This window comes from Sphingomonas sp. AOB5 (genome assembly GCF_029433115.1).
GTDB lineage: Bacteria > Pseudomonadota > Alphaproteobacteria > Sphingomonadales > Sphingomonadaceae > Sphingomonas.
The window spans coordinates 1-43,917 of sequence record NZ_JARNTV010000029.1 but is presented as its reverse complement, the minus strand read 5'-3'; the positions used below and the strand labels follow the sequence as shown (position 1 = coordinate 43,917).

Annotated in this window: 49 protein-coding genes and 1 other RNA gene; 17 read left to right on the top strand and 33 right to left on the bottom strand. The window is 65.9% G+C overall.

Translation table 11 applies throughout. The features are described from left to right. Positions 1-90: 90 nt before the first annotated feature. From P1X14_RS13425 to P1X14_RS13405, 5 genes are all read right to left on the bottom strand, one after another. A complete protein-coding gene (locus P1X14_RS13425) occupies positions 91-957 on the bottom strand; it encodes a protein-glutamate O-methyltransferase CheR (protein WP_346770456.1) in 867 nt (288 codons plus the stop codon). Next, positions 954-2,018: a chemotaxis-specific protein-glutamate methyltransferase CheB gene (cheB, locus tag P1X14_RS13420; RefSeq protein WP_277315890.1), complete on the bottom strand. Its 1,065-nt coding sequence runs from the start codon at positions 2,016-2,018 to the stop codon at positions 954-956. Before cheB ends, P1X14_RS13425 begins: the two co-directional genes overlap by 4 nt. A gap of 20 nt (positions 2,019-2,038) precedes the next feature. Further along, complete coding sequence (locus P1X14_RS13415) at positions 2,039-2,404, bottom strand: response regulator (RefSeq protein ID WP_277315889.1); 366 nt, start codon at positions 2,402-2,404, stop codon at positions 2,039-2,041. 89 nt (positions 2,405-2,493) lie between these two features. Further along, positions 2,494-2,925: a chemotaxis protein CheW gene (locus P1X14_RS13410; RefSeq protein ID WP_277315888.1), complete on the bottom strand. Its 432-nt coding sequence runs from the start codon at positions 2,923-2,925 to the stop codon at positions 2,494-2,496. Then, a complete protein-coding gene (locus tag P1X14_RS13405; protein WP_277315887.1) occupies positions 2,925-5,243 on the bottom strand; it encodes a chemotaxis protein CheA in 2,319 nt (772 codons plus the stop codon). The genes P1X14_RS13410 and P1X14_RS13405 overlap by 1 nt, the downstream gene beginning before the upstream one ends. Positions 5,244-5,549: 306 nt before the next feature. Between P1X14_RS13405 and P1X14_RS13400 the strand changes: the two genes are divergently transcribed. Then, positions 5,550-6,773, top strand: coding sequence for an RtcB family protein (locus tag P1X14_RS13400; protein ID WP_277315886.1), 1,224 nt, complete (start codon positions 5,550-5,552; stop codon positions 6,771-6,773). 120 nt (positions 6,774-6,893) lie between these two features. After that, positions 6,894-7,829, top strand: coding sequence for a hypothetical protein (locus tag P1X14_RS13395; protein ID WP_277315885.1), 936 nt, complete (start codon positions 6,894-6,896; stop codon positions 7,827-7,829). On the opposite strand, the gene P1X14_RS13390 is transcribed toward P1X14_RS13395, so the two are convergent. Then, a complete protein-coding gene (locus tag P1X14_RS13390) occupies positions 7,826-8,470 on the bottom strand; it encodes a histidine phosphotransferase family protein (protein ID WP_277315884.1) in 645 nt (214 codons plus the stop codon). The genes P1X14_RS13395 and P1X14_RS13390 overlap by 4 nt on opposite strands. Positions 8,471-8,599: 129 nt before the next feature. Here P1X14_RS13390 and P1X14_RS13385 point away from each other — a divergent pair, with 129 nt between their 5' ends. Beyond that, positions 8,600-9,319: an energy transducer TonB gene (locus P1X14_RS13385; protein WP_277315883.1), complete on the top strand. Its 720-nt coding sequence runs from the start codon at positions 8,600-8,602 to the stop codon at positions 9,317-9,319. Here the strand turns inward: P1X14_RS13385 and P1X14_RS13380 are convergent. From P1X14_RS13380 to P1X14_RS13365, 4 genes are all read right to left on the bottom strand, one after another. After that, a complete protein-coding gene (locus P1X14_RS13380; RefSeq protein ID WP_277315882.1) occupies positions 9,316-10,599 on the bottom strand; it encodes a tetratricopeptide repeat protein in 1,284 nt (427 codons plus the stop codon). The genes P1X14_RS13385 and P1X14_RS13380 overlap by 4 nt on opposite strands. 14 nt (positions 10,600-10,613) lie before the next feature. Next, entirely contained in the window at positions 10,614-11,933 is a 1,320-nt protein-coding gene (locus tag P1X14_RS13375; RefSeq protein WP_277315881.1) for a tetratricopeptide repeat protein, read from the bottom strand. After that, on the bottom strand, positions 11,933-13,204 hold the full coding sequence (locus P1X14_RS13370; RefSeq protein ID WP_277315880.1) for a hypothetical protein: 1,272 nt from the start codon (positions 13,202-13,204) through the stop codon (positions 11,933-11,935). The genes P1X14_RS13375 and P1X14_RS13370 overlap by 1 nt, the downstream gene beginning before the upstream one ends. A gap of 145 nt (positions 13,205-13,349) precedes the next feature. Then, complete coding sequence (locus P1X14_RS13365; protein WP_277315879.1) at positions 13,350-13,754, bottom strand: M67 family metallopeptidase; 405 nt, start codon at positions 13,752-13,754, stop codon at positions 13,350-13,352. Positions 13,755-13,773: 19 nt separating this feature from the next. Between P1X14_RS13365 and P1X14_RS13360 the strand changes: the two genes are divergently transcribed. From P1X14_RS13360 to mtgA, 4 genes are all read left to right on the top strand, one after another. After that, positions 13,774-14,727 carry an RluA family pseudouridine synthase gene (locus P1X14_RS13360; RefSeq protein WP_277315878.1) on the top strand — a complete coding sequence of 318 codons (954 nt, stop codon included), beginning with the start codon at positions 13,774-13,776 and terminating at the stop codon, positions 14,725-14,727. A gap of 70 nt (positions 14,728-14,797) precedes the next feature. Next, positions 14,798-15,700, top strand: coding sequence for an RNA polymerase sigma factor RpoH (gene rpoH, locus P1X14_RS13355; RefSeq protein ID WP_277315877.1), 903 nt, complete (start codon positions 14,798-14,800; stop codon positions 15,698-15,700). 49 nt (positions 15,701-15,749) lie between these two features. Beyond that, positions 15,750-16,367 carry a hypothetical protein gene (locus tag P1X14_RS13350; RefSeq protein ID WP_277315876.1) on the top strand — a complete coding sequence of 206 codons (618 nt, stop codon included), beginning with the start codon at positions 15,750-15,752 and terminating at the stop codon, positions 16,365-16,367. Between the two features lie 382 nt (positions 16,368-16,749). Then, entirely contained in the window at positions 16,750-17,427 is a 678-nt protein-coding gene (mtgA, locus tag P1X14_RS13345; protein WP_277315891.1) for a monofunctional biosynthetic peptidoglycan transglycosylase, read from the top strand. Between the two features lie 6 nt (positions 17,428-17,433). On the opposite strand, the gene P1X14_RS13340 is transcribed toward mtgA, so the two are convergent. Genes P1X14_RS13340 through P1X14_RS13330 form a run of 3 tightly spaced genes read right to left on the bottom strand, consistent with a single transcriptional unit; the run spans position 17,434 to position 19,707 of the window. Next, positions 17,434-17,712, bottom strand: coding sequence for a hypothetical protein (locus P1X14_RS13340; protein ID WP_277315875.1), 279 nt, complete (start codon positions 17,710-17,712; stop codon positions 17,434-17,436). 56 nt (positions 17,713-17,768) lie between these two features. After that, positions 17,769-18,092, bottom strand: a complete 324-nt coding sequence (locus tag P1X14_RS13335) for a YbaB/EbfC family nucleoid-associated protein (protein WP_277315874.1) — start codon at positions 18,090-18,092, stop codon at positions 17,769-17,771. 1 nt (position 18,093) lies between these two features. Beyond that, positions 18,094-19,707 (bottom strand): DNA polymerase III subunit gamma/tau, encoded by a 1,614-nt coding sequence (locus P1X14_RS13330; RefSeq protein WP_277315873.1) that lies wholly within the window; start codon positions 19,705-19,707, stop codon positions 18,094-18,096. A gap of 30 nt (positions 19,708-19,737) precedes the next feature. Between P1X14_RS13330 and P1X14_RS13325 the strand changes: the two genes are divergently transcribed. Together P1X14_RS13325 and P1X14_RS13320 are read left to right on the top strand one after the other, a co-directional pair. After that, complete coding sequence (locus P1X14_RS13325) at positions 19,738-20,331, top strand: phage tail protein (RefSeq protein WP_277315872.1); 594 nt, start codon at positions 19,738-19,740, stop codon at positions 20,329-20,331. Beyond that, positions 20,328-20,819, top strand: a complete 492-nt coding sequence (locus tag P1X14_RS13320) for a hypothetical protein (protein ID WP_277315871.1) — start codon at positions 20,328-20,330, stop codon at positions 20,817-20,819. The genes P1X14_RS13325 and P1X14_RS13320 overlap by 4 nt, the downstream gene beginning before the upstream one ends. Positions 20,820-20,923: 104 nt before the next feature. On the opposite strand, the gene ffs is transcribed toward P1X14_RS13320, so the two are convergent. The 7 genes from ffs to P1X14_RS13285 form a co-directional block, all read right to left on the bottom strand. Next, positions 20,924-21,021, bottom strand: an RNA gene (gene ffs, locus P1X14_RS13315) — signal recognition particle sRNA small type. Positions 21,022-21,089: 68 nt separating this feature from the next. Then, on the bottom strand, positions 21,090-21,398 hold the full coding sequence (locus P1X14_RS13310) for a hypothetical protein (protein ID WP_277315869.1): 309 nt from the start codon (positions 21,396-21,398) through the stop codon (positions 21,090-21,092). 79 nt (positions 21,399-21,477) lie between these two features. Then, on the bottom strand, positions 21,478-22,338 hold the full coding sequence (locus P1X14_RS13305; RefSeq protein ID WP_277315868.1) for a sigma-70 family RNA polymerase sigma factor: 861 nt from the start codon (positions 22,336-22,338) through the stop codon (positions 21,478-21,480). Further along, positions 22,338-22,799 (bottom strand): carboxymuconolactone decarboxylase family protein, encoded by a 462-nt coding sequence (locus P1X14_RS13300; protein ID WP_277315867.1) that lies wholly within the window; start codon positions 22,797-22,799, stop codon positions 22,338-22,340. Before P1X14_RS13300 ends, P1X14_RS13305 begins: the two co-directional genes overlap by 1 nt. Before the next feature lie 77 nt (positions 22,800-22,876). After that, positions 22,877-23,209 carry a 2Fe-2S iron-sulfur cluster-binding protein gene (locus tag P1X14_RS13295; protein WP_277315866.1) on the bottom strand — a complete coding sequence of 111 codons (333 nt, stop codon included), beginning with the start codon at positions 23,207-23,209 and terminating at the stop codon, positions 22,877-22,879. After that, positions 23,206-24,285, bottom strand: coding sequence for a cysteine desulfurase family protein (locus P1X14_RS13290; protein ID WP_277315865.1), 1,080 nt, complete (start codon positions 24,283-24,285; stop codon positions 23,206-23,208). The genes P1X14_RS13295 and P1X14_RS13290 overlap by 4 nt, the downstream gene beginning before the upstream one ends. Continuing rightward, positions 24,282-25,352 carry an aminotransferase class V-fold PLP-dependent enzyme gene (locus tag P1X14_RS13285; protein WP_277315864.1) on the bottom strand — a complete coding sequence of 357 codons (1,071 nt, stop codon included), beginning with the start codon at positions 25,350-25,352 and terminating at the stop codon, positions 24,282-24,284. Before P1X14_RS13285 ends, P1X14_RS13290 begins: the two co-directional genes overlap by 4 nt. Before the next feature lie 93 nt (positions 25,353-25,445). On the opposite strand from P1X14_RS13285, the gene P1X14_RS13280 reads away from it, so the two are divergent. The 4 genes from P1X14_RS13280 to P1X14_RS13265 are packed head-to-tail and all read left to right on the top strand — an operon-like array spanning position 25,446 to position 27,771. Then, positions 25,446-26,102, top strand: coding sequence for an alpha/beta hydrolase (locus P1X14_RS13280; RefSeq protein ID WP_277315863.1), 657 nt, complete (start codon positions 25,446-25,448; stop codon positions 26,100-26,102). A gap of 13 nt (positions 26,103-26,115) precedes the next feature. After that, a complete protein-coding gene (locus P1X14_RS13275) occupies positions 26,116-26,580 on the top strand; it encodes a GFA family protein (RefSeq protein WP_277315862.1) in 465 nt (154 codons plus the stop codon). A gap of 32 nt (positions 26,581-26,612) precedes the next feature. After that, the gene (locus tag P1X14_RS13270; RefSeq protein ID WP_277315861.1) at positions 26,613-26,867 is read left to right on the top strand and encodes a hypothetical protein; all 255 of its coding nucleotides are present in this window, start codon (positions 26,613-26,615) and stop codon (positions 26,865-26,867) included. A gap of 4 nt (positions 26,868-26,871) precedes the next feature. Further along, positions 26,872-27,771: an ADP-ribosylglycohydrolase family protein gene (locus tag P1X14_RS13265; RefSeq protein ID WP_277315860.1), complete on the top strand. Its 900-nt coding sequence runs from the start codon at positions 26,872-26,874 to the stop codon at positions 27,769-27,771. Here P1X14_RS13265 and P1X14_RS13260 read toward each other — a convergent pair. From P1X14_RS13260 to P1X14_RS13245, 4 genes are read right to left on the bottom strand one after another with little or no spacing between them, the layout of a single operon-like run. Then, a complete protein-coding gene (locus tag P1X14_RS13260; RefSeq protein WP_277315859.1) occupies positions 27,768-27,986 on the bottom strand; it encodes a DUF2093 domain-containing protein in 219 nt (72 codons plus the stop codon). The two genes, P1X14_RS13265 and P1X14_RS13260, sit on opposite strands and share 4 nt — an antisense overlap. Before the next feature lies 1 nt (position 27,987). Beyond that, on the bottom strand, positions 27,988-28,176 hold the full coding sequence (locus P1X14_RS13255) for a hypothetical protein (protein WP_277315858.1): 189 nt from the start codon (positions 28,174-28,176) through the stop codon (positions 27,988-27,990). Continuing rightward, on the bottom strand, positions 28,164-28,337 hold the full coding sequence (locus P1X14_RS13250; protein ID WP_277315857.1) for a hypothetical protein: 174 nt from the start codon (positions 28,335-28,337) through the stop codon (positions 28,164-28,166). The genes P1X14_RS13255 and P1X14_RS13250 overlap by 13 nt, the downstream gene beginning before the upstream one ends. 6 nt (positions 28,338-28,343) lie before the next feature. Beyond that, positions 28,344-29,312: a threonine/serine dehydratase gene (locus P1X14_RS13245; RefSeq protein WP_277315856.1), complete on the bottom strand. Its 969-nt coding sequence runs from the start codon at positions 29,310-29,312 to the stop codon at positions 28,344-28,346. A 150-nt stretch (positions 29,313-29,462) separates the two neighbouring features. On the opposite strand from P1X14_RS13245, the gene P1X14_RS13240 reads away from it, so the two are divergent. From P1X14_RS13240 to P1X14_RS13225, 4 genes are all read left to right on the top strand, one after another. Further along, on the top strand, positions 29,463-30,647 hold the full coding sequence (locus tag P1X14_RS13240; protein WP_277315855.1) for a type III PLP-dependent enzyme: 1,185 nt from the start codon (positions 29,463-29,465) through the stop codon (positions 30,645-30,647). Between the two features lie 105 nt (positions 30,648-30,752). Beyond that, entirely contained in the window at positions 30,753-31,832 is a 1,080-nt protein-coding gene (locus P1X14_RS13235) for a deoxyhypusine synthase (protein ID WP_277315854.1), read from the top strand. A 60-nt stretch (positions 31,833-31,892) separates the two neighbouring features. Continuing rightward, on the top strand, positions 31,893-32,273 hold the full coding sequence (gene cheY / locus P1X14_RS13230) for a chemotaxis response regulator CheY (RefSeq protein ID WP_277315853.1): 381 nt from the start codon (positions 31,893-31,895) through the stop codon (positions 32,271-32,273). Positions 32,274-32,345: 72 nt separating this feature from the next. Continuing rightward, the gene (locus P1X14_RS13225) at positions 32,346-32,786 is read left to right on the top strand and encodes an MAPEG family protein (protein WP_277315852.1); all 441 of its coding nucleotides are present in this window, start codon (positions 32,346-32,348) and stop codon (positions 32,784-32,786) included. 37 nt (positions 32,787-32,823) lie between these two features. Here the strand turns inward: P1X14_RS13225 and P1X14_RS13220 are convergent, their stop codons facing one another. The 9 genes from P1X14_RS13220 to P1X14_RS13180 all read right to left on the bottom strand — a co-directional run. Continuing rightward, entirely contained in the window at positions 32,824-34,716 is a 1,893-nt protein-coding gene (locus tag P1X14_RS13220) for an XrtA/PEP-CTERM system amidotransferase (protein ID WP_277315851.1), read from the bottom strand. Continuing rightward, positions 34,716-36,248, bottom strand: coding sequence for an exosortase A (gene xrtA / locus P1X14_RS13215; RefSeq protein ID WP_277315849.1), 1,533 nt, complete (start codon positions 36,246-36,248; stop codon positions 34,716-34,718). The genes P1X14_RS13220 and xrtA overlap by 1 nt, the downstream gene beginning before the upstream one ends. Continuing rightward, positions 36,245-37,450: a TIGR03087 family PEP-CTERM/XrtA system glycosyltransferase gene (locus P1X14_RS13210; protein WP_277315848.1), complete on the bottom strand. Its 1,206-nt coding sequence runs from the start codon at positions 37,448-37,450 to the stop codon at positions 36,245-36,247. Before P1X14_RS13210 ends, xrtA begins: the two co-directional genes overlap by 4 nt. Beyond that, positions 37,450-38,523 carry a FemAB family XrtA/PEP-CTERM system-associated protein gene (locus P1X14_RS13205; protein ID WP_277315847.1) on the bottom strand — a complete coding sequence of 358 codons (1,074 nt, stop codon included), beginning with the start codon at positions 38,521-38,523 and terminating at the stop codon, positions 37,450-37,452. The genes P1X14_RS13210 and P1X14_RS13205 overlap by 1 nt, the downstream gene beginning before the upstream one ends. Beyond that, entirely contained in the window at positions 38,520-39,362 is an 843-nt protein-coding gene (locus P1X14_RS13200; protein WP_277315845.1) for an XrtA system polysaccharide deacetylase, read from the bottom strand. Before P1X14_RS13200 ends, P1X14_RS13205 begins: the two co-directional genes overlap by 4 nt. A 9-nt stretch (positions 39,363-39,371) precedes the next feature. Continuing rightward, positions 39,372-40,481, bottom strand: coding sequence for an AAA family ATPase (locus tag P1X14_RS13195; protein WP_277315844.1), 1,110 nt, complete (start codon positions 40,479-40,481; stop codon positions 39,372-39,374). 16 nt (positions 40,482-40,497) lie between these two features. Further along, entirely contained in the window at positions 40,498-42,135 is a 1,638-nt protein-coding gene (locus tag P1X14_RS13190; protein WP_277315843.1) for a hypothetical protein, read from the bottom strand. Then, positions 42,132-43,151 (bottom strand): AAA family ATPase, encoded by a 1,020-nt coding sequence (locus P1X14_RS13185; RefSeq protein ID WP_277315842.1) that lies wholly within the window; start codon positions 43,149-43,151, stop codon positions 42,132-42,134. Before P1X14_RS13185 ends, P1X14_RS13190 begins: the two co-directional genes overlap by 4 nt. 3 nt (positions 43,152-43,154) lie before the next feature. After that, the coding region (locus P1X14_RS13180) for a GNVR domain-containing protein (RefSeq protein WP_277315840.1) at positions 43,155-43,917 on the bottom strand (763 nt) is incomplete at its 5' end.

The window sequence follows — 43,917 nt, the reverse complement described above, 5'->3', positions numbered from 1 at the left end:
CCCCACCCGGCCTCCCACAGAATATGCTGGATGGGAGGCCGGGTGGGGGAGCGGGCCGGCACCGATGCTCAGCGCAGCGTTACAAAAACTCTAGCCCGCTTTGCGCAGGGCGTCGGCTTTGGGCGCTGCGGGATGATAGAAGCCGCGGAACCGGTCGCTCGGCACAAACTGGTCGGTCTGGCCGATCACCGTCTCCCCTGCCCCCAGCACCAGCATGCCGCCGGGACGAACCGCGCTGAACAGCGTGTCGAACACCTGCTTGCGCAGCGATCCGGAGAAATAGAGCAGGACGTTGCGGCACAGCACGATATCGAACTTGCCCGGCGGCGGCGGATCTCCGGCCAGGTTCTGCTGGCGGAACTGCACCTTGCGGACCAGTTCGGCATTGGCGGTCCATTCGCTGCCATTGCCTTCGAACCAGCTCATCATCCGGCGGACCGAAAGCCCGCGCTGAATCTCGAACTGCGAGAATTTGCCCGACTTCGCCCGGGCCAGCGCACCGAGAGAGATATCGGTGGCGACGATTTCCGGCTGGGTGCCGGGATTGGTCACGCTGCGCTCTTCGAACAGCATGGCAAGGCTCAGCGGCTCCTGCCCGGTCGAGCAACCCGCACACCAGATGCGCAGGCGCTTGTGCGGGGTCTCGGCCTGAAGCTCGCGCGCGGCGTCCGCCACCATGTCGAGCACGGCGGCATCGCGGAAGAAGCTGGTTTCCTGATTGAGCAGCGCATCCACCACCATATCGGAAAGTTCTCCCGTCCGCGTCGCCATCAGCTGGGTCACCAGCTCGTCGAGCGTGTTCAGCCCGCGCTCGCGCAGCAGCGGCTTTAGGGCTGTCTCGATCCGCCAGGCGCGATTGGCGGCGATCTGCTGGCCGGTGCGCTGTTCGAGCAGCGCGGCAATCATGTTGTTCGCGGCGGACGAGGATGCGGGCGATTGCATCGGCGGAATGCTCACGACAGCCGCCTGCGGCTGGCGACCAGCCGGCCGATCTCGTCGGGGGGCAGCACCGCACTGGCGCGGCCTGCCGATGCGACCGCGCCGGGCATGCCCCACACGACCGAGCTTTCGCGATCCTGCACCACGATCCGGGCACCGGCATCGACCAGGTTCTTGGCACCCTCGCACCCGTCACGGCCCATACCGGACAGGACGATGGCCAGCGCGCGGCTGCCGAACACATCGGCGATCGATTCGAACATCGGATCGACCGAGGGCATGCAGCCGCTATACGACTTCTCATGCGTCAGGCGGATCGCCGCGCCCTCGCTCATCCGCACGACGCGCATATGCGCTTCGCCGGGCGCCACGATGATCCGGCCGGGCCGGATGCGCATGCAATCGGTCGCCACTTCGCAGGGGCGGCTGCCCAGCACCGCGAGCTGCGCCGCGAAATAGCTCATGAAGCTCGGCGGCAGATGCTGGGTGACGAGGATCGGCACCTGGAAACTGGCCGGAATCGCGCGGAGCAACTGGCTGAGCGCGTGGATGCCGCCGGTCGAGGCGCCGATCGCGACGATATCGTAATCGTCGCTCACCGCTGGCCGCGTCGGCTGATGCACGACCGGGGCTTCGACATGCGACTCCACCAGCCGCGACAATTTCTCTTCGAGCACTTCGGCGAAGCGGCCGCCGAACGCACCGACGCCGGGCTTCACCAGCGTGTCCGCCGCGCCCAGCGCCAGCGCCTGCACGGTCGCCGCAGCGCCTTCGTCGGCCGAGGAGGAAACGACCAGCACCTTCGCGCCGCGTCCCGCCGCCAACAGGTCCGGCAATGCGGTCAGCCCGTCGATGCCCGGCATTTCGATATCGAGCAGGATGATGTCGACTTCCTGCGTCTTCAGATACTGGAGCGCGGCATGCGCATCGCTGACCGCACCCGCCACCATGAAGCGGCGCGTGCCGTCGATCATCCGGCCGAGGACCGATCGCGCAACGACCGAGTCGTCGACGATCAGCACCCGCGCGGGCATGGCGGCTTTCGCCGCCGGGCCGGCGATGTCGAGTTGCAAGGCCATGATCGGCTCCCTCGCCCGGCTCAGGCGACGCCGACGATCTGCAGCTTGCTTTCGAGCGTTTCCCGATCGAACGGCTTCATCACATATTCGTCGGCACCGGCTTCGATGGCGGCGCGAATATAGGCCATGCCGTTCTCGGTGGTGCAGAACACGACCTTGGGCTTCCGCTGGATGCCCGAATCCTTGAGCGCACGGAGGAAATCCATCCCGCTCATCACCGGCATGTTCCAGTCGAGCAGGACCACGTCGGGGACCGCTGCCATGCAGCTGTCGAGTGCTTCGCGACCGTCACCGGCCTCGCGCACTTCGAAGTCGAGCGTCTCGAGGATGTGCCGGGCAACCTTGCGGATGACCTTGGAGTCGTCGACGACGAGGCAAGTCTTCATATAAAAACCCAGTTCCCTGTTGGGGCGATCCCTGCGGCAATTCTGCCCGAAATCCGTAAGCGCGCCGTTAATTGCGCAAAATCTAACTGCTATTCCGCCGCAACGGCGTGACCGGGCACCAGCGAGGCCAAGTCTACCACCAGAATCGGCTCGCCGTCGCGCTCCACGATCCCGCGTCCGGCTGCCCGCCATGCGCTGTCCAGCGCGACTCCGCCGGCCAGCGGGGCGGGGTCGAACGGCGCCACATCGTCGAGCGCGTCGACCAGCAACGCGTAATGATGGCCATCGATCAGCGTGATCACCGCCCGGCGCGCTTCAGGTCCGTTCGAGGCCAGGCCCAGCGCCGACTGGGTGTCGACCACCGTCACCACGCGGCTGCGCAACGCGGCAAGGCCGCGGACATGATCGGCAGCGCGCGGAATGGCAGTCACCTCGCCGATATCGACCACCGATTCAACCTGATCCGAATCGATCGCGACGGTGCGTCCGGCGATCTGCGCGATGAGATAGAGATGCGACATTAGCGGCCTCCCACTCGGGCTTCGAGTGCGGACAAAAGTCCTTCGCGATCATAGCGATAGATGCTGTCGTCACCCGGCTTGGCGGCCTTGCGGCGGCGCAGGCGCACCACCGGCGCGGCGGCTCCGGCAACGGCGATATCCTCGGTCGAAAGCACCACCGACGCGGTTTCGCCCGGCGCCAGCTCGGTCTTCACGCGATAACCCGCGCCTTCGAGGATCGGGCGGACGAATGAGGCCATCCAGCCATCGGCATCGCCGCTGAGCAGGCAGAGCGGACCGCCCTCCTCCTCGACTTCGTCCTCGCCATATTCGCCGAACACCCAATAGGCGTCGAGCAGCTCGACCTGTTCGCCATCGAGCAGCACCACGCCCGCGACCACGCCCGGCTTGCGCGCGGGGGCCAGTTCCTCGGGCAGCACGACGATATCGAGCGCTTCCTGGATCGCATAGGCGACTTCGCCCTCGCCATCCTTCAGGCGCAGCACACTCAGCCTGTCGCCGGCGATCTGCCCCTGCGCGACCAAAGGCAGGATGCGGCCCTCGATCGCGAGACGCTGACGGCCCGCCGAGAAGCGGATCGCGCCGGTATCGACCTGCTCGACCCGATCGACGATGCCCAGCGCCACCGCGCGGCGGACGCCATCGAGATCTCGGAACAGCAAGGCGGGCGTGCCCGGAACCTCGGCCTCTTCCTCGGCCTCGTCATAATTGCGGTGTGCGTCGCGGCTGAAATCGAGCTTGGCGGCGCTTGCCATGCCCGCGCAATCGAGCATCAGCATCGGAAGCCCGCTGTCAGGCAACGTCTGGCCGGCATACAGCCCGGTCGACATGACCGCGGGCGATGCAGGCTTGATCACCAGTTCCTCGTTATCGAGCACGGTATCGACGCCCAGCGCATAGCTGCCGTCGCTGACGCTGACGATCGCCAGCATCTGTCCGCTGCTCACATAGTCCGGCCCCGAACCCTCGATGCCGAGCAGTTCGGCAAGGTCGACCAGCGGGATGCGGCGGTCGCGAACGGTGGCCACACGGGTGCCGCCGACCATGTCGACGCGGATCGCATCGCCGCGCTCGGTCACGATTTCCTCGATCGCCTGACGCGGCACGGCAAAGCGCTGCTTGCCCACGCCGACGACGATGGCGGAAATGATCGAGAGCGTCAGCGGCACATGGATCGCAATGCGAAGGCCCTTGCCCGGCGTGCTGTCCAGATCGACCCGGCCGCCGATCTGCTCGATCGAGGCGCGGACCACATCCATGCCGACGCCGCGGCCCGAAATCTCGGTCACTTCGTCCTTGCTCGACAGGCCCGGCTCGAACACCAAAGCCAGCTTGGCCTTGTCCGACAGCGCCTGAAGCTCGCGCTCGCTACGCACGCCATTGGCGGAGAGTTTCCTGATCAGCCGGTCGGTGTCGATACCGCGGCCGTCATCGGCGATCTCGATGATGATCTGGTTGCCCGACTGGCGGGCGGAAACGATCAGGCGGCCATTTTCGCGCTTGCCGGACATGCGGCGTTCGGCGGGGCCTTCGATGCCGTGATCGATCGAATTGCGGACGATATGGACCAAAGGATCGCGCATGACCTCGATCATCTCGCGATCCAGCTCGACGTCCGCACCTTCGATATGCAGCGATACCGACTTGCCCAGCCCCGCCGCCGTATCGCGCACCATGCGCGGCAATGCGGAGAACAGCGCATCGATCTTCTGCATGCGGGTGCGCGTGACGGTGTCGCGCATTTCGCCCACGGTCAGCGACAGGCGTTCGAGCGCGGCTTCCACCGCGGGATCGATCTCGCCGCTGCGCAGGCGGCGCGCCAGCTCGTTGCGCGCCAGCACCATGTCCGACATGCCGGACATCATCCGGTCGAGCAGTTCGACATTGAGACGGACCGACCGTGAGGCACCGCGCTGGATGCCCGGCGCCACGGCCTGAACCAGTTCCTCGGCGCCTTCGGCCAGCGCCGCGACCAGCAGCTCGTCGCCGCTATCGTCGAGCGACGTGCCCGAATCGATCGCCTCGACCAGTTCGCCGATCCGGTCGACGATGGCGAGGACGGCGTTGACCAGCGCGCGATCCGGCACGCGGTCGCCAGCGCGGACCTGCGCCAGCACATCCTCGGCGGCATGGCTCAGGCGGCCCAGGCGCGGCAGATCGAGGAAGCCGCAGCTTCCCTTCACCGTGTGCACGAAGCGGAAGATCGCATCGAGCCGGCCCTTGTCGTCCGGGCTGGATTCCCACGCGACGATCTCGCCCGAAAGCGCTTCGAGCGTCTCGCGCGTCTCCGCGATGAATTCTTGCAGCAGGTCGTCCATGTGGCCCCAGGCAAATTTGCGCGGGTCACATTGAGCCCAAGAGGGTTAATTCGCGGTTAGTGGACAGCTGCGGAAACACGTAGCCTTCCCTTCCGTCCGATCTTCGGCTATCGGCCCGCGCACTATGAGAACGCAGATCCGCCTCGAAACTCTATCGGTCGCCGTCGAACGGTGACGAACGGGGCGCTGCACCCCGTTCGGGGTGTAGCTCCTTCAGAGGCGGGAGCATCTGCGATACGCGCGGAATCCGGATAGCGCCGGAACACCCCTGACATCTGCAGCCAAAGCGGAAGACAGGAGTGAATCATGACCCAGTACAGCCATCACGAAACCGCGGGCGTACCGCTCAAGCTGTGGGACAGCGCAGGCCCGTTCGAGGCCGGTGCGATGCAGCAGCTGCGCAACGTCGCCAGCCTGCCGTTCGTGCATGGTCATGTCGCGGGCATGCCGGACGTGCACTGGGGCAAAGGCGCGACCGTCGGATCGGTGATCGCCACCAAGGCGGCGATCGTGCCGGCCGCGGTTGGCGTGGACATCGGCTGCGGCATGATGGCGGTGCGCACCTCGCTCACCGCCAGCCAGCTGCCGGACAGCCTCTCCGCGATCCGTGCAGAGATCGAGCGTGCAGTGCCGAAGGGCATGGAGTCGAGCCAGACCGCCAATCATGTGAAGGGCGGCTGGGGCATCACGCCGAACTCGATCGCGCGCGCCTGGTACGACCGGTTCGAGGACCGCTGGCGCAAGATCGCCGCGCGGCATCCGAAGATCGATGGCAAGACCAGCGATCAGCTCGGATCGATGGGCGGCGGCAACCACTTCATCGAGGTGTGCCTCGATGAGGAGGACCGGCTGTGGGTGATGCTCCACTCCGGCTCGCGCGGCACCGGCAATCGCATCGGGACCTACTTCATCGAGGCCGCCAAGACGGCGATCGCGAAGGAGCGGCTGGACTTCCATCTGGCCGACAAGGACCTGGCGTTCCTGAGCGAAGGCTCGCAGCTCTTCGATGACTATATCGAGGCGATGCACTTCGCGCAGGATTACGCGATGTCGAACCGCGAGCTGATGATGCTCCGCGTGCTGGAGGCGCTGCGGAAGCACCTTCCGGCATTCAAGACCGACAAGCAGGCGATCAACTGTCACCACAACTACGCGACCCGCGAGCAGCATTTCGGGGAGCGTGTGTGGGTGACCCGCAAGGGTGCGGTGAGCGCGCGGGCTGGCGAGCTCGGGATCATCCCGGGTTCGATGGGCACCGGCAGCTTCATCGTCGAGGGGCTGGGGAACGAGCAGTCGTTCTGCAGCTGCTCGCACGGCGCAGGCCGGGTGATGTCGCGCGGCGAAGCCAAGAAGCGCATCACGCTGGAGCAGCATGCCGAGGCGATGAAGGGCATCGAGGCTCGGGTGGACGAAGGCGTGCTGGACGAAAGCCCGGCCGCCTACAAGGACATCGGCGCCGTGATGGCCGCGCAACAGGACCTGGTGGCGATCCGCCACCGCCTGCGGCAGATCGTCAACATCAAGGGGTGACGGGAGGCCGGCGCGTTCGTAAGGGCGCGCCGGTCGACTTCGCCGCCGCGTTGCGCCACGCTCGCCACCATGACGCCGACAATCGATTGGTCCCACCTCGCCGGTTCGCTCGGCATGCCCGTGCTGGCGCTGGTCGCGCTTGCGATCCTCTGGGATAGCCTGCGCAAGTACCGGGCGAACAAGCAGGTTCCGGACGGGCCTGAGGACGAGCCCTATCGGATATGGTCACGCGCCCATGATCTCGAACTTCGCGCTACCGACATCCCCGCGCGCCTTCGCGATGCCAGCGCCGACTTCTACGAGGGGTGGAGCGATCGTCGCGGCACCGGCTGGGCAGCAAATCGATCGATGGCGGAAGCCTGCGCCGCCGATCAGCCGCCACCCGGCACGCTTGTGGCTGTGTTGGCCAATGCCCTGCAGGTCAAAGGAGCCGAGCCGGACGAATTCGCGGTAACGTTGCTGATCGACCAGTCGGGATCGATGAAGGGCGCCCCGATCGCAGCGACGGCAGCCGCGATCGCCGCCGTCTCGACGGCACTCTCGCAACTGGGCATCCGCCACGAGATACTGGGCTTTTCCACCGCCGGATGGCGCGGCGGCTTTGCCTTTCGTGACTGGCGCAAGAACGGCATGCCGGCGCGGCCGGGCCGGTTATGCGCGCTGCTGCATGTCGTCTGGAAGGCGATGGACGAGCCCGAATGGACCGCGGAATCGCAACGTGCCTTCGTGCATCCGGATGTGCTTCGCGAAAATGTCGACGGCGAAGCGCTCGAATGGGCTGCTGCACGGCTGACTCAGGTTCCCGCCGGAAGGCGCCTCCTGGTCATCTTGTCCGATGGCGCACCCGTCGACGACGCCACGATAATGCATAATGGCCCATGTTATCTGGTTCGCCATCTTCGGCGCACCATCGCGACGGCGGAAACAGCAGGCGAAGTGGAACTCGCAGCGATCGGCATCGGCTATCGCGTCTCCGACTATTACGGAAAATCGCGCGAGGCCGGTCTCGAATCCATCGCCGCGACGACCACGGCGCTGCTGGCCGATCTGATCTAGCCGACCCGGAACGACGCCCCGAACAGCAGCACTTCGGCATCCGGCGGGCTGACCTGCAGCGCGCCGCCGCCCTGCGTCACCAGCGCGTGAACCAGATAGGCGGCCGCGGCGCGCGGAGTGATCGGCACATCGTCCTTGCCGCCGGCCAGCGCGCTGCGCAGTTCGGGGTCGAGCACGATGCGCGGACCGTCGGCGCGGACCACGATCTCGATATTGCCGGTCACCAGTTCGGCGCCGATATCGAGCTGGCCGCCGCGGATCAGCGCGTCGCCCGCGATCAGCGCAAGGTTGAGCAGCACCTTGATCGCCTGCTTGGCCAGCACCGGCTCGTCGACCATCCAGCCGATATTGATGCGGTGATTGTCGCCGAACAGCCCCTCGATCGCCGCCTGCGCCTCGCGCGTGTCGACCGTCTCGCCGAAGCCGCCGGCCGCGCCGAACGCGAGACGGAAGAATTTCAGCTTGTTCGCCGACGCCCGCGCGCTTTCGTTGAGCAGTTCCAGGCAGCGCTGGCGCATCTCGGGATCATGCTCGTCGGCGAGCAGTTCCAGCCCGTTGTTGAGCGCGCCCACCGGGCTGAGCAGGTCGTGGCAGAGCCTTGAGCAAAGCAGGCTGGCGAAGTCGGTCGGGGTGATGTTCAAGGGCTGCGCTCCGGCGTTTCCGACTCTTTGGCCCAGCATCGCGTAACCCGCAACCCGCCTGCGCGTTGCGAGGCGCAGCGCAGGCCGGTAGATTGGGCCCGCGGCAGACCTGCCGCTGGGGGGATTTCGATGTTCACGCTGGTTGCCGCTTCCGCGCTCGCCTTTGCCGCACCGTCATTTCAGGATGTGCCCAAGGCCACCGCACAGCAGGAAGCGCCCTCCCCCGCCATGGCCGAGGCCATCGCGAACAGGACGAAGGTGAAGACCCGCCCCGAGTTCAAGGACGGCCCGCCCGCCGAGCTGCCCGAAGCATCGCGCGCGATCGGCGAGCATGGCGCGGTCGAGGTCACCGGGATCATCGGGGTCGACGGCCGCGTCAGCGAAGCGAAGGTGACCAAGAGCAGCCGCTCGCCCACGCTCGACCGGCTGGCGCTCGAATCCGCCAGTGCGTCGGTCTACGAACCGGCCAAGGATGCCGAGGGCAAGCCGATCGCGATCCCTGCCCGGATCCCGTTCAACTTCGGCAATCTGCGCTCGCCCGGCAAGGGCGGCGGGATCCTGCGCTATGGCTGCGCGCAGTTCGTGCTCGATCAGGACTGGTGGAAGGCGACCTGGGGCGAGAAGGGCGAAGGCGACGAGTTCTTCCACATGTCGCTGGGCGTCGCGATGCTATCGCGCCGCGGCGGCTTGACCGGGATGACGGCCTCCGAACTCACCTCGACCGTGGCGGATTTCCGCAAGCGCTTCGACGACGCGATCGCCAGCTGCCGGAAATCACCGGAGAAAATGGTGATCGACGTATTCAAGCCCTATGGCGAGGTGATGCGCCGGCTGGCCAATCAGGGTTAGCGGCAGCCCCAGCCGGCGTTGCAATAGCTGCTGCGCGTATTCTCGCGGGCGTTGCGGTAGATCTCGCTCTCGCTGATCCGCGGCGCGCTATAGCTGGTGGTCGACGATGACGACGAGGAAGAGGACGACGGCGTCCAGCTCCACGACGACCCGCCATAGACTGGCGAAAGCTGTATGACCTCGCGGGGCCGGTTGTCGCGGCGATGCTTCTCGGTGCGCACCAGCTGGTTTGCCGGTGCCGTGAGTTGCCAAGTCTGGAACGACACGAAATAGATGTCGCCGATCTCGTCGATCTTGCCCGCAGATTGCGCCGCCATCAGCACGCGCGACACCTGTTCCGGGCTGCCCATCACATAGGATGCATGGTTGATCGCCCCGGCATAGTCGCCCCTGGCGAGGAAGCCATCCACCTGCGCCTTGCCCGCGGCCTGCTTCCGGTTCCACTCTGCCCATTGCGCGTCGTATTGCGCCCTGTCGGACAGATATTCGTCGATATCGCGCTCGGCCTTGCATGCGGTCGGGTCGCGATTGATCGCGCAGGCGCGGCCATACCATTTCTTCGCGGTCAGCCAGTCGCGGCGCTCGCCGGCGAGATAGCCCAGATTCATGCACCCGCCATGATGGTTCATGTTGCAGCCGAGCTGGGAGAAGCGGTCGGCGACCGTCTCGTTCTTCGGATAGCCCAGATTGCCCTGCGCCAGCCATCCGGCCAGTACGCAGGAATCGGCGCGGCCCGCGGTGCAGCCCATCTCGGCGAACTGCATCGATTTGCGGATATCCACCCGCCGCTCGCCCTTCTCGCCGCTGCCCCAGATCTGCGCGAGATAGTGGCAGCTATCCCCTTCGCGCAGCGTGCAGGCGCGCTCGTAATAGGCCAGTGCGAGCCGCGGATCGGCCGGCACGCCGTTCCCGGTCTCGGTGCGGATCGCGGCGGAGAGGCAGCTGTCGCCCAGCCCCGCCTCGCATCCCTTCTTGAACAGCGCGAACGCGCCCGAAGGATTGCCTGCGCTCGAGGTCCGCGATGCAGCAATGTAGCAGGCCTCGGCCACGGTCAGGTCACAGGCACGGGTGAAGGCCCCCAGCGCCTTTGCCGGATCCGCCGCCACGCCACGCCCGGCGGTCAGCGTCTCGCCCAGCGTCCAGCAGGCCGCGGCATCCTTTGCGGCGCATTTGCGCTCCAGCGTCGAATTCCAGGTCGATTGTGCGGCGGGCTGGGCCAGCGACGGCGCCGCCCACAGCAGCGCCGCAACCGCCAGCGCCCGGATCCCCTGCTTCAGCATCCCATCATCTCCCGTCAGCGGCAGCCCCAGCCCGCGTTGCAATAGGTGGTGCGCGTATTTTCTCGCGCGTTGCGATAGATGTCGCTCTCGCTGATCCGCGGCGGCGTATAGGTGCTACCGCTCGACGAGGAGGACGAGGAACTGGACGGCGTCCAGCTCCACGACGAACTCGATCCGCCATAGGCAGGTGCCAGACGCGCGGCCTGACGCTGCGCGGCATCGCGGCGGCGCTTCTCGGCGGTCACGATGTTCCGCGCCTGCGAGCTGATGTTCCAGGTCTGGAAGGCGACGAAATAGATATCGTCGATCTCGGGCAGGCGACCCGCACTGCTGGCGGCAAGCAGGATGCGGTTCACCTGCTCGATACTGCCCATACCATAGGCGGCGCGGTACATCGCGCCGTTATAATCGCCGCTGCCCAGCAGGCGGGTGATCTCATCCGCCCGCGCACGCTGGGTCGCTTCGTAGCGGGCATCCTCGTCGCTGCGATTGGCGAGAAAGGTGTTGAGATCGCCCGCGGTCTTGCAGGCCCCTGCCGTATCGCGCCCGCCCGGCAGGCGGCAGGAACGGGCGTAGAAGTTGCGCGCTTCGACATAGTCCTTCCGCTGAAAGACCATGTAGCCGAGATTGTAGCAGCTATCGGCATGATCCAGGCCGCAGCCCATCCGAGCATAACGCTCGCCCGCGGCCTGATTGAAGCCGATGCCCATATTGCCGGCATAGAGCCAGCTGACCGTCACGCAGGACGGACCGTCCCCGGCGTTGCAGCCCTTGACCGACCAGTCGAGCGTCTTCGGACCGTCTGTGCGCGAGTTGTTGATCGCCTCGCCGAACGCCCAGATCTGGCTGAGGTAGCGGCAGCTCTCGCCGTCGCGCAGCGTGCAGCCGCGCTCGTAGAGCATCAGTGCACGCGGATGATCCTTCGATACGCCCCAGCCCTGTTCGGTATAGATGCCGGCCGACAGGCAAGACGAGCCCAGCCCGGCCTCGCATCCCTTGGTGAACAGCCCGGCCGCGGCCATCGCATCGGCATTTGTGCCGCGCTTCTCGGGATCGGTCCGTGTCGCGGCGATGTAGCAAGCCTCGGCCACGCCGAGATCGCAGGCGCGGACGAACGCACCGACCGCCTTTTTCGGATCGGCCGTGACACCCTGCCCTTTGAGCAGGGTCTCGCCCAGCGTCCAGCACGCCACCGCGTCCTTCGCGGCGCATTTGCCTTCCAATGCCGGAGACCAGTTCGTCTGCGCCGCCGCCGGTGCGCTCCATCCGAGGAAACCCGCCGCGACAAGCACGCCCAACCGCTTCAGCATCGCATCCACTCCCGATCCGCCCATCACCGGCATCCCCATCCGGCGCTGCAATAGGTGCTTCGGGTATTCTCGCGTGCGTTTCGGTAAATGTCACTCTCGCTGATGCGCGGCATTTGTGCCGCCGGTACCGAATTGGTGAAGCTGGACGATCCGCTGGAGGTCCAGGTCCGGCTGTTCGCCGCCGACCCCAGCATCGCGGGGCGTCGGGCCGCGATGATGCGGCGGTTATTCTCCGCGGTCAGCAGGCTGCGTGCCTGACCGGTCAGCGACCAATTGTCGAACGCCACCATGTAGATGTCGTTGAGGTCCCCCATCCGCCCCGCCGCCGCAGCGGCCACGATCACGCGGTTCACCTGATCGGTGCTGCCCAGCTCATAGGCGGCGGTGTCCATCGCCCCGCCATAATTGCCCGCGGCGAGCAGCTGGTCGACCTTGGCGCGCCCGGCCTGGTTGCGCTGGGTCCGCCGTGTCATCTCGGCATCGTAGCGCGACTTGTCGGCAAGATAGCGATCGATATCGCCCACCACCTTGCACGAGGGCGGATAGCGGTCGAGCTGACACGAACGGGCGTAGAAATCGCGCGCCGAGGTCCAGTCGTCGCGCTGGGTCGCCATCAGACCCAGCGTCATGCAGCCTCCACCATAGCCCATGTTGCAGGACATCTTCGAATAGCGCTCCGCCATCACCGGATCGGGCCGCCCGCCATGATGGCCATTGCGCGCCCGGTCGCCCGCCAGCCCGCACGCCTCGCCGCTGCCCGCATTGCACGCCGCAACGGCATAGCGCATCGAAGCCACGATATCGGTGCCGCCATTATAGGGCCGCCGGTTGCCGCTGTAGATCTGCGAGAGATAGAGGCAGGAATCGGCTTGGCGGAGCGTACAGCCGCGATCGAAATACAGGACCGCCAGCTTCTCATTCTCGTCGCCGGTGCCCGAACGTGCCTTCCACAGGCCCATCGCTGCGGGCATGCACGCCTCGCCCAGCCCGGCCTCGCATCCCTTGCGATACATCGCCATCGCACCCGCTGCGTCGCCCGCAGCCGACCGCCGCGTCGCGACGATGTAGCAGCCCTCGGCAACGCCAACATCGCAGGCACGAACGAACGCCGCCTGCGCCTTCACCGGATCGGCCGCCACGCCGCGTCCCGCGGTCAGCGTCTCGCCCAGCGTGAAGCAGGCGACCGCATCCTTCGCCGCGCATTTGCGCTCGAGCGTGGGGTTCCAGAGCGAAGGTGATGCGGAACTCTGCGCGTGCGCAGGCACCGCCAGAACCAGCAAGCTCGCCAGAGCCATTCGAACAAATGCCGCAACCATCACGCCACTCCTATCGTCTCGCTCCATCTCTCGATGAGCGCGACGATCGCGGCATCCTCCATTTGGAGGAGACGAGGCGGAATCCCCGATTGGGGGGTGTTTTCAAGGATATCGCGTCAGGTTTTCAGTCTTCGACGGCGAGTTCCACCGCCTCGAACCGCCCATGCAGCCCGCCCTCGCCCGCCTGCCACGCGGTAATCGCCTCGCCCGCCACGATCAGCCACAGCTTGCCGTCGGGCGCCGCCATCGCCGCATCTGTAGCCGAAGGCGTCGCGTCGCCGCTGGGGTGCGAATGCCAGTATCCCGCAATCTCAGGCCCGCCCGAACGCTCGGAACGCATCGCCGCGAACAGCGCCCGGGGATCGATCTCGAACCGTGTTTCCGGCGTTTCCGACACATTCTCAGCAACTTGCGCCGCCGTGATTTCACGCGCCGCGCCGAACAGCAATCCGCACGCCTCGCGCGGCGCCGCAGCCCGCGCGTCGGAGCGTATTGTTTCGGCAACGCACCTTGAAATTCTGCACCGCATACCCATCTTCACCTACATAATGGACCGGGGGGTGACTACGCACGAAGCACGCATTGCGGACACGGCCGATGGCTGGCGTCTCGACCGTGCGCTTGCCGATGCGCTTCCGATCCTTTCCCGCGAAAGACTGAAGGTGCTGATCGCCGCCGGGCAGGTTTCCGGCCCCGATGGCCTGATCCGCGACGCGAAGAAGAAGGCGGTCGGCGGCGCGCTGTTCAACGTGACCATCCCGAACCCGGAGCCCGCGCATAACGAGGCGCAGGATATCGCGCTCAACATCGTGTTCGAGGACGAGCATCTGATCGTTATCGACAAGCAGGCGGGGCTGGTCGTCCACCCCGCCGCGGGTAATCTCGACGGGACCCTGGTCAACGCGCTGCTGCACCATTGCCAGGGAAGCCTTTCCGGCATCGGCGGCGTGGCGCGGCCGGGGATCGTCCACCGGATCGACAAGGATACGTCGGGCCTGATGGTCGCGGCCAAGACCGACCGCGCGCATGTCCATCTGGCCGAGCAGTTCAAGGCGCACACGATCGATCGCCGCTACAAGGCGATCGTCGCGGGCAATCCTTCGGCCGCGGAAGGAAGGATCGAAGCCCGGCTCGGCCGTTCGTCCAGCAATCGCAAGAAGATGGCGATCGTCGGCGAGAGTCAGGGCAAGCACGCGATCACGCACTGGCGGAAGCTGCGCCTGCTTCGTGACGCGGCAATGATGGAATGCCGGCTCGAGACCGGCAGGACCCATCAGGTGCGCGTCCATATGGCATCGATCGGCCATCCGCTGATCGGAGACCCGGTTTATGGCAGTACCCGCAAGTCGCATCGGCAGGTTTTGGAAACCCTGAATTTCCGGCGCCAGGCCTTGCATGCGGCCCATCTGGGGTTCATCCACCCGGTGAAAAGTAACGCTTTGGCGTTCGATAGCGAAATACCTGCGGATATGCAGGAACTGTTCGATAACCTCATCGTATGATTTTCGGCAGACCGAATGTTCGCCTATTCAGGGAACAAGGCGGTCTGCCCAGTGAAAGGGAGAAGTGATCATGGCTAGCGGAAGCAACGTCCCGGCGACGATCCCCGCGCTTGGCGGGGAGGCGAGCCTCAACCGCTATCTGGCTGAGATCAAGAAGTTTCCCCTGCTCCAGCCGGAGCAGGAATACATGCTTGCAAAGCGTTTCCAGGAGCATGGCGACCCCGAGGCCGCTGCGCAGCTCGTGACGTCGCACCTGCGACTCGTGGCGAAGATCGCCATGGGCTATCGCGGCTACGGCCTGCCCGTCTCGGAACTGATCTCCGAGGGCAATATCGGCCTGATGCAGGGCGTGAAGAAGTTCGAGCCCGACCGGGGCTTCCGCTTGGCGACCTACGCCATGTGGTGGATCCGCGCCTCGATCCAGGAATTCATCCTGCGCAGCTGGTCGCTCGTGAAGATGGGCACCACCGCCGCGCAGAAGAAGCTGTTCTTCAACCTGCGCCGGATGAAGGCCAAGCTCGACGCGTTCGAGGATGGCGACCTGTCCCCCGAGCATCTCGCCAAGATCGCCACCGATCTGGGCGTGACCGAGGAGGAAGTCACCTCGATGAACCGCCGCATGGCGATGGGCGGCGACACGTCGCTCAACGTGCCGATGCGCGAGGATGGCGAGGGTCAGTGGCAGGATTGGCTGCAGGACGACAGCGCGCTTCAGGACGAAGTCGTGGCCGAAGCTCAGGAGGCGGACGTCCGCCACTCGATGCTGGTCGACGCGATGGAGGACCTCAACGAGCGCGAGCGCTACATCCTGACCGAGCGCCGCCTGACCGACGATCCCAAGACCCTCGAGGAACTCTCGCAGGTCTATGGCGTCTCGCGCGAGCGTGTGCGCCAGATCGAGGTCCGCGCCTTCGAGAAGCTCCAGAAGGCGATGATGCGCATCGCCGGCGAGAAGCGGTTGCTGACCGCCTGATATGGGCATAGCGTTCCTCCCGTCACAGGCGTGATGGGAGGAACAGCCCATGTGGAAATGGATCAAGATTCCCAAGGGGTTGGCGCTGGTCGCCTTCGTCCTTCCGTGGCTGACCGTTTCCTGTTCCGGCACCAAGATCGTCGGCGCGACCGGCTTCGGCATCGCGTTTGGCCGTTTCACCTCTCATCTCGATCCCTCGCTATCGAACACAACGGCCAATCCGCTAGTGATGCTGGCGCTGATCGTGGTGGCAATCGGCTTTGCGGTGGCTTTCACCCAGCGCAGCCGAGGCAAGGCGGCGCTGGTGATCGGAACTTCGCTGGTAGCAACGCTCCTCATCTGGGTGGGCACGATTCGCTACAGCAAGGAAAGCCTGCTCGCCGAAGCGCCCCTTCGCGCCGAGGCAGCGCGCAACGACGTGACCGCCGCGATGGCGATGATCCAGGTCGACTGGGAATACGGCTATTGGCTGGCGATCCTTGCACTGCTGGCATCGGCGGTGATGGCGTGGCTCACCTATAGCGGGCGCGAGGCCGAGGTAGCGCAGCGCGTGCGCGGTGCCCTCGCCCGGCCACCCGAAGCGCCGCTCACCAACTGCCCGCAATGCGGCAAGGGACTGCCCGCGGGCACGCGCTATTGCCCCGATGACGGCACTGCGCTCGACTGATCCCGAAAACCCGTCGCGGGACGCGCGGGACAGTTGATGCAGGTTGCCCGCCGCGCGCGGGCCGGGCAAATGGCATTGCATGAGCGATCAGAACGGCGACGAAACGGACGGCAAACTGCCCCCCGAACCGGAGAAGCCGGACTGGGAGCAACCCGCCATCGATCCGTTCGAACCGGGCAACGCGCCGGAACCGGATGAGGGGCTGGAATTCGATCCGGAACCCGCGCCGCCGCCACGCGCCGCCGCGCAGGCCACCACGGTTCAGGTCTCCACCCCGCAGGGCTGGCCTCCCGCCGCCGCGCCGATCCCGCTCGGCCGGCGCCCGCTGCCCGATATCGAAGCGATCGAGGCCCCGGCCAGGCCGCGCAAGGCCCGGTCATGGCTGGCGCGCATCGGCATCTGGATCGCCAAGGGCGTCGGCGCGTTCGTGCTGCTGTCGGTGCTGATGGTGGTGATCTTCCGTTTCGTGCCGCCGCCGATCACCTGGACGATGATCGGGGATATCTTCGCGGGCAACGGCGTCCGGAAGGACTGGATGTCGCTCAGCGAAATGTCACCCAACATGGCCCGCGCAGCGATCGCCGCCGAAGATGCGCGCTTCTGCGAGCATGGCGGGTTCGACTATCGCGCCATCGCCGCCGCCGCCGCGCGCAACGCGACCGGCAAGAAGACCATCCGCGGCGGCTCCACCATCAGCCAGCAGACCGCCAAGAACGTGTTCCTGTGGCAAGGCGGCGGCTATTTCCGCAAAGGGCTGGAAGCCTATTTCACCGTCCTGATCGAAAATATCTGGGGCAAGCGGCGGATCATGGAGGTCTATCTCAACATCGCGGAGACCGGCATCGGCACCTATGGTGTCAATGCGGGTGCACAGCGCTACTTCAGGCATGACGCCTCGAAGCTGACCCCGCGCGAGGCGGCGCAGATCGCCGCCGTCCTGCCCCTGCCCAAGAAGCGCGCCGGGATCGACCCGAAGGGCTTCACCCGCCGCTACGGCAATTCGATCACCGCGCGCATCGGCGTGGTACGCGGCGACGGGTTGGACGGTTGCCTGAAATAACCGACGCTATTCCTTCTTCTTCTCGCCGCTGCCGCTGATCGCGTCTCCGGCTCTGTCGGCAGCATCGCCGACCTTGTCCGCCGCACCCTCGACGCCCTTGGCAGCGTCGGAAATCGCTTCGGTGCGGATCGCGTCGTTCTTGCCCTGCGTGAACAGATAGACCCCGCCGATCGCCACCGCGACCAGCAGGATCACCGCGATCAGCAGCCCGGCACCGCTACCGCCGCGCCGTTCGATGATCACCGTCGAGGGCTCTCCGCCCACCTTCGTCACTTCGTCGCTCATGCGAGCCTCCTCGTGGAACCTTGCGGTCCCAACGAAGGCAGTGCGCGGCTGTTCCGTCAGAAGGGCAGCTTGAAGCCCGGCGGGAGCGGCAGGCCCGCGGTCATCTTGCCCATCGCTTCCTGCGACGCGGCATCGGCCTTGGCCCGCGCATCGTTGAACGCCGCGGCCAGCAGGTCCTCCAGCATGCCCTTCTCCGACACGCTCAGCAGCGAATCGTCGATATCCATGCTCAGGATGCGGCCCTTCGCCGAGCAGCGGATCTTGACCAGGCCACCGCCCGACACGCCCTCGACCTCGATCGTATCGAGATTGGCCTGTGCCTTGGTCAGTTCGGCCTGGACGTTCTGCGCCATGGCCATGATGTCTTCGAGGCTCTTCATCTCAACTTCCTGTCTTGGTCCAGCCGATCAGCTCGGCTTCCGGAAAGGCTTCCATCGCGGCCGCCACCAGAGGCGAGGCCAGCACCGCATTGCGCTCGGCAGCCGCATTCTCGGCCTCCATCTCACGCAACGTCTGTCCGCCAGTGTCCGATCCCGTCAGCAATTTCCAGTTCTTGCCGGTGGTTTCGCGCATCGCGGCGGAAAGCTCGCGGACGAAATCGATCGGCAATGGCCGCGACGAGGTGAATTCGACCTCGGTCCCCTCGAACCGGATCGGGCGCAGCAAATGGCGGACCTGCTCGGCAAGCCCGTAACGGTTGTTGGTCTCCAGATGCTGCGCAAGCTCGGCCATGTCGCGCGGCATGGCCGGTTCGGCGCTCGCCGACGGAGCACCCGGCGCGGGCGCGGCAATCGCGCCGCTGGCGATCTGCCGCGCCAGTTCGCCCGGATCGGGAAGCTGTGAGGCATGGATCACGCGGAGCAGCGCCATCTCGGCCGCCTCGATCGGCAGCACCGCACGCGCCACCTCATCATGCCCGCGCAGGATCAGCTGCCACAAACGGTGGAGCATCGGGAAGCTCAGTCCCGCGGCCCAGCGCTCCAGCGCCTTCACTTCCTCGGCCGACTGGGCCGGATTGGCTTCGGTGCCCAGCTTCATCAGCGTGGTGGCGTGGACGGTCTCCAACAGCGTGCGCAGCACGCCCTGCGGGTCGACGCCAAGGTCATACTGCCCCCGCAGCGACGCCAGCGCGGCCGACGCGTCACCCGACAGCAGCAAGCCAAACAGATCGCGGATCGCGCCGCGGTCCGACAGGCCAAGCATCGCCCGCACCGCTTCGGTACGAACCATGTCGCCTTCGATTCCCGCATGGGCGATCGCCTGGTCGAGGATCGACAGCCCATCGCGCGCCGAACCCTCGGCCGCACGCGCGATCAGCATCAGCGCTTCCGGCTCGGCCTCGACGCCTTCGGCTTCGCACACATAGGCGAAATGCGCGGCGAGCTTGTCCGCCCCGATGCGGCGCAGGTCGAAACGCTGGCAGCGCGACAGGACCGTCACCGGCACCTTGTTCACCTCGGTGGTGGCGAACAGGAATTTCACATGGGCCGGCGGTTCCTCGAGCGTCTTGAGCAGGCCGTTGAACGCGGCCTTTGAGAGCATGTGAACTTCGTCGATAATGTAGATCTTGTAGCGCGCCGAGACCGCCGAATAGCGCGACGCCTCGATGATCTCGCGGATATCGTCGATGCCGGTATGCGACGCGGCGTCCATCTCGATCACGTCGATATGGCGTCCCTCGGCGATGGCGCGGCACGGCTCGCACACGCCGCACGGATCGATGGTCGGCCCACCCTGCCCGTCCGGCCCGATGCAGTTGAGCGCCTTGGCGATCAGCCGCGCGGTCGAGGTCTTGCCCACCCCGCGAACGCCGGTCAGCAGGAATGCATGCGCCAGCCGGTCACGCTTGATCGCATTGCCCAGCGTGGTGACCATCGCATCCTGCCCGATCAGCTCGGAAAAGGTCTGCGGCCGGTATTTGCGGGCAAGGACGCGATAGGCCTCAGCCTTTTGCGGCTGGGGCGGTTCGTCGAGGCCAAGGAAGGAATCGGACATCTCGCGCATATCTAGTCCACCGCCCCGCGAATGTCGAAGGCTGACCGACGGACTGTCCTGATATATGGCTGCACGAATATGCCGGAAAATACCGACTTCCCCAAAGCGACCTATCGCTACGATCCCTACCGGAATTACAAATTCCGGCTGAAATGGGATGGCAAATATGTCGCCGGCATCTCGAAGGTTTCCGCGCTCACGCGAACGACGCAGGTGGTGACTCACCGCGCAGGCGGCGATCCCGCAACGCCCCGCCGGATGCCAGGCCAGAGCGAGTACGCCGCGATCACGCTGGAGCGCGGGGTAACCCATGACCCGGCGTTCGAGCAGTGGGCGAACAAGGTCTGGGATTATCAGAATGCCGAAACCGGCGATCCTGCCGTTTCTCTCAAGGACTTCCGCAAGGACATCGCCCTGGAAGTCTATAACGAGGCCGGACAGAGGGTGATCGCCTACAACATCTATCGCTGCTGGCCGTCCGAATTCGTCGCGCTACCCGAGCTGGATGCGAACGGGAATGCGGTCGCGATCAGCATGCTCAAGCTCGAAAATGAAGGCTGGGAACGGGATATGTCGATATCGGAACCCGGCGAACCCAACTTCAACTTGCCGGCCAGCCAATGACCGCGCGCGAACCCAGCCCCTCCTATATCCTTGCCATCTGCGAAGCGGATATCGACGGCACGCCCGAGACGCGGACCCTTGCCATGCTGGCCGCAGAGTCTCCGGACGCGACACAGGCCGAACTCGCTGCGCTCGATGCAGGATCGCGACATACGCGGCTCCTGGCCCTTCACGTCAATCTGTTCGGGCAATCGATGCCGCTGGAGGCGACCTGCCCCCGCTGCGGCGAGCGTATCGAATTCACGCTTCGCGCCGAGCAGTTGGAAGTCGATCCCGCACCCGAAGCCGCACTGTCCTGCACCAGTTGCGCGCATGACTGGATGGCAGGGATCAACATCGACGAAATTCTATGGCGGAGGATAAGCCGGCGCGGCATCGCGATCCTGGAGGATGTCGTGGCGCTGTCAAAGGCCTATGGCTGGAGCGAAAGCGACATTTTCACAATGAGCGAGGCCCGCCGCCAATATTATCGCAACGCGATCGGGTAATGCTCGAATAGCGCCGCGGCAAAGCCGCGTCGTCGGTCGGCGCTTTCCGCGCCGCCGGCCGCGCAGCCGCTTATCGCGCTTTAGCTTCGCTAAATCTTGGCGGCTGCGGTGGGAGCCGGAACGACCCGCGGCGAAATCGTTGTGGCTGCTTCCTTCCGGATCTGACCAGGTTGGCGACGACCACGTCCGCCCGACTCCCGGGCGGGCATATGGTGGAAGCCGATCCCCGACGCAAGAGGGGCGACCCGGAGGCCGCCCCAACTCAGCGGCTTAGCGCCAGTAGCGCACCCGGCGGCAATCGCGCTGGCGGTGGCCGTTACGCCAATAGGTGCGGCAAGTCCGCTTCCAATAGCTGCGGCGGGCGTGATGACGGCGCTCGTAACGGCGGTCGCGCTGATAGCGGCGGTCGCGGCCATAGCGGCGATCCTGTTCGAGGGCGGCGCTGCCGCTCGCCCCAATCATCGTGGTCACCAGCGAACCGGAAATCGGTGCGGCGGCTGGGCTGACCGCGACCGAGGCGCTGGCGGGAACCGCAAACGCCGCAAGCACCGCGGCAGCGGCAAGGGGGAGGATCTTCATAAATGCACTCTCCTGACTGACAGGCCGTTAACCCCGCTTGGGGGTTCGACGCCGGGAGAGGGCAAATGGTTCCGCGGGCTCAGTGCAGCGCCCGCGGTTCCAGATGCGCCAGCTTGTCGGGATTGCGGACGATGTAGATCGCCCTCACCTTCCCGTCGGCGATATCCAGCGCAGTCGTCTGGATCACGCCATCCGCCTCCATCGAGACGAAGCCCGGCAGACCGTTGATCCGGCCATAGCGTAGCAGCCGCGACTGGCCACCGGTGAAGAAACGCGCGAGGCTGGCGTGGAGCTTGATCAGATTGTCGATGCCGAAGATCGGCTTGAGTCCCGCGGACCGCTTGCCGCCGCCGTCCGAATAGAATTCGACATCCTGCGCAAGCAGGCCCCGCAGCGAACTCATGTCACCCTCGCGCGAGGCAGCGAAGAAGGCCGCTGCGATCTCCATGCCATGCGCCTCGGGCATGTCGAAGCGCGGGCGATCGGCACGGACATGCGCGCGGGCGCGATTGGCGAGCTGGCGGCAGGCGGCGGGATCGCGCTGGATCGTCTCGGCGATCTCGTCGAAACCGATGCCGAACACGTCGTGGAGCAGAAAGGCCGCGCGTTCGAGCGGCGACAGACGTTCGAGCGCGATCAGCAGCGGCAGGGTCACGTCCTCCACCTCGTCTTCGGCCTCGACCACCGGCTCGGGCAGCCAAGGCCCGACATAGGTCTCGCGCCGGGCGCGGGCGGACTTGAGCTGATCGAGGCACAGCCGGGTCACGACGCGGCGAAGGAACGCCTCAGGCTCCTTCACCGCATCGCGATCCGCGGCCATCCAGCGCAGGAAGGCATCCTGCACCACATCCTCGGCATCCGCGACCGATCCCAGCATCCGGTACGCCACCCGGATCAGCCTCGGGCGGATGGGATCGAAGCTCTCGGCCGCGTTGCCCATCAGGCAGCCGCTTTCCGCACGCCGAAGCTCTGGGTCATGCGCAGGCCCGCGCCAAAGCGGTTCCAGGCGTTGATCAGTGCGATGGTCATGGTCAGCTTCACGATCTCGTCGTCGCTGAAATGCGCGGTGAGCTCGTCATAGACGTGGCGCGGCGCATGGCTTTCGCCGAGCAGCGTCAGTGCGTCGGTCCAGGCGAGCGCGGCGCGTTCGCGATCAGTGTAGAGCGGCGCTTCTTCCCATGCACCGGTCAGCAGGATGCGGTCCTCGCTCTCTCCGTCCTTGCGCGCTTCGGCGGCATGCATGTGGAGGCAGTTCGCGCAGCCGTTGAGCTGCGAAGCGCGGATCTTGACCAGATGAGCCAGGTGCGGATCGATCAGATTGGGGCTGATCCCCATGCTGAAGTCGATGAACGCCTTCATCGTGGCGGGATCGGCGGCGAAGGGGTTCAGGCGGGTATCCATGTCATGTCCTTTCGGTTGGGTTCCGAATGCATGACGAGATGGCGCTGCCGGTTGTGACATGAGCCGCGAAATTATTTTCAGCGCCCCTGCATGTCGCGATGCTCGGGCGGCATGCGGACGGTGAGGCCGTCGAGTTCGGGGGTCAGCACGATCTGGCAGGCGAGCCGGCTGGTGCGGGTCGCACCGAAAGCGAGGTCGAGCATGTCCTCCTCTTCCTCCACCGCGGGCGGCAGGCGATCGAAATCCTCGGCGGCGACGATGACATGGCAAGTGGAGCAGGCCATCTGGCCCTCGCATGTCCCTTCCAGCGGCTGGCCATCGGCCTGCGCGATCTCGAGCAGGCCCGAACCCGCGGGCGCGGAGACTTCGCGGGTTTCGCCATCGGCTGCGACGAAGCGGACACGGATCATGCGGCGACCTTCTGGCTGCGGGCGGCGGTGTCGATGCGGGTGAGCGCGGCGATCAGCTCGTCCTCGGTAGTATAGCGGCCGAAGCCAAGACGGATGCTCGACCGTGCTTCGGCAGCGGAAAGGCCGATCGCGTGCAGCACATGGCTGGGACGGCCCGATCCACTGGCACAGGCCGAACCGGCCGAGAAGGCGATATCGCGCAGGTCCGACATCAGCCGGGCGACGTCGAGGCCTTCGAGCCGCAGGTTGAGATTGCCGTGATAGCGATGATCTTCCGAGCCGTTGAGCACCCATTCCGGCCCAAGATGCGCGAGCGCCGCGCGGAACAGCTGCTCGGCATGGGCATGGTCCGCACCGAACCGCTCCTTGGCGATGCGCGCCGCGACACCGAACCCGGCGCACAAGGCAGGCGAGAGCGTGCCCGAACGGCCGCCCGATTCCTGTCCTCCGCCATGCATCAGCGGGGTGAGCTTAACGCCATCGCGGATCCACAATGCGCCCAAGCCCTTCGGCCCATGGATCTTGTGCGCGGATATGGCGATCAGATCGCATTCCTCGGGGATCAGCACGCGGCCATAGCCCTGCACCGCGTCGCACAGGAACAGCGCACCGACCTGATGCGCCATCGCGGCAAGCTCCGCGACCGGCTGGATCGTGCCGATCTCGTTGTTGACCAGCATCGCGGAGACCAAGGCCGTGCCGGGGCGGATCGATGCCCGGGCAAGGTCCAGATCGACCCGGCCGTCCGGGCCTACTGCCAGCACCTCCACGTCGCGCGTCGCGGCGGTATCGAGGACAGCGGCATGCTCGGTCGCCAGCGTGACGATGCGTCCCGGTCCCACACCCTTGATCGCCCAGTTGAGCGCCTCGGTCGCGCCGCTGGTGAAGTTGACGTCGCCATGCTCGGGCAGCAGCCCCGCCACCTGATCGCGCGCCACCGCCACCGCTGCCTTGGCCGCACGGCCGGGAGCATGAGCGGAGTGCGGGTTGGCGAAATTGCTCTCCAGCCACGGCCGCATCGCGGCAAAGGCTTCGGGTGCGAGCGGCGTGGTCGCCTGATAATCGAGATAGATCATGCGCGGGCCGATGCCTCGGCAGCGATCTTCACCCAGGCTTCGGTGAAGGCATCGATCTCGGCCGGCGTGGTGCTCCAGCCGATGCTCATGCGGATGGTGGAGGCCGCCAGCTCGGGCGCGATGCCGAACGCGGCCAGCACCCGGCTCGGCTTCAGCGTGCCCGAAGCGCAGGCACTGCCCGCCGAGACCGAGAATCCTGCCATGTCGAACCGCATCACCTGTATGCGCGCATCCATCCCTGGCATCGCGATGGGGAAGATATAGCCGCTGAACTCGCCATAGCCGCCGACGAAGCGCCCGCCCGCATCGCCGATCGCATCGCGCATCCGCCGCAGCGCCGCGAGCATATCCTCGTCCACCCATTGCCGGCACGCCTCCAGCGCCGCCGCGAAGCCGAGGATCGCGGGAAGGTTCTCGGTTCCGCCGCGATACCCGAACTCCTGCCCGCCGGTCGGCTCCAGCGTGACGATGTCATGGACCAGCAGCGCGCCCACGCCCGGCGGCCCGCCCAGCTTGTGCGCCGAGATCACGGTCATGTCGGCGACCGGCAGCGGATATTTACCCGCGGACTGGGCGCAATCGGCGACCACCAGCCCGCCCGCGCCGCGCACCATATGCGTGATGCCGCCAACCAGATTCTTGCGACCCGTCTCCGGGTTCACATGCTGGACCGTCACGACCGGCCGGTCGCCAACCGCCAGCCTTTCCTTCAGCCAGTCGGTATCGAATTCGCCCTCACGCGTGACCGGCATCACCTCGGCGCCGGGCGCGGCACGCAGCACCGCGTCATGCTCGACGGCGGAGACGATCCGCGGCCCGCCCTTCGCGCGGCCCAGCGCCAGCATCAGCGCTTCGCTGGCCCCACTGGTGAAGATCAGGTGCCCGCCCCAGTTGAGCTTCTGCGCGATCCGGCGGCGCGCATCCTCGATCTGGCGGCGCGCGGCGCGGCCATCGGCATGGGGGCTGCTCGGATTGGCCCAGTGCAGCATCCCCTCGATCATCGCTTCGCGCGCTTCGGGGCGCATCGGCGAGGTTGCGGCATGATCGAGATAGATGCGTTCGGCCAAGTTGATCGTTCCAATTGCGCAGAAAGGCGCTGTGCCTATATAGCGCGCAACTTCACGCGCTCCACCGGCGCCCAAGAATTTCAAAGGTCATCGATGCCAGAAGTCATTTTCCCCGGCCCGGAAGGCCGCCTCGAAGGCCGTTTCGCCCCTGCGCCCAAGCCGCGCGCGCCCGTGGCGATGATCCTGCACCCGCATCCCAATGCGGGCGGCACGATGAACAACCGCATCGTGCAGGAACTGTACAAGACCTTCCAGCGCCGCGGCTTCGCGACCCTGCGCTTCAACTTCCGCGGCGTGGGCAAGAGCCAGGGCACGTTCGACAACGGCATCGGCGAACTGTCCGACGCCGCGTCGGCGCTCGATTGGGTGCAGAGCTTCCACCCGGAAGCCTCGACCACCTGGGTGGCTGGTTTCGGCTTCGGCGCGTGGATCGGCATGCAGCTGCTGATGCGCCGCCCGGAGATTCGCGGCTTCATCTCGGTTGCCCCGCCGGCGAACATGTTCGACTTCACCTTCCTTGCCCCTTGCCCTTCGTCGGGCATCATCATCCAGGGCGAGAATGACGAAGTGGTCACGCCGGGTGCTGTCCAGAAGCTGGTCGACAAGCTGCGCACTCAGCGCCACATCACTATCCATCACGACACCATCCCGGGCGCGAACCACTTCTTCGAGCATGAGATGGAAGAGCTGATGGGCAGCGTGGACAAGTATCTGGACATGCGTCTCGATCCCAACTCGCCGATCCGCTGATTTCTGGCCGGTGATGGATCGCATCGACGTCACGGTGACGGGCGGCTGCCAGTGCGGCGCGGTCCGTTACCGGGCGACGGCGATGCTCGACAATTCGCACCTCTGCCATTGCCGCATGTGCCAGAAGGCCAGCGGCAATCTGTTCGCGGCCTTGGTCGCGGCGCCCAACGACGCGCTGGAATGGACGCGTGGCGTGCCCGCCACCTTCCGCAGCTCCGAACATGTCGATCGCGGCTTCTGTGCTGCGTGCGGCACGCCGGTCTTCTATCGCGGCAGCAGCGGGCGAACCAACCTGATGATCGGCACGCTGGACGATCCGGCAGCATTCGAACCGAGGGTGCAGATGGGCAGCGAAGCCCGCATGCCGTGGTTCGAACGGCTTTGCGGCCTGCCCGACGAAGGCGAGACCGGCGCGGACGCGCCCGAATGGGCCGAGGCGATCCGGCTGAGCAATCGCCAGCATCCCGACCATGATTGAGCGCCCCCGCGCGATCGGCTAGGCTGCTCGCCATGACCGACACGAGCAACGCGATGTTCCGCTACGAACCGGGCGCTCCGATCCTGAGCGCGCGTCCCCTCAACAACATCGGCTGGGCCGTCGCCGCGGCGCTGGTGCTGGTGCCGATCGCGCTGATGTTCGTCGCTGGCGCGCTGACGCCAGGCCAGGGCGCGGGATGGCCGCTGCTGACGATCATCGTCACCGGTACCTCGGCTTATTTCGGGGCGCTGCACCTGCTGAAGACGAAGAGCGTAGCCAAGGGCTGAGGCCTTGGCTTCCGACAGTTTGAAGGACCGGGCCGTTGGTGCGCTGATGGGCCTCGCCGTGGGCGACGCCGTCGGCACGACGCTCGAGTTTCAGCTGCGCGATGTCCAGCCGCCCCTGACCGACATGATCGGCGGCGGCCCGTTCGACCTGAAGCCCGGTCAATGGACCGACGATACGGCCATGGCGCTCGCGCTGGGACACAGCCTTGTGGCGGTTCCGAGCTTCAATCCGCATGATTGCGCAGTGCGGTTTCTCAACTGGTATCGCCGGGGCCAGTATAGCTGCACCGGCACCTGCTTCGATATCGGCATTGCCACTCGAGGTGCCTTGGTCCGCTTCGAAGAATATGACGATCCCTTCTCTGGATCGAGCGACCCCAAGAGCGCAGGCAACGGGTCGCTGATGCGCCTCTCGCCGGTCGCGATCTGGGGAGCCAGCCGCAGCGAGGAGGAAACCACACGCGTCGCCCGCGACCAAAGCCGGATCACGCATGGAGCCGAGGAATGCATCGCGGCCTGTACGGCCTATGCGTTGCTCGTCCGGCGCGCGATTCTGGGCGAGAGCCGCGAAGCGATACTGGAGCCGCATGAGACAACCGGCTCGGATAAGATCGCTGCCATCCTGAACGGGTCGTGGCGCAGCAAGGCGCGCGGCGAAATCGCATCGAGCGGCTATGTCGTCGATAGCCTCGAAGCCGCATTATGGTGTGTGGGCACGACCCACAGCTTCGAGGAAGCGATCCTGCTTGCCGCCAACCTTGCCGACGATGCCGACACGGTCGCTGCGATCACCGGCCAGCTCGCCGGGGCGCTATATGGTGCGAGCGGCATCCCTGAACCCTGGCGGCAACGCCTCGCATGGGCTGATGAGATCGAGACCCTTGCGCTGAAGCTGCTGGATTAGCCCTTCTTCAGCTTCGCCGCCCCGCCGGCCAGCATCGCGGCGCTGGCTTCCTCGGCGCCGCGATAGGCTTCCTGGAACTCGGCGCTCCAGTATTTCAGGTCTTCCAGATCGATCCGCTCGCCCGATACGGCGCACAGCACCCAGCTGCCCGGGCGCAGCACGAGGAATTCGGGGGTTTCGTAGCGGATCAGCGCTGGGCCGGTGGAATTGAGCATCTCAGATTGTCCAGATCGCGACATTGGCCAGCAGGATCACGGCGCAGATCCACATCAGCACGCCTTTCCGCTTGTCGCCGTGTTTCGAGTACATCCGCCAGCCGCCCCATGCGAGCGCGATGGCGGCCAGCATCATGATGCTGAGCAACGCCGATGCCGCGACGCCGATCTGGGGGGTCACAGTACCCATTTGATCAACAGCACCAGCGCGACGACGATACCCGCGAACAGCGCCATCCACTTCACGTCGCGGCGGTAAATCACGCGCAGGATGCCGTAGACGCCATGCGTCAGCAGCCACGCGCCGCCGCTCAGCAGATTGGCGAGGATATTGCCGGAAACACGCTGCACCTTCACTCAGTCCTTCGTCGCCAGGACCCGGGCATAGGCGTCCGGATCCGCATTGCCGCCGGAGAGGATCACGAGCGTCCCCGGCTTGATTTCGACCTTCCTCGCCAGCAACGCCGCCAGCGCCACTGCGCCGCCCGGCTCCACCACCAGCTTGAGCGTGCGTGCCGCCCAGCGCTGGGCCTCGCGCACCTCATATTCGCTCACCGCCACGCCGGTCGCGCCACGCCGCGACAAAACGTCGAAGGTCAGCGGCGAGACTTCCTTGGTCTGGAGCGCATCGCACGCCGTCTCGGGCGGATTGTCGCCAACCGGCTCGATCCAGCCCGCGTCCAGGCTGCGGCGCATATCGTCCCACCCCTCGGGTTCCGCAAGGACGATCTCGGCTTCGGGCAGCGCCAACGCGACGCCCGCGGCCAGCCCGCCGCCGCCGCAGGGCACGATCACATGCATCGGATCGGGAAGCTTCATCTCGACCATCTGGGTCATCGCCTCGATGCCGAGACTCCCCTGCCCCTCGATGATCCACGCATCGTCGAAGCTGGGCACCAGAGTGGCGCCGCGGGCATGGGCGAGATGCGCCGCGATCTTCTCGCGGCTCTCGGTCATGCGGTCGTATCGGACCACCTCCGCACCCATCGCCATGGTCGCATCGAGCTTCACCTTCGGCGCATCGGCCGGCATCACGATCACCGCGGGAATGCCGAGCCGCCGCGCTGCCCAGGCGACGCCCTGCGCGTGATTTCCGGACGAAAAAGCGACCACGCCCTTTTCGCGAGTCGCGGCGTCCAATGCGGTGAGCCGATGCCATGCGCCGCGTATCTTGAACGCGCCGATTGGCTGCAGACTCTCGCATTTGAACGCGACCGGGGTCCCGTGAATTTCTGCAGTCAAAAGAGGGGTTTGCGGAAGAATCGCCGCGATCTTCGCAGCAGCGTCGCGGACCCCTGCCCGTGTCGGTTGTCGCAGAATTGTCACATTTTATCCCCGCCGGAGAAATACGGATTCAGAATCACTTTACACGCAGACTCACCGACCCTATGTGCGCCTTCCGCTGCCCCATGGGACTTCCAACCGCAAGGCAGCTTTTTGTCACCGTAGGCGCAAGCCACTTGGAGGTCCCTTGAGTTGCACAAGCATCATAGCGCGCTGGGGTTAGCTACCACCCTTCGACCGGTCCAGCCGGTCACGCTCATTCGTCCGCACGCCGCATCGCGTGCCGCCCGCTTCTTCGTCGAGAAGTTTCCGGGTCGCTCGATGTATGCCGTGAAGGCGAATCCGTCGCCCGAACTCCTGCAGATCCTGTGGGACAGCGGAATCACGCATTACGACGTCGCTTCCATCGCGGAAGTGCGTCTGGTCGCCCGCACCCTGCCTGAAGCCACTCTGTGCTTCATGCATCCGGTCAAGGCCGAGGAAGCGATCCGTCAGGCTTATTTCGAGCATGGCGTGCGCACCTTCAGTCTCGATTCGATGGAGGAGCTGGACAAGATCGTCGGCGCCACCAACGGCGCCGCGGACCTGACGCTGTGCGTTCGCATCCGCGTGTCTTCCGACCTGTCGAAGCTGAGCCTCGCATCGAAGTTCGGCGTGATGCCGGGCGAGACCAAGGAACTGCTGATCGCGGCCCGCCAGGTGGCGGACGCGCTGGGCATCTGTTTCCATGTCGGTTCGCAAGCCATGTCGCCGGACGCCTATGCCCAGGCGATGGAGCGCGTGCGCGCGGCCATCGTCGAAGCAGGCGTCACCGTCGATGTCGTGGACGTGGGTGGCGGGTTCCCGTCGACCTATCCCGGCATGGAGCCGCCGCCGCTCGAACTCTATTTCGAGACGATCCACCGCGCGTTCGAATCGCTGCCCGTCAGCTATTCGTCCGAGCTGTGGTGCGAGCCCGGCCGCGCGCTGTGCGCCGAATACAGCTCGCTGATCGTGCGCGTGGAAAAGCGCCGTGGCGACGAGCTGTACATCAACGATGGCGCCTATGGCGCGCTGTTCGATGCCGCGCATATCGGCTGGCGTTTCCCGGTGCTGCTGCTGCGCGAGCCGGATTCCAATGCCCGCGACATGCCGTTCAGCTTCTACGGCCCGACCTGCGACGATCTCGACCACATGACCGGTCCCTTCATGCTCCCCGCGGACGTGCAGGCCGGCGACTATATCGAGATCGGCATGCTGGGCGCATACGGCTCCGCGATGCGGACCGCGTTCAACGGCTTCGGATCGGACGAAACCGTGGTGATGGAGGACGAGCCGATGGCTTCGCTCTACATGCCTGCGGAACGGGCGATCCCGTCGAACGTCGTAAAGCTGTAACGACTGCATTCTAGCCAGATCGGGAAGGCGGGTGCTACGGCATCCGCCTCCTTACGGGTTTCCGCGTCCCCTAATGACGGCGGCAAAGCGAAGATGGGGAATCCCATGACCGACACCCTGACCAAGACCGCCGCGGCCAATGCGCCGATCAACGACACCCGCAAGGCGGAGCTGCTGTCGAAGCAGGTCAAGCATATCGACATCACCAGCTTCGACGCGCGCCCGATCGTGGACGCGATGGCGGACATGAGCTTCACCAGCCGTGACCTGGGCCGCGCCACCAAGATCTACAACGAGATGCTGGCCGACAAGGACTGCACCGTGTGCCTCGTGATCGCCGGTTCGACTTCGGCCGGCGGCTGCATGGACCTCTATGCCGAGCTGATCCGCAACAACATGGTCGATCTGGTCGTTGCGACCGGCGCGACCATCGTCGACATGGATTTCTTCGAGGGCCTTGGCCACAAGCATTATCAGGCGCTGGAAATCCCCGACGACGACACGCTGCGTTCGCTCTATATCGACCGCATCTACGACACGTACATCGACGAGGAAGCGCTCCAGAACGTCGACCACACGATCTTCGAGATCGCCGAGACGCTGGAAGCCAAGCCCTATTCGAGCCGCGCCTTCATCCGCGAGATGGGCAAGTATCTCGTCGAGCATGGCAAGAAGGACAACAGCCTGGTCAAGCTCGCATACGAGCATGACGTGCCGATCTTCTGCCCGGCGTTCGTGGACTCGTCGGCCGGCTTCGGCCTCGTCAAGCATCAGGTGGACCGTGCCAAGGCCGGCCAGCCCTATATGGTGCTCGACGCCATCGCCGACTTCCGCGAGCTCACCGAGATCAAGATCAAGGCCGGCACCACCGGCCTGCTGATGATCGGCGGCGGCGTGCCGAAGAACTTCATCCAGGACACCGTCGTCTGCGCCGAAATCCTCGGCCACGAGGACGTCGAAGTGCACAAGTACGCCGTTCAGATCACCGTCGCCGACGTGCGCGACGGCGCCTGCTCGTCCTCGACGCTGCAGGAAGCGGCTTCGTGGGGCAAGGTGAACACCGGCATCGAGCAGATGGTGTTCGCCGAAGCCGGTTCGGTGATGCCGCTGCTGGCCAGCGACGCCTATCACCGCGGCCACTGGAAGGATCGCGCCAAGCGCGGCTGGGCGAAGCTATTCGCCTGATCGCTTTCGTTGCGGTGAAGTAACGGTTACGACCGTTGCTTCACCGCTGCGGAGGTTTCGATGGACGCGAAGACCCGGTTTCTAATCGTGGATGATTTCCCCACGATGCGGCGGATTGTGCGCAATCTCCTGAAGGAGATCGGCTTTTCGAACGTCGAAGAAGCCGGAAACGGCCCGGAAGCTCTCGCGAAACTACGCGAATCGGGCTTCGACATGGTCATCTGCGACTGGACGCTCGGGACCATGTCCGGTCTGGAACTGCTGACGACTATCCGCGCCGATCCGGCGCTGCACCACATCCCGTTCCTCGTCGTGACTGCCGAAGCAAAACGGGACAATATCATCGCGGTGGCTCAGGCTGGAGGCAGCGGCTATGTGGTAAAGCCGTTTACCGCCGCAACTCTGGCAGAGAAGCTCTCCCGTATCTTCGACCACGGCTAGTCTGCAGCCGTTCCAGTTGCGTTTCGTGATCGGTTGCTTCAGCTTCCCCTCCATCTTTGGGGGAGGAACATCATGATTGCACCTATTCTTGCGCCCGTGGTCACGCTGATCGCTTGGTCGCTGCTCATGCTCGTCTGGCTGGTCGCGGTGCGCATGCCGGCGATGAAGGCTGTCGGCATCGACGTGAAGAAAGTCGTCGGCGGACGGCCCGGTGCGCTGGACGGCGTGGTGGCCGACAAGGCGCAATGGCCCGCGCACAATTACATCCATCTGATGGAACAGCCGACTTTGTTCTACGCGATCTGCTTCGTCCTGACGCTGCTCAGCGCAGGCGGCGGATATAATCTGTGGCTGGCCTGGGCCTATGTCGGCCTGCGTATCGTGCACAGCCTGGTGCAGGCGACGATCAACCGCGTCTATTTCCGCTTCATGCTGTTCGGCCTGTCGACGCTCGTGCTGATCGCGCTGGTGGTGCAGGCGGCGCGTGCACTGATCGTATCGGGATCGATCTAGAGTCGTTTTCGGTTAGGCGGCACCGCTGAAAACGACTCTAACCGAACAACCGCGTCAGGCTGCGTTCGAGCATCAGGAGTTGCCACAGGGTGCGGCCATGCTCGGCGCGGCCGGACCGGTGGTCCGCGGCCAGCGACTGGATGGTCGCGGTGTCGAACCAGCCGGTTTCCGAAAGGACCTTCGACTTGGCGAGGTTCGCCGCTTCGTCGGCCAGCGCGGTGCGGAACCATGCGCTGATCGGCGTCACGAAGCCCATCTTCGGCCGGTAGAGGATGTCGCGCGGCAACCACGGCTCCAGCGCCTTCTTCATCAGCCACTTCCCCTGCCCTTGCCGGATCCGCATCGACGGCGGCAGGGTCGCGGCGAACTGGACGAGGCGATAATCGAGCAGCGGCTCGCGTGCCTCAAGGCTGACCGCCATGCTGGTGCGATCCACCTTGGTCAGGATGTCGCCGGGCAGGTAATGCTTGATGTCGGCATATTGCGCGCGGTCGAGACCGTCGCGCGCCGGGGCCTGACGCATCGTATCGGTATAGCGCTGCTCGGCATTATGCCCCGCCAGCGCCTTCAGTGCCGAGCGGGTGTAGAGCCGCTGGCGCAGATCGGGTCCGGTGACGCCGACTGCCTTGGGATAGGCATATTCGCCACCCTCGGCGAGCGCGAGGAAGGTCGTCTTCGCACGGAATGGACGTGGCGCCCAATCGGCCTTGGGGTAATATTTGCCCAGCGTGCCGAAGATGCCCGAGCGCAGGCCAGATGGCAGCAAGCCGCGCATCCGCTCCTCGGCAGCGAAGAACTTGTAGCGGCGATAGCCGGCGAACGCCTCGTCCGCGCCGTCGCCCGAAAGCGCGACGGTGACATTCTCGCGCGCCAGTTCGCACACCCGGTAAGTGGGCAGCGCGGAGGCATCGGCAAAGGGTTCGTCGAACGCATCGACCAAAGTGTCGATCAGCGCGAAATCGTCGGCCGCGACCTTGCGGCTGCGATGCTCGGTGGCGAATCGCTCGGCGATCAATTGCGCGTGGGCGGTCTCGTCATGATCGGCCACGTCGAACCCGATGGTGCAGGTCTTCACCGCGCTGCGGCTGGCCTCGGCCATCATCGCGACCACCGCGGAGCTATCGACGCCACCGGAGAGGAACGCGCCCAGCGGCACGTCCGAGATCATCCGCGAGGTGACTGCGGCGCGCAGGTGCTCGACCAGTTCGGCCTCAAGGTCCTTCGGCTTGCCGGTCGCGCGCTGCGAGAAATCGATGTCCCACCACTGCACCGGCTGCGGGACCGGCTTGCCGCGTTCGAGCAGCAGGAAATGCCCCGCGGGCAGCTTCTTCACACCCGCGACGATCGAGGCATCGTCGGGGACGTAGCCAAGGCCGAGATAGTCTTCGATCGCACGGAAATCGGCGACGCGACGGAAGGAAGGATGCGCAAGGATGCCCTTCAGTTCCGACGCAAAGGCGACCGCACCGTCGGAAAGCTGGGCATAATGAAGCGGCTTCACGCCGAACCGGTCGCGGGCGAGGAACAGGCTCTTGGCCTTCGCATCGTACAACGCGAAGGCGAACATGCCGTTCAGCCGCGACAGCATGTCTGGGCCCCACGCGCGCCAGCCATGGAGCAGCACTTCGGTGTCGCTGTTACTCAGGAACCGCGCGCCCAGCCGCTCAAGCTCGGCGCGGACTTCCTGAAAATTATAGATCTCGCCATTGTAGGTGACGGCGATCTGGCTGTCCGGCGTCAGCATCGGCTGCGCGCCGCCGCCCAGATCGATGATCGACAGGCGGCGATGCCCCAACCCTACCCCGTTGGCGGTCCACACGCCCGATCCGTCCGGACCGCGATGCGCCTGTGCGTCGGCCATCTGCGCGACGCGGGCAGGATCAACCGGCTTGGCAATATTGGGGTAGTAGAGCCCCGCGATCCCGCACATCAGCGGGTGCCGGACATGCGGTCCGCAAGCACGTCGACCGGGCCGGCGGCGCGCAGGAAATCGGCGATGGCATCGCGCGAGTTATAACCCGCGCCGCGTTCGGACGAGATCAGCACCGCAACGCCGCGCTGCGGGCCGCCGAAGAGTTTGACGAAAAGGGTTTCGAGCTTCACGCGGTTGGCGCTCCCGGTCACGATGTTGCCGACGCGGTACCATGTGACGACTTCGCGCTCCACCCGTCCCGGACCGGTCATGCGCAACGCCGCGCCGCCGTCCAGATTGCTCAGATCCTCGATGCGAACCCAGCGGTCGTTCTGGCGGATCGGGCCGATGCCGAAGCCGACCAGTTCCTTGCCTTCCTGCTGATGGTCATAGACCGCGACGGCAAGGTCCACCGCCCTGCCCTGCCGGTCGACATAGCGGCCCATCAGAACGTGATCGGCGCCGGGATAGTTGGGCGACCAGGCCGCCGAACCGCTGAGCGGCGCGCGTTCCCAGCCCACGACATTGGGCAATTCGACATTGGCGGGCGACGGCGTGGCGCTGGCGGCAATCGCGCTCGACCAGCCGAGGAACAGCGCCGCGACGGTCAGCACCAGTGCCGAAGCGATAGGTGCGTCGACACGCTTTGCCGGCGGGGTCTGCAGCGTGGCCGGATCGAACCAGCGGGCGTCGGGATCGCGATCGAACCATTTCCAGCCGATCGCCAGCACAATGGCCATCACCAGCCCGAAGAACACCCAGCCATAGACGATATGATCATATCCGGTGGCCGCCTCGACCGAAGTCCACCAGGCGGCATAGACCGTCCCGAAGGCGCGGATGCCGTTGGCGATCACCGGCACCACCAGCGCCATCGCCATGAAGGCGATCCGGCGGCGCCACGAGACGTAACAGACGTTCGCGACCAGCACGCCATAGGCGATCATCGCGATCAGGAATTTGGCGCCCGAACAGGCCTCGGCCACTTCGAAATAGCCGTTGGGCGTGGTGATCAGCACGCCATCCACCGTGGCGGGCACGCCGAACAGATGCAGCAGCGGCATCATCATCGCGACGGTCAGGTTCTGCAGCGGCTCCTCGAAGAAGTCGCCGAAGGGCACCAGGAAAGCCATATAGACCAGCGGGAACAGCAGCGCGCGGCTGACATTGGGGCCGAGCACGGTCACCACCGCGCCCTGCATCATCAGGACCAGCCCGGCATGGCGGAACAGCGCAACACCCGCAGCATCGCCGACCACCCAGCCCAGCCCGCCCGCCGCGACGATCGCGAGGCCGGGCCACCAGCCCTGTGGTGCGACCTGAGACAGTTCGGCGCGGCGCTGCCACACCAGCCAGGCAACGACCGGGGCAATGAACAGGCAGTGTCCGTAGGTGGTGTTGGTCCAGTAGATCTCGACCAGATCGCGCGCATCGTGGCGGAACAGCAGGATCAGCGCAGCCCAGACGCCCACGAGCATCGCCGCGTGCCGCTGCCACCGCGCATCGAACGTGACGCCGGACGGCGCATGCGATGCGGCCAGCGCGGTCACGCCGCCGTCCTCCGCCCGCGCGGCTTGATGCCGAGAATCTCGTCGAGGCCGGAGAGGCGCGCTTCCCAGCTATAGCGCTCCTGCACCTGCTTGCGCGCGGCGGCACCCAGTTCGGCGGCCCGTTTCGGATCGGACAGAAGCTGGCTCACCGCAGTGGCGATCTCGCCCACCGTCTCGCCGACCATGATCGTGTCGCCATGCTCGATGCCCTGCGCGGCCGCAGCGGACGCCACCACCGGGCGAGCCATCGCCATGCCTTCCAGCACCTTGTTCTGGATGCCGCGCGCGAGCTTCAGCGGAGCCACGACCACGGCCGCAGCGGCGAGCCAGCCGCGCACATCGGCGACTTCGCCGGTCACGGTGACGCCGGGATGCTTGGCCAGCGCCTTTACCGCGTCGGTCGGGTTGCGGCCGACGATCACGAAGCGGGCATCGGGATGATCGACGCGGATATGCGGCAGGATCGTCTCGACGAACCAGATCACGCCCTCGACATTGGGGCGATAGTCCATCTGGCCGGTGAACACGATCGGACGGCCCATCGTGTCGATCCGCTTGAAGCTGGCCGAGGGATCATATTGTTCGGTGTCGATGCCGTTCTCGATCACCTGCACCCGCTCGGCGCCGGTGCGCTCGCGGAACAGTTCGGCTTCGGCTTCGCTCACGAAGATGTTGGCGTCCGCGTTGCGCGCCGCGGCCTTTTCATGTGCCAGCAACAGACGGGCTTCGCGGCCCATCATCCAGCCCATCGGGCCCTTGCTGCTCTGCGCGTACGCCGCGAACTTCGCCGAATCCATATCGACGAAATCCATGATCACCTTCTGGCGCAGCCGCTGAGGCACATATTGCGCCATCTGGCTGGAGAAGACGTAGATCGTGTCGATCGCATGCCGGTCCAGGATATTCTCGACCGAGGCGCGAAGCTGTTGGTTGTCGAACGCGGTCAGCGACACCGGGCGATGCGAGAGCAATGCCTGAAGCGCCGCCATCGTCTGCGACTTGGCGCGCCAGATGATCGAGCGATTGCCGGTATAGCGGGCAAGCCCGCCCTTGCGCTTCAGATCCTTGGGATCGTCGGCGAAGGCGATCAGATGGACACGCTTCTTCGTCGAGAGATATTTCAGGATGTGGAAGCCGCGGATCTTGTCCCCCCGATCCGGCGGATAGGGGATGCGATGCGCGAGGAAGAGAATGTCGCCCATCAGCCAAGCCCCTTCGAGATGAAGGGCCCGACGGCGTTCGCTGCCCAGAGCGGCAGGCGCTTCCACACCGCGATCTGGAGCCGGTATTTCGGATTGAGCGGGCTGGCGTCGCGCGGCTTTTCGCCGTCGGCGGTGCGCTCGTAATAGGTCAGCGGCTGCGGCTCGAAGCCCCAGGTCTTCTTGTACGCCGCCGGTCCGGTGCCGGTCTTGGAACGGCCGAAATCGAAGCGGGTGCAGCCACGCTCGCGGGCATGGCGCATCAATTCGAAATACATGCGGTCATTGGCGCGCAGCGCACGTGCGGCGGCGGTGCCGCCTCCCCAATAGGGATAGACGGTGCCTTTCCAGTACAGACTCAACACGCTCGACACAGCCACCCCGCGATGGCGGACTATAAGGATGTCCGACGATTTGCCAAACTCCCGCAAAACCTCGGAAAATAGAGTCCGGGGGAATACGGGCGTGCCCAGATTGCGCACCATCTCGGCATAGACGGCATAATGGGTCTGCGCGTCCTCCAAATGACAGCCCGTGCTGACATCGAGGTCGTTGGAGAGCGACTTACGTACCTCGGCACGCTGCTTGCGCGGGATCGCCAGCAGCTCGGCTTCGTCATCGGCGGCAAGCGCGCGTTCGAAACCCTGATAACGCTCGGTATCGACATGCCATTCAGGACCCGGCAGCGGGCCGCCACGGACTTCCATCGTCGGGCAGTTCAGCTTGCCCGCCAGCGCCCAGGACGCCTCGGCGAGCATCGCCACCGCGTCAGGCTTGTCGGCCAATATGCCCCCGCCCACGCCGAACCCGGCCGAGACCAGCGCCTTGCCGAACAAGGGCGAACTGCATTCGGTCAGCGGCATGACGCCGGCAATCTCGCCATTGCCCTTCTCGGCGACGAGATAGTGGCTCTTCTGGCCGCATCCCTTGGCCACCGCGGCGCTCCATGCCGGCAGGTGGAACGGGGTGCCGTGCTTGTGATCGTGCACATAGGCGCCGATCCGCGCGCGTTCGATCGGATCGTCCAGATTGGCGACATGAATGCCTACAGGGCGCGAGAGCATGGGTGCGTTCACTGCAGCCGCTCCGCTTCGCGTGCAACGATCTCGTCCATCCGGCCCCATTGATGACCGGCGATCAGCGTCTTCAGCTTGCCGGCCATCGCGCCGAGCCGGGCATAGTGGCGCAGCTTCGACTTGAGCGGCGCATTGGCGACGCGCGGCTGGCCGGGATCGATCTCCCAAGGATGGAAATAGAAGATGGCCGGGCGCGCATCGCGGTTCGCGGCGGATACCGCAGTGCTGACGATGCTGCCGGGCAACAGCCTGAAGAAACCGCCGCCGGTGGTCACTTCCTTGCCACCGACCTTGGCGATGGTGATCGGCATCTCGATCAGATCGGCATCGGCGACCGGGCGGTGCGCGCCACGCGGCGCATCGGTCCAGCCGTAGTGATCGTGGCGGATCGGCGCGACGCTCGACGAATAGAGATACCCCTCTTCCGCCAGCACCTGGTGTGCCCAAGGGGTGCGAGTGTCGATCGAGAAGCTGGGCGCGCGATAGCCGGTGACCTTGGCGCCGCTGGCATCTTCGATGGTCGCGCGGGCGCGGGCCAGATCGGCGCGGAACTGCTCGGGTCCCATGGTGAAGACGCGCTGGTGATCCCAGCCATGGCTGGCGATCTCATGCCCCGCCTCGACGATGCGGCGCATCAGCGCGGGGTAACGCTCCGCTACCCAGCCGAGCGTGAAGAAGGTCGCCTTGACGTTGCCCGCCTCGAACAGCGCCAGCACCTTGTCGGTATTGGCCTCGACGCGATGCTCGAGCGTGTCCCAGTCCCGCCGGTCGATCACCTTCTCGAAGGCGCCGACCTGGAACCAGTCCTCGACATCGACCGAGAGGGCGTTGACGACCATGCGGAGCGCTTACGCCGCGTTGCCGCGGAGCGCGGAGAGATCGGGGCGCACACCCTTGCTTTCGCTGCTCTCGACCCAGTCAACCAGCAGCGTCAGCACGCGGCGCAGCGCCTCGTCCTGTTCCTTCATATGGGCTTCCAGCTCGGCGATGCGCTGCATCGGGTCCTGAACCGCGTCGTGGCGCAGCGGGCGCGGATCGCCTGCGGGCGGCGGCGCGGGCGATCCCATCGGGATCGGCGCGACCTCGCGCAGCTCATACGGCTCCTCGGCCACCGGCTGCGGCGCGGGCGGCACATAGGCGCTGTGCGGCGTATCATTGTCCAGATCGGCGATCACCGTGGCGAGATCGTCGGCCCCGAAGGTCTCGATCTGCTCGATCGCACCGAACAGCAGCACGCGGCCGGCAAGCTGGTTCAGCCGACGCGGGCTGCCGCCCGACCAGCGGTACATGGCGGCCACCGCATCGTTGGTGAAGCGCGGCTTGCCCCGCCAGCCGACGCACGACAGGCGATGGATCAGATACGGCTCGACTTCGTCGGCATCCATCGAATCGAGATGGTGCATTGCGATCACGCGCTGGCGCAGCTGCTCCAGCCGCGGATCCTGCAACGTCAGCCGGAACTCGGGCTGGCCGAGCAGGAAGATCTGAAGCAGCGGATAGCCGCCCGCCTGGAAATTGGAGAGCATGCGCAGCTCCTCCAGCGTTTCCAGCGGCAGCGACTGCGCCTCGTCGACGATCAACAGCGTGCGCTGGCCGTTGCGCGCGACCGCGTGCAGGCCGCGCTCGATCGCCGAGAGGATCGATGCCTTGGGCAGATCGTTCGCATCGATCTGAAGCCCGGCCGCGACCAGGCGCAACAGGTCGTTCGGCGCGAGCTGGGTCGTGACGATCTTGATCACGTTCATCCGCTCGCGATCGATCGTGCCTAGCAGATGGCCCATCAGCGTGGTCTTGCCGGCACCCGGATCGCCGGTGATCACGACAAAGCCTTCGCCTTGGCTCAGGCCATAGCCGAGATAGGCCATCGCCTTGCGGTGCGTGGCGGTATCGAACCAGAAACGCGGATCGGGCGTCAGCTGGAACGGCCTGCCGCTCAATCCATAATGGTCGTCGTACATATCTCTGCCCCGACCCTTAGAACCCGTACCGCAGGCCGATCAGTGCCTGCGCAGACGTTGCGCTATCGTTAGCCTGTCCTTCGAAACCGGACACGCCGGCTGCCAGCGTCGCCCCGATCGGACCGAAGCGCTGGGTATAGACCGCGTTCGCGCCCCAACCCATCACGCCATCCGCACCGGGCAGGCCGCTGTCATAATAGCTGAGATAGGCGTTGCCGCCGAGCGACGCGTTGCGTCCGAGCGACTGCGACGCGAACACCTGACCATAATAGGTCTCGTCGGTCACACCGTTGATGTTGATGCCATTACCGGTGCCGGTGCTGGGCGCGATGAAGCTGCGGCGCGAATAGCCGCCGCCGACGCCGAACTGGGTGCCGCCACGGCCGAGCACCAGCACACCGGTCACGCCGCGTGCGCGGTAATTGCCGGTGGTGGTCGATGCCAGAATGCCGTTCATGCAGCTTCCCGCAGCATTGCCGGCGGTGCCGAACACACAGCTGCTGTTCTGGTTGCCCAGCGGATCGCCATTGGTGAGGAAGCTATTGGGCAGCGTGGCGAGACCGCCATTGAGCTGACGCCCGAAGCTCTCGATCGAGTCATAGACGCCGATCTGGACACCGCTGCCCGGGCCGATCTGATAGCTGAACGAACCGGTATAGCTCCACGAGCCGTACCGCTTGCCGACACGCGCTTCGAGGAAGGTGCGGCGGCTGGGGCGCCAGATGACGCCCGCATCCCAGAAGATGCCGTCGAAATCATAGGCGATGCGGCGCGGCGAATTCGGATCGGTGACCTGACGGCCCGCCGCATCGACCACCGGAACCGGGTTCGGACCCGCGGTAAGCAGCGGATCGCGCTGGCTGATCTGAATCTTCTCGTATCCGACGCCGCCCGCGACCGCGAGACCACGGCCGATCGGCAGCACGGCGTCGCCACGGCCGAACTTGCCTTCGTACCGCTGGTCGAGCTGACCCGCATTTTCGCGGGTGTAGGAGCCGCTGGCGGTGAGGCCGACCGGCAGCACAGTGCCCGACTTCACCCCGACGCTGGCGGTCGCGACATGGACGGTCGAGCTGTCATAGACGTCGAGTGGCTGCGTGCCCGCGGCCAGGCCGGTGCCGCCAACCGGCGCCTCGACCTTGGTATAGCCGAAGCGATAGGCGCCGTTGACGAACATCGGGCCGAGATGGGTCGACAGCGATGGACCGGCATAGGCGGAATAGACCTGGCTGGTGTTGCGGACATTGCCGACCGGATTGACCGCAGCATCGCCGCGAATGTCGCTGCGTGCGCGCGTGGCGATGCCGCCTGCCTCCAGCGTGAAGCCGGGCGCGGCGACGACGCGGGCGGTGACGAGACCGCTATGGATCGAATCGTCGGCGACCTTCTTGTCGTACGAGAAGCGATGTTCGTAGCGATAGCTGGCCTGGACCTGCACGCGGCGGGTCTGGATGCTCGCGTCGATACCGGCCGAAACCGTGGAATAGGTCAGCACGTCGCCGCCATTGCCCAGATCGGCGGTGAGCACCTGCCCGACCTCGATATAGGGCTGAACGCTGGCGCGGCGCTGCTGGCGCCCCTCCTGCGCGAAGGCTGGCGTGGCGACGGTAGCAACCGCAAGCGCGGCGGTGGTGAGCAGTCCAAGCCGGGTCACTTCCCCGCCTCCTCATAATAGCTGCCGAACCGGCGTCCGCCGGGCTGGAACGAAACCGAATTGAGAACGAGCTGGATATGCTCGCATCCGTCGAGCATCGCGGTAGCTTCGCGCAGGTCGGACTCGGTGGTCCGGTCGGCGCGCACCACCAGCATTACCTGCCCCGCATGCAGCGCCAGCACGGCGGCGGGCGACGCGGCGAGCGCAGGCGGCGAATCGAAAATCACGATGCGGCGCGGATTGGCGGCGGTCAGGCCGTCGATCACCCGGCGCGCACGATCGCTGGCGAGCAGTTCGGTGTCGCCATGCGTCTTCGTGCCCGCGGGCAGCAGCGAGAGCTGCGGGATATCGGTGTCGATGATGCAATCCTCGACACTGGCGACCGCGCCGGACAGCACGTCGAGAAGGCCCGGCCCTTCGGCCACGCCCAGACGGTCGAGCACATCGGGCTTGGCCAGATCGGCATCGACCAGCAGGATTTCGACATCCTTCTCTGCCGACATCGAGACGGCGAGGTTGATCGCGCAGAAGGTCTTGCCCTCGTTCGGCTGGGCCGAGCAGACCAGCACCATGCGGGCGCGCTGGGCATCGGCACCGGCCACGGCGCGCGCGGTCAGCAACAACTGGCGCTTCACCTGACGGAATTCCTCGGCCAGCGCCGTGATCGGGCCACCGGGCACGAGCATGCCGCCCTGCGACAGGAGCGCTGGGTCGATAGCGACCTTGCGGCGACCGGTCGGCGCGGCCGGTACAGCAGCCCCTTCGGCGGCGAAGCCGCGACGGATCGCGGGGGCCGGTTCCTCATAGGCAGGTTCGGACGCGGCGACCTGAACCGGCTGGACCGGCGGCGCGACCTGAACCGGCGGCAGCGGCGGCAGATCGGGATAGGTTTCGCGCGGCAGTTGCGGAGCCGGCTGGGGCTGAGTGCGGGCGACCGGCGGGACGCCGAACGCATGCTGCTCCGCTGCCCGCTCGAGCAGCGAACCCTTGTAGCGGCGAGGACTATGATCGTTCACGCTCTACGCCCCCATTCCGCGCTGGATCATCTCGACGCCGAGCAGCCCGACCCAGGCAGCGCCAAGCGCCGCGACACCGCCCGCGAACAGCAACAGCTTCTTGCGGCGCATCGCCGTCTGGGCCGAAGTGACGACCTCGCCGATCGATCCGATCACCGGCATGCCACTGGCGCGCTCGAGGCGGCTGGCGGTCGAATAGGTGGTGGTCAGCTTGCCCAAAGCGAACGCCGCAGCGACACCAGCGCCCAGCCCTGCGATCAGCACGCCGGTCAGCAACAGGGTGCGGTTCGGCGCAGTCGGGGTGCGCGGCTGGGTGGGCGGATCGATGACGCTGAACTTCACCGCATCGGTCTCGTTCTGCACCGAGCTGCGCAGGCGCACCTGCTCGCGATCGGCGAGCAGCTTGTCATACTGGTCCTTGAGCACCTGATAGTCGCGGTCGATCTGCGACTGCTCGGCAGCGGCCGCCGGATTGTCGTTCATCGCCGCGTTGAGCTTGGCGAGATCGCCTTCCAGCGCAGACTTGCGCTGGGTGAGCGAAGCCACCTGCGTGATCTTGTCCGCACGCATCGCCTGAAGGCTGAGATAGAGCGGATTGCTCGATGCGCCCCCGCCCCCGCCGACCAACGGCTCGTTGCGGGCAGCTGCCTGCGCCGCCGAAAGCTGGCCGCGCAGCGCGATCATGTCCGGATGATTGTCGGTCCAGCCGCGCGCACGCGCCTCGGCGATCTGGCCCATGATCGCGTTGAGGCGCGCGCGGGCCGGG

What these genes read in the sequence shown, in the direction of transcription:
- cheB (WP_277315890.1), bottom strand. Translation starts at nt 2,018, where the DNA reads ATGGCCTTGCAACTCGACATCGCCGGCCCGGCGGCGAAAGCCGCCATG.
- P1X14_RS13415 (WP_277315889.1), bottom strand. Translation starts at nt 2,404, where the DNA reads ATGAAGACTTGCCTCGTCGTCGACGACTCCAAGGTCATCCGCAAGGTT.
- P1X14_RS13410 (WP_277315888.1), bottom strand. Translation starts at nt 2,925, where the DNA reads ATGTCGCATCTCTATCTCATCGCGCAGATCGCCGGACGCACCGTCGCG.
- P1X14_RS13405 (WP_277315887.1), bottom strand. Translation starts at nt 5,243, where the DNA reads ATGGACGACCTGCTGCAAGAATTCATCGCGGAGACGCGCGAGACGCTC.
- P1X14_RS13400 (WP_277315886.1), top strand. Translation starts at nt 5,550, where the DNA reads ATGACCCAGTACAGCCATCACGAAACCGCGGGCGTACCGCTCAAGCTG.
- P1X14_RS13385 (WP_277315883.1), top strand. Translation starts at nt 8,600, where the DNA reads ATGTTCACGCTGGTTGCCGCTTCCGCGCTCGCCTTTGCCGCACCGTCA.
- P1X14_RS13380 (WP_277315882.1), bottom strand. Translation starts at nt 10,599, where the DNA reads ATGCTGAAGCAGGGGATCCGGGCGCTGGCGGTTGCGGCGCTGCTGTGG.
- P1X14_RS13375 (WP_277315881.1), bottom strand. Translation starts at nt 11,933, where the DNA reads ATGGGCGGATCGGGAGTGGATGCGATGCTGAAGCGGTTGGGCGTGCTT.
- P1X14_RS13370 (WP_277315880.1), bottom strand. Translation starts at nt 13,204, where the DNA reads ATGGCTCTGGCGAGCTTGCTGGTTCTGGCGGTGCCTGCGCACGCGCAG.
- P1X14_RS13365 (WP_277315879.1), bottom strand. Translation starts at nt 13,754, where the DNA reads ATGCGGTGCAGAATTTCAAGGTGCGTTGCCGAAACAATACGCTCCGAC.
- P1X14_RS13360 (WP_277315878.1), top strand. Translation starts at nt 13,774, where the DNA reads ATGGACCGGGGGGTGACTACGCACGAAGCACGCATTGCGGACACGGCC.
- rpoH (WP_277315877.1), top strand. Translation starts at nt 14,798, where the DNA reads ATGGCTAGCGGAAGCAACGTCCCGGCGACGATCCCCGCGCTTGGCGGG.
- P1X14_RS13350 (WP_277315876.1), top strand. Translation starts at nt 15,750, where the DNA reads ATGTGGAAATGGATCAAGATTCCCAAGGGGTTGGCGCTGGTCGCCTTC.
- P1X14_RS13340 (WP_277315875.1), bottom strand. Translation starts at nt 17,712, where the DNA reads ATGAGCGACGAAGTGACGAAGGTGGGCGGAGAGCCCTCGACGGTGATC.
- P1X14_RS13335 (WP_277315874.1), bottom strand. Translation starts at nt 18,092, where the DNA reads ATGAAGAGCCTCGAAGACATCATGGCCATGGCGCAGAACGTCCAGGCC.
- P1X14_RS13330 (WP_277315873.1), bottom strand. Translation starts at nt 19,707, where the DNA reads ATGTCCGATTCCTTCCTTGGCCTCGACGAACCGCCCCAGCCGCAAAAG.
- P1X14_RS13325 (WP_277315872.1), top strand. Translation starts at nt 19,738, where the DNA reads ATGTCGAAGGCTGACCGACGGACTGTCCTGATATATGGCTGCACGAAT.
- P1X14_RS13320 (WP_277315871.1), top strand. Translation starts at nt 20,328, where the DNA reads ATGACCGCGCGCGAACCCAGCCCCTCCTATATCCTTGCCATCTGCGAA.
- P1X14_RS13310 (WP_277315869.1), bottom strand. Translation starts at nt 21,398, where the DNA reads ATGAAGATCCTCCCCCTTGCCGCTGCCGCGGTGCTTGCGGCGTTTGCG.
- P1X14_RS13305 (WP_277315868.1), bottom strand. Translation starts at nt 22,338, where the DNA reads ATGGGCAACGCGGCCGAGAGCTTCGATCCCATCCGCCCGAGGCTGATC.
- P1X14_RS13300 (WP_277315867.1), bottom strand. Translation starts at nt 22,799, where the DNA reads ATGGATACCCGCCTGAACCCCTTCGCCGCCGATCCCGCCACGATGAAG.
- P1X14_RS13295 (WP_277315866.1), bottom strand. Translation starts at nt 23,209, where the DNA reads ATGATCCGTGTCCGCTTCGTCGCAGCCGATGGCGAAACCCGCGAAGTC.
- P1X14_RS13290 (WP_277315865.1), bottom strand. Translation starts at nt 24,285, where the DNA reads ATGATCTATCTCGATTATCAGGCGACCACGCCGCTCGCACCCGAAGCC.
- P1X14_RS13280 (WP_277315863.1), top strand. Translation starts at nt 25,446, where the DNA reads ATGCCAGAAGTCATTTTCCCCGGCCCGGAAGGCCGCCTCGAAGGCCGT.
- P1X14_RS13275 (WP_277315862.1), top strand. Translation starts at nt 26,116, where the DNA reads ATGGATCGCATCGACGTCACGGTGACGGGCGGCTGCCAGTGCGGCGCG.
- P1X14_RS13270 (WP_277315861.1), top strand. Translation starts at nt 26,613, where the DNA reads ATGACCGACACGAGCAACGCGATGTTCCGCTACGAACCGGGCGCTCCG.
- P1X14_RS13260 (WP_277315859.1), bottom strand. Translation starts at nt 27,986, where the DNA reads ATGCTCAATTCCACCGGCCCAGCGCTGATCCGCTACGAAACCCCCGAA.
- P1X14_RS13255 (WP_277315858.1), bottom strand. Translation starts at nt 28,176, where the DNA reads ATGGGTACTGTGACCCCCCAGATCGGCGTCGCGGCATCGGCGTTGCTC.
- P1X14_RS13235 (WP_277315854.1), top strand. Translation starts at nt 30,753, where the DNA reads ATGACCGACACCCTGACCAAGACCGCCGCGGCCAATGCGCCGATCAAC.
- cheY (WP_277315853.1), top strand. Translation starts at nt 31,893, where the DNA reads ATGGACGCGAAGACCCGGTTTCTAATCGTGGATGATTTCCCCACGATG.
- P1X14_RS13225 (WP_277315852.1), top strand. Translation starts at nt 32,346, where the DNA reads ATGATTGCACCTATTCTTGCGCCCGTGGTCACGCTGATCGCTTGGTCG.
- P1X14_RS13220 (WP_277315851.1), bottom strand. Translation starts at nt 34,716, where the DNA reads ATGTGCGGGATCGCGGGGCTCTACTACCCCAATATTGCCAAGCCGGTT.
- P1X14_RS13210 (WP_277315848.1), bottom strand. Translation starts at nt 37,450, where the DNA reads ATGGGCGACATTCTCTTCCTCGCGCATCGCATCCCCTATCCGCCGGAT.
- P1X14_RS13200 (WP_277315845.1), bottom strand. Translation starts at nt 39,362, where the DNA reads ATGGTCGTCAACGCCCTCTCGGTCGATGTCGAGGACTGGTTCCAGGTC.
- P1X14_RS13195 (WP_277315844.1), bottom strand. Translation starts at nt 40,481, where the DNA reads ATGTACGACGACCATTATGGATTGAGCGGCAGGCCGTTCCAGCTGACG.